54 protein-coding genes (1 of these 54 cut by a window edge) are annotated in these 55,879 nt (G+C 57.9%); 23 read left to right on the top strand and 31 right to left on the bottom strand.

All coding sequences use genetic code 11. The features are described 5' to 3' along the window. Positions 1-1,077 carry the 5' portion of a M20 family metallo-hydrolase gene (locus ACOTXI_RS21120; RefSeq protein WP_023292607.1) on the bottom strand. 234 nt of this gene lie to the left of the window's left edge, so 1,077 of the gene's 1,311 nt are visible here — the first part of the coding sequence; its start codon is at positions 1,075-1,077; its stop codon lies off the left edge, out of view. Between the two features lie 175 nt (positions 1,078-1,252). Here ACOTXI_RS21120 and ACOTXI_RS21115 point away from each other — a divergent pair, with 175 nt between their 5' ends. Beyond that, complete coding sequence (locus ACOTXI_RS21115) at positions 1,253-2,164, top strand: LysR family transcriptional regulator (protein WP_008500536.1); 912 nt, start codon at positions 1,253-1,255, stop codon at positions 2,162-2,164. Positions 2,165-2,520: 356 nt separating this feature from the next. Then, positions 2,521-3,084, top strand: coding sequence for a DNA endonuclease SmrA (smrA, locus tag ACOTXI_RS21110; RefSeq protein WP_025911514.1), 564 nt, complete (start codon positions 2,521-2,523; stop codon positions 3,082-3,084). A 27-nt stretch (positions 3,085-3,111) separates the two neighbouring features. Here the strand turns inward: smrA and tcp are convergent, their stop codons facing one another. Then, on the bottom strand, positions 3,112-4,773 hold the full coding sequence (gene tcp, locus ACOTXI_RS21105; RefSeq protein ID WP_008500534.1) for a methyl-accepting chemotaxis citrate transducer: 1,662 nt from the start codon (positions 4,771-4,773) through the stop codon (positions 3,112-3,114). 143 nt (positions 4,774-4,916) lie between these two features. Between tcp and ACOTXI_RS21100 the strand changes: the two genes are divergently transcribed. From ACOTXI_RS21100 to umuC, 3 genes are all read left to right on the top strand, one after another. After that, a complete protein-coding gene (locus ACOTXI_RS21100; RefSeq protein ID WP_058653682.1) occupies positions 4,917-5,783 on the top strand; it encodes an aldo/keto reductase family oxidoreductase in 867 nt (288 codons plus the stop codon). 159 nt (positions 5,784-5,942) lie between these two features. Continuing rightward, on the top strand, positions 5,943-6,377 hold the full coding sequence (umuD, locus tag ACOTXI_RS21095; RefSeq protein WP_049121959.1) for a translesion error-prone DNA polymerase V autoproteolytic subunit: 435 nt from the start codon (positions 5,943-5,945) through the stop codon (positions 6,375-6,377). After that, positions 6,361-7,623, top strand: a complete 1,263-nt coding sequence (gene umuC / locus ACOTXI_RS21090; RefSeq protein ID WP_008500531.1) for a translesion error-prone DNA polymerase V subunit UmuC — start codon at positions 6,361-6,363, stop codon at positions 7,621-7,623. Before umuD ends, umuC begins: the two co-directional genes overlap by 17 nt. Positions 7,624-7,706: 83 nt before the next feature. Here umuC and ACOTXI_RS21085 read toward each other — a convergent pair whose 3' ends face one another. Further along, complete coding sequence (locus tag ACOTXI_RS21085; protein WP_058653680.1) at positions 7,707-8,687, bottom strand: NAD(P)H-dependent flavin oxidoreductase; 981 nt, start codon at positions 8,685-8,687, stop codon at positions 7,707-7,709. Between the two features lie 134 nt (positions 8,688-8,821). On the opposite strand from ACOTXI_RS21085, the gene ACOTXI_RS21080 reads away from it, so the two are divergent. Next, complete coding sequence (locus ACOTXI_RS21080; protein WP_039025404.1) at positions 8,822-9,706, top strand: LysR family transcriptional regulator; 885 nt, start codon at positions 8,822-8,824, stop codon at positions 9,704-9,706. Here ACOTXI_RS21080 and ACOTXI_RS21075 read toward each other — a convergent pair. Then, positions 9,678-11,123 (bottom strand): PLP-dependent aminotransferase family protein, encoded by a 1,446-nt coding sequence (locus ACOTXI_RS21075; RefSeq protein WP_058653678.1) that lies wholly within the window; start codon positions 11,121-11,123, stop codon positions 9,678-9,680. The genes ACOTXI_RS21080 and ACOTXI_RS21075 overlap by 29 nt on opposite strands. Positions 11,124-11,219: 96 nt before the next feature. Between ACOTXI_RS21075 and ACOTXI_RS21070 the strand changes: the two genes are divergently transcribed. After that, complete coding sequence (locus ACOTXI_RS21070; protein ID WP_058653677.1) at positions 11,220-11,987, top strand: arylamine N-acetyltransferase family protein; 768 nt, start codon at positions 11,220-11,222, stop codon at positions 11,985-11,987. 18 nt (positions 11,988-12,005) lie between these two features. On the opposite strand, the gene ACOTXI_RS21065 is transcribed toward ACOTXI_RS21070, so the two are convergent. From ACOTXI_RS21065 to ACOTXI_RS21050, 4 genes are all read right to left on the bottom strand, one after another. Then, a complete protein-coding gene (locus ACOTXI_RS21065; protein ID WP_103786863.1) occupies positions 12,006-15,083 on the bottom strand; it encodes an efflux RND transporter permease subunit in 3,078 nt (1,025 codons plus the stop codon). After that, positions 15,080-16,228: an efflux RND transporter periplasmic adaptor subunit gene (locus ACOTXI_RS21060; protein WP_058653674.1), complete on the bottom strand. Its 1,149-nt coding sequence runs from the start codon at positions 16,226-16,228 to the stop codon at positions 15,080-15,082. The genes ACOTXI_RS21065 and ACOTXI_RS21060 overlap by 4 nt, the downstream gene beginning before the upstream one ends. Positions 16,229-16,306: 78 nt before the next feature. Then, positions 16,307-17,503, bottom strand: coding sequence for a sensor histidine kinase (locus ACOTXI_RS21055; protein WP_058653672.1), 1,197 nt, complete (start codon positions 17,501-17,503; stop codon positions 16,307-16,309). Next, positions 17,500-18,195 (bottom strand): response regulator, encoded by a 696-nt coding sequence (locus tag ACOTXI_RS21050; protein ID WP_008500520.1) that lies wholly within the window; start codon positions 18,193-18,195, stop codon positions 17,500-17,502. Before ACOTXI_RS21050 ends, ACOTXI_RS21055 begins: the two co-directional genes overlap by 4 nt. Positions 18,196-18,319: 124 nt before the next feature. Here ACOTXI_RS21050 and ACOTXI_RS21045 point away from each other — a divergent pair, with 124 nt between their 5' ends. After that, positions 18,320-19,105, top strand: a complete 786-nt coding sequence (locus ACOTXI_RS21045; RefSeq protein ID WP_058653670.1) for a MipA/OmpV family protein — start codon at positions 18,320-18,322, stop codon at positions 19,103-19,105. Positions 19,106-19,142: 37 nt separating this feature from the next. Here ACOTXI_RS21045 and yajD read toward each other — a convergent pair whose 3' ends face one another. Beyond that, positions 19,143-19,490: an HNH nuclease YajD gene (yajD, locus tag ACOTXI_RS21040; RefSeq protein ID WP_003857471.1), complete on the bottom strand. Its 348-nt coding sequence runs from the start codon at positions 19,488-19,490 to the stop codon at positions 19,143-19,145. A gap of 178 nt (positions 19,491-19,668) precedes the next feature. On the opposite strand from yajD, the gene ACOTXI_RS21035 reads away from it, so the two are divergent. Together ACOTXI_RS21035 and ACOTXI_RS21030 are read left to right on the top strand one after the other, a co-directional pair. After that, positions 19,669-20,694, top strand: a complete 1,026-nt coding sequence (locus ACOTXI_RS21035) for an LLM class flavin-dependent oxidoreductase (protein ID WP_008500518.1) — start codon at positions 19,669-19,671, stop codon at positions 20,692-20,694. A 25-nt stretch (positions 20,695-20,719) separates the two neighbouring features. After that, a complete protein-coding gene (locus tag ACOTXI_RS21030; protein WP_058653669.1) occupies positions 20,720-21,667 on the top strand; it encodes a zinc-dependent alcohol dehydrogenase family protein in 948 nt (315 codons plus the stop codon). Positions 21,668-21,670: 3 nt separating this feature from the next. Here ACOTXI_RS21030 and ACOTXI_RS21025 read toward each other — a convergent pair whose 3' ends face one another. Further along, positions 21,671-22,705 carry an AI-2E family transporter gene (locus ACOTXI_RS21025; RefSeq protein WP_039266223.1) on the bottom strand — a complete coding sequence of 345 codons (1,035 nt, stop codon included), beginning with the start codon at positions 22,703-22,705 and terminating at the stop codon, positions 21,671-21,673. 133 nt (positions 22,706-22,838) lie between these two features. Between ACOTXI_RS21025 and ACOTXI_RS21020 the strand changes: the two genes are divergently transcribed. The 4 genes from ACOTXI_RS21020 to ACOTXI_RS21005 all read left to right on the top strand — a co-directional run bounded on the left by ACOTXI_RS21020 (position 22,839) and on the right by ACOTXI_RS21005 (position 26,052). After that, positions 22,839-23,009: a hypothetical protein gene (locus tag ACOTXI_RS21020; RefSeq protein WP_085930315.1), complete on the top strand. Its 171-nt coding sequence runs from the start codon at positions 22,839-22,841 to the stop codon at positions 23,007-23,009. Between the two features lie 117 nt (positions 23,010-23,126). Continuing rightward, positions 23,127-23,489 (top strand): multidrug/spermidine efflux SMR transporter subunit MdtJ, encoded by a 363-nt coding sequence (mdtJ, locus tag ACOTXI_RS21015; RefSeq protein ID WP_008502463.1) that lies wholly within the window; start codon positions 23,127-23,129, stop codon positions 23,487-23,489. Next, positions 23,476-23,805, top strand: a complete 330-nt coding sequence (mdtI, locus tag ACOTXI_RS21010) for a multidrug/spermidine efflux SMR transporter subunit MdtI (RefSeq protein WP_008502462.1) — start codon at positions 23,476-23,478, stop codon at positions 23,803-23,805. Before mdtJ ends, mdtI begins: the two co-directional genes overlap by 14 nt. A gap of 84 nt (positions 23,806-23,889) precedes the next feature. Beyond that, on the top strand, positions 23,890-26,052 hold the full coding sequence (locus ACOTXI_RS21005) for a bifunctional diguanylate cyclase/phosphodiesterase (protein ID WP_058653667.1): 2,163 nt from the start codon (positions 23,890-23,892) through the stop codon (positions 26,050-26,052). 1 nt (position 26,053) lies between these two features. Here ACOTXI_RS21005 and ACOTXI_RS21000 read toward each other — a convergent pair whose 3' ends face one another. From ACOTXI_RS21000 to puuD, 9 genes are all read right to left on the bottom strand, one after another. Continuing rightward, on the bottom strand, positions 26,054-26,875 hold the full coding sequence (locus tag ACOTXI_RS21000; RefSeq protein WP_058653666.1) for a trypsin-like serine peptidase: 822 nt from the start codon (positions 26,873-26,875) through the stop codon (positions 26,054-26,056). 279 nt (positions 26,876-27,154) lie between these two features. Continuing rightward, a complete protein-coding gene (asr, locus tag ACOTXI_RS20995; protein ID WP_021241183.1) occupies positions 27,155-27,529 on the bottom strand; it encodes an acid resistance repetitive basic protein Asr in 375 nt (124 codons plus the stop codon). A 174-nt stretch (positions 27,530-27,703) separates the two neighbouring features. Then, the gene (locus tag ACOTXI_RS20990) at positions 27,704-28,243 is read right to left on the bottom strand and encodes a thioredoxin fold domain-containing protein (protein WP_008502459.1); all 540 of its coding nucleotides are present in this window, start codon (positions 28,241-28,243) and stop codon (positions 27,704-27,706) included. A 156-nt stretch (positions 28,244-28,399) separates the two neighbouring features. Continuing rightward, positions 28,400-29,887, bottom strand: coding sequence for a carboxypeptidase M32 (locus ACOTXI_RS20985; protein WP_058653664.1), 1,488 nt, complete (start codon positions 29,885-29,887; stop codon positions 28,400-28,402). A gap of 150 nt (positions 29,888-30,037) precedes the next feature. Further along, entirely contained in the window at positions 30,038-31,309 is a 1,272-nt protein-coding gene (gene puuE / locus ACOTXI_RS20980) for a 4-aminobutyrate transaminase (RefSeq protein ID WP_058653662.1), read from the bottom strand. Positions 31,310-31,334: 25 nt separating this feature from the next. Beyond that, on the bottom strand, positions 31,335-32,615 hold the full coding sequence (locus tag ACOTXI_RS20975; RefSeq protein WP_025911468.1) for an NAD(P)/FAD-dependent oxidoreductase: 1,281 nt from the start codon (positions 32,613-32,615) through the stop codon (positions 31,335-31,337). Then, entirely contained in the window at positions 32,612-34,105 is a 1,494-nt protein-coding gene (puuC, locus tag ACOTXI_RS20970) for an aldehyde dehydrogenase PuuC (protein WP_058653661.1), read from the bottom strand. Before puuC ends, ACOTXI_RS20975 begins: the two co-directional genes overlap by 4 nt. Before the next feature lie 157 nt (positions 34,106-34,262). Then, positions 34,263-34,820, bottom strand: a complete 558-nt coding sequence (gene puuR / locus ACOTXI_RS20965) for an HTH-type transcriptional regulator PuuR (RefSeq protein WP_008502454.1) — start codon at positions 34,818-34,820, stop codon at positions 34,263-34,265. A gap of 25 nt (positions 34,821-34,845) precedes the next feature. Further along, positions 34,846-35,610 carry a gamma-glutamyl-gamma-aminobutyrate hydrolase gene (gene puuD, locus ACOTXI_RS20960; RefSeq protein WP_023292584.1) on the bottom strand — a complete coding sequence of 255 codons (765 nt, stop codon included), beginning with the start codon at positions 35,608-35,610 and terminating at the stop codon, positions 34,846-34,848. 214 nt (positions 35,611-35,824) lie between these two features. On the opposite strand from puuD, the gene ACOTXI_RS20955 reads away from it, so the two are divergent. The 3 genes from ACOTXI_RS20955 (at position 35,825) to ACOTXI_RS20945 (ending at position 38,991) form a co-directional block, all read left to right on the top strand. Continuing rightward, positions 35,825-37,243 carry a glutamine synthetase family protein gene (locus tag ACOTXI_RS20955; RefSeq protein WP_008502452.1) on the top strand — a complete coding sequence of 473 codons (1,419 nt, stop codon included), beginning with the start codon at positions 35,825-35,827 and terminating at the stop codon, positions 37,241-37,243. Between the two features lie 172 nt (positions 37,244-37,415). After that, positions 37,416-37,610, top strand: a complete 195-nt coding sequence (locus ACOTXI_RS20950) for a hypothetical protein (RefSeq protein WP_023292583.1) — start codon at positions 37,416-37,418, stop codon at positions 37,608-37,610. After that, positions 37,600-38,991 (top strand): APC family permease, encoded by a 1,392-nt coding sequence (locus ACOTXI_RS20945; RefSeq protein WP_058653659.1) that lies wholly within the window; start codon positions 37,600-37,602, stop codon positions 38,989-38,991. The genes ACOTXI_RS20950 and ACOTXI_RS20945 overlap by 11 nt, the downstream gene beginning before the upstream one ends. Positions 38,992-39,066: 75 nt before the next feature. On the opposite strand, the gene ACOTXI_RS20940 is transcribed toward ACOTXI_RS20945, so the two are convergent. Then, complete coding sequence (locus ACOTXI_RS20940) at positions 39,067-40,320, bottom strand: MFS transporter (protein ID WP_058653657.1); 1,254 nt, start codon at positions 40,318-40,320, stop codon at positions 39,067-39,069. A 121-nt stretch (positions 40,321-40,441) separates the two neighbouring features. Between ACOTXI_RS20940 and ACOTXI_RS20935 the strand changes: the two genes are divergently transcribed. The 3 genes from ACOTXI_RS20935 to bioD all read left to right on the top strand — a co-directional run bounded on the left by ACOTXI_RS20935 (position 40,442) and on the right by bioD (position 43,515). Further along, on the top strand, positions 40,442-41,374 hold the full coding sequence (locus ACOTXI_RS20935; RefSeq protein WP_023292581.1) for a LysR family transcriptional regulator: 933 nt from the start codon (positions 40,442-40,444) through the stop codon (positions 41,372-41,374). A gap of 94 nt (positions 41,375-41,468) precedes the next feature. Continuing rightward, the gene (gene mlc / locus ACOTXI_RS20930) at positions 41,469-42,689 is read left to right on the top strand and encodes a sugar metabolism global transcriptional regulator Mlc (protein WP_008502447.1); all 1,221 of its coding nucleotides are present in this window, start codon (positions 41,469-41,471) and stop codon (positions 42,687-42,689) included. 130 nt (positions 42,690-42,819) lie between these two features. Next, positions 42,820-43,515: a dethiobiotin synthase gene (gene bioD, locus ACOTXI_RS20925; protein ID WP_008502446.1), complete on the top strand. Its 696-nt coding sequence runs from the start codon at positions 42,820-42,822 to the stop codon at positions 43,513-43,515. On the opposite strand, the gene clcB is transcribed toward bioD, so the two are convergent. The 9 genes from clcB to ACOTXI_RS20880 all read right to left on the bottom strand — a co-directional run bounded on the left by clcB (position 43,450) and on the right by ACOTXI_RS20880 (position 52,538). Further along, a complete protein-coding gene (gene clcB, locus ACOTXI_RS20920; protein ID WP_065365817.1) occupies positions 43,450-44,760 on the bottom strand; it encodes a voltage-gated ClC-type chloride channel ClcB in 1,311 nt (436 codons plus the stop codon). The two genes, bioD and clcB, sit on opposite strands and share 66 nt — an antisense overlap. 102 nt (positions 44,761-44,862) lie before the next feature. After that, positions 44,863-46,011: an osmoprotectant ABC transporter ATP-binding protein OsmV gene (gene osmV, locus ACOTXI_RS20915; RefSeq protein ID WP_087855392.1), complete on the bottom strand. Its 1,149-nt coding sequence runs from the start codon at positions 46,009-46,011 to the stop codon at positions 44,863-44,865. Continuing rightward, entirely contained in the window at positions 46,011-46,658 is a 648-nt protein-coding gene (gene osmW, locus ACOTXI_RS20910) for an osmoprotectant ABC transporter permease OsmW (RefSeq protein WP_014169860.1), read from the bottom strand. Before osmW ends, osmV begins: the two co-directional genes overlap by 1 nt. A gap of 8 nt (positions 46,659-46,666) precedes the next feature. Beyond that, a complete protein-coding gene (osmX, locus tag ACOTXI_RS20905) occupies positions 46,667-47,566 on the bottom strand; it encodes an osmoprotectant ABC transporter substrate-binding protein OsmX (protein ID WP_047748307.1) in 900 nt (299 codons plus the stop codon). Positions 47,567-47,584: 18 nt separating this feature from the next. Continuing rightward, a complete protein-coding gene (gene osmY / locus ACOTXI_RS20900) occupies positions 47,585-48,295 on the bottom strand; it encodes an osmoprotectant ABC transporter permease OsmY (protein ID WP_032651665.1) in 711 nt (236 codons plus the stop codon). 276 nt (positions 48,296-48,571) lie between these two features. Next, positions 48,572-49,309 (bottom strand): YoaK family protein, encoded by a 738-nt coding sequence (locus tag ACOTXI_RS20895; RefSeq protein WP_058653651.1) that lies wholly within the window; start codon positions 49,307-49,309, stop codon positions 48,572-48,574. A gap of 159 nt (positions 49,310-49,468) precedes the next feature. Beyond that, positions 49,469-50,092 carry a glutathione S-transferase family protein gene (locus ACOTXI_RS20890; RefSeq protein ID WP_058653650.1) on the bottom strand — a complete coding sequence of 208 codons (624 nt, stop codon included), beginning with the start codon at positions 50,090-50,092 and terminating at the stop codon, positions 49,469-49,471. Positions 50,093-50,176: 84 nt separating this feature from the next. Further along, complete coding sequence (locus tag ACOTXI_RS20885; protein WP_058653648.1) at positions 50,177-51,361, bottom strand: MFS transporter; 1,185 nt, start codon at positions 51,359-51,361, stop codon at positions 50,177-50,179. Positions 51,362-51,410: 49 nt separating this feature from the next. After that, entirely contained in the window at positions 51,411-52,538 is a 1,128-nt protein-coding gene (locus tag ACOTXI_RS20880; protein WP_058653646.1) for an alpha/beta hydrolase, read from the bottom strand. A 114-nt stretch (positions 52,539-52,652) separates the two neighbouring features. Between ACOTXI_RS20880 and ACOTXI_RS20875 the strand changes: the two genes are divergently transcribed. Next, complete coding sequence (locus ACOTXI_RS20875; RefSeq protein ID WP_023292572.1) at positions 52,653-53,537, top strand: LysR family transcriptional regulator; 885 nt, start codon at positions 52,653-52,655, stop codon at positions 53,535-53,537. A 65-nt stretch (positions 53,538-53,602) separates the two neighbouring features. On the opposite strand, the gene ACOTXI_RS20870 is transcribed toward ACOTXI_RS20875, so the two are convergent. Beyond that, complete coding sequence (locus ACOTXI_RS20870) at positions 53,603-53,839, bottom strand: tautomerase family protein (RefSeq protein ID WP_021241201.1); 237 nt, start codon at positions 53,837-53,839, stop codon at positions 53,603-53,605. A 61-nt stretch (positions 53,840-53,900) separates the two neighbouring features. On the opposite strand from ACOTXI_RS20870, the gene ACOTXI_RS20865 reads away from it, so the two are divergent. Further along, entirely contained in the window at positions 53,901-54,404 is a 504-nt protein-coding gene (locus tag ACOTXI_RS20865) for a winged helix-turn-helix transcriptional regulator (RefSeq protein ID WP_023292571.1), read from the top strand. Positions 54,405-54,802: 398 nt separating this feature from the next. Beyond that, positions 54,803-55,258 (top strand): hypothetical protein, encoded by a 456-nt coding sequence (locus tag ACOTXI_RS20860; RefSeq protein WP_032651675.1) that lies wholly within the window; start codon positions 54,803-54,805, stop codon positions 55,256-55,258. 43 nt (positions 55,259-55,301) lie between these two features. On the opposite strand, the gene ACOTXI_RS20855 is transcribed toward ACOTXI_RS20860, so the two are convergent. Continuing rightward, a complete protein-coding gene (locus ACOTXI_RS20855) occupies positions 55,302-55,712 on the bottom strand; it encodes a YybH family protein (protein ID WP_023292569.1) in 411 nt (136 codons plus the stop codon). Between the last annotated feature and the right edge of the window lie 167 nt (positions 55,713-55,879).

Genomic DNA, 55,879 nt, shown 5'->3' with positions numbered 1-55,879 from the left:
GGAAACCTGGCTCGCCTGTTCGCGCAGATAATCCACCCACGCCGGTGTCGGCGCGCTGGAGGTGGCAGCCCCCATCAGGCGCATCTCGGCGCTCACGCCGTAGAGCGCCGCCGCGCCGGTAATGACGGCCTGCGCGCGTTCAAAGACATACTGATTAATCGCTTCGCTTTCGCCGCGGGTTTCAACCTTAATCAGAGCATTCGCGGGGACCACGTTGCGCCCGCTGCCCGCCTGCATCACGCCGACGTTCACCCGGGATGCGCCGTCGCTGTGCGGGGCGATGCTGTGCAGGGCGAGGGCGGCCTGCGCGGCGGCGAGCAGGGCGTTACGCCCGTCCTCCGGCTTACCGCCCGCGTGTGCGGCCACGCCGGTGAAGCTCACGTCGAACTTGGTGGTGGCCATAAAGTTATCGCTGCCGCAGATCACCGTACCGGCAGGGACGCCGGTACCAATATGAATGGCCGTGAAATAGTCCACGTCATCCAGCGCCCCGGCGGCAACCATGGCGCGCGCGCCGCGCGTGCCTTCTTCAGCAGGCTGGAAGATCAGCTTAATGGTGCCGTTGAGCCGGGCTGCATTCTGCTTAAGCACCTGTGCCAGTCCCAGACCAATGGTGGTGTGGCCGTCGTGCGCGCAGGCGTGCATCATGCCCGGATTGCAGGAGGCAAACCCGTCGCGGAACGGGCGATGGCTGTCGTCGAGCGCTTCGCTTAAATCAAGGGCGTCCATGTCCACGCGAAACGCCAGGGTTGGGCCCGGGCGGCCGGTATTCAGGGTGGCGACAATGCCGGTAAAGCCGCCTTCAAACGGCGCCAGCCATTTCTCAGGCGCGCCTTGCGCCCGCGCGCGGGCAAACTCTCGCGCCAGGGTTGCCTCGTCGGGCAGCCCCATCCGGCTTTCGGCATCGACCACGTCGCGCCCCATCGCCAGTTCGTAACCCAGCGAGTCCAGGGTCTCCGCAACTTTCGCGGCGGTACGAAACTCTACCCAGCCGGATTCCGCAAAATGGTGAAAATCGCGACGCCACGCGCTCAGCTGCGGGGTTAACGTCTGGATGTACTGCGCCAGTGTGTCCATATCTGTTCCTGTCATCATGAAAATATGTGAACTGCTTCACGCTGTGATAGTTTTTACTTATCACTAACCGATTTTTCACAGTTTTAACCGTTCAGGAATTACCCTCGCACATCCCTTTCCAGTAAAGTAGATGACAGTTTCTTTACTCTGATAAACAACGGTTATCGGTCGGGCTATGTCATTTCAGGTTAAATTCCATCATCTCCGGGCGTTTGTTGAAGTCGCTCGTCAGGGCAGCATTCGCGGTGCCAGCAGGACGCTGAATCTTTCGCAGCCGGCGCTGACCAAATCCATCAAAGAGCTGGAGGAGGGCATGGCGGCGCAGCTTTTCGTGCGCAGGAGTAAGGGCGTGGCGTTGACCGAATGCGGTGAGGGCTTTTACCAGCGCGCCCGGTTAATTCTGGAAGAGCTGCGCGCGGCGCAGGATGACATTCGTCAGCGGCAGGGGGAACAGGCCGGGCAGATCAACATCGGGATGGGGGCCAGCGTTTCGCGCAGCCTGATGCCCGCCGTTATTACCCGCTTTCATGCCCAACATCCGCAGGTCAAAGTGCGGATAATGGAAGGGCAGCTGGTGTCGATGATCAACGAATTACGGCAGGGAGAGCTGGATTTCACCATCAATACTTATTATCAGGGACCTTACGACCAGGAATTTACGTTTGAAAAACTCTTTGAGAAGCCATTTGCGGTATTTTGTCGCGAAGGGCATCCGGCAACGGGGGCAACGTCGATTAACGAACTCCTGCATTATAACTGGACAATGCCGACGCCGCGGGGAAGTTATTATAAGCAGTTAGAAGAGGTATTTAGCCATCGCTCGCAAATACCGCGAATTGGTGTGGTCTGCGAAACTTTTTCTTCCTGCATAAGCCTGGTTGCGCAAAGTGATTTTCTAAGCATATTGCCGCAGGAGTTGGGCTGTGACCCGCTGCTGGCGCACCGTCTGGTCATGCTGCCGGTTGTCGAATCGCTTCCAAAAGCAGCATATTATTTAATTCAGCGCCGTGATTCACGTCAGACGCCCCTGGCTGAATCATTAATTACGCAGTTCAGACGGGAAGCGAGAAAAATAATCGCGGCGTGAAAGTGAGATAATAAAAAAACAGGATCTGCCCGACATCAGACAGATCCTCCAGTACACACAGCAGTGCGTCCTTTCGCCAATCCTGAATATTATATCCATGAAGCAGGTATATTTAGGTATAACACCTTTTCCGCAAAAAGAAAGGATGTCGAGTGTTTGATTTTACGAAAATTTAACACAAATCACTTATTTCATCTTTGCTGAAATTTTAGTTAAGTCGTATTTAAATCCATTTTATAAATACTATATATATTCATCAGGTTAATATTTGCGGCGCATGAGGGCCTGTAATGGTGATTGAGGCCAGTCTCAGGCGCAGGTATAGTACCGTCCTCAGTTGTAGCCGGAGGATATCCATGAACCCTGACGACAAATCCTTTTTTCTTGACGCCATGGAAGATGTCCAGCCGCTGAAGCGTGGCCCGGATATTCACTGGCAGCCCAGCCGCAATACGCGGGCGCGCCAGGAGGTGGATAGTGAACAGCTGGATAACTTCCTGACGCTGGATTTTCTTGACCTTCTGCCCCTTGAAGAGCCGCTGGCGTTCCGGCGCGAAGGGGTGCAGCAGGGCGTTATCGAGAAGCTGCGATCGGGTAAATATGCCCGCCAGGCCAGCTTAAACCTCCTGCGTCAGCCCGCCGAACGCTGCCGTCAGATGCTCTATTCTTTTATTCGCCAGGCCGGACGTGACGGGTTACGCAATCTGATTATCATTCACGGAAAAGGGCGCGAGCAGAACTCGCATCCTAATGTGGTGCGCAGCTATCTGGCGCGCTGGTTAACCGAGTTCGAGGAAGTGCAGGCCTTCTGCGTGGCGCTGCCGCATCACGGCGGCAGCGGGGCATGCTACGTTTCACTGCGTAAATCCGATGAAGCAAAACAGGAGAACTGGGAGCGGCACGCCAAGCGCAGCCGCTAGCGGGCGATTTCCTCGCCTGCCGGTGATTCAGAAGGTTTCCCAGTTACTGTCGGTGGCGGCGTTTGCGGTTGCCGGGCGCAACAGCTGAGGCGTTTTCACGCTGGCCGGACGTGGAGCTACCGCTTTTTCTTTGCCGTTCAGACGAAACGCGGCCACCGCCTGGCGCAGCTGTTCGGACTGATCTTCCAGCGCCGCTGCCGCCGTGGCGGACTCCTGCACCAGCGCGGCGTTTTGCTGCGTCACGCTGTCCATCTGCGAAACGGCCAGGCTCACCTGTTCAATGCCGCGGCTCTGCTCGTCAGAGGCAGAGGAAATCTCGCCCATGATATCGGTCACGCGGGTCACGGCGGCGACGATTTCCTTCATGGTGGTGCCTGCCTCGCTAACCTGCTCAGAACCGGTATTCACGCGGCTGACGGAGTTCTCGATAAGCCCTTTGATCTCTTTCGCCGCCTGCGCGCTGCGGCTCGCCAGGGTCCGGACCTCCCCTGCGACAACCGCAAAACCACGCCCCTGTTCCCCGGCGCGTGCCGCTTCCACCGCGGCGTTAAGCGCCAGAATGTTCGTCTGGAACGCGATGCTGTCAATCACGCCGGTAATATGCGCAATTTGCTGCGAACTGTCGGCGATCTCGTTCATGGTGCGAACCACGTTATCCACGACGTGACCGCCGCGCGCGGCCGTTTCAGAGGCGTTTTTCGCCAGCAGCGTGGCCTGACGGGCGTTATCGGAGTTCTGTTTAACCGTCGCGGTCAGCTCTTCCATGCTGGCGGCGGTCTCTTCGAGCGAGGCGGCCTGCTGCTCGGTGCGGGCGGAAAGATCGTTGCTTCCTGCGGCAATTTCGCCTGCGCCGGTGTAGATGGAATCGGTACTTCCGCGTACGGCGCTGACGGTGGTCACCAGCGACTGCTGCATCTCATGCAGGCCCGCGGCCAGCTGACCCATCTCATTGCGGCCCGAGATAGCGATCTCCTGCGTCAGGTCGCCCCCTGCAATGGCGCGAATATGGTCCATAATGGAGTGGAGTGGTTTTAACAGCAGGTGCTGTAAACCCTGCCAGATGACCACCAGAACCGCGATAACGGCCAGCAGAATTGCCGCCAGCGTCCACTGCATCTGCGTGAAGCTGCTCTGGTTCTCTTCGGTTGCGGCCTTCAGCAGGGTGTTATTTTCGGCGCGCCAGCGGTTATAGACCGCTTCCATATCGTCCTGCGCCTGCTGCGCATCCAGATCGCCATAGGCCTGATAGTTGTCGGCGCGCAGATACTCAATCGATAAACGCATGACTTCGTGCATCTGGTTCCAGGATTTCTGCATCTCGTCGGTCAATGCCGCCTCCTGGCCCTTAACCTGCGGCAGTTTCTGCCACTCTTTGTTATAGGCCTCGGCTTTTGCCAGCGAGTCGCCTGCGGTGCCCAGCAGTTTATTGATCGCCGCCAGGGAAGCCGGGTCACGCTGGTTTTTCAGGTAGCGGATCGCCACGCGGGTGACGGTGACGCGCGTTTTCACCAGCGTGTTCACGCTGTCGCTCAGGCTTTCCTGCTGGGCATTGAGCACGCCGGAGTTCTGGAAGTTATGGCGATCGTTACTGACGGCAGAGTAGAACAACCCTCCCGTGACAACTTGCAGCAGGCAGAATATGGTGAGGGCAAAGATAATACCGGTAATCACGTGCAGATTTTTCAGCATAGCGGTCGTCCGTTAGAGAAGATGCAGGGTTACTTCATTACTATCGTCGTAGAGAATGTAAACTTTAATTAACTCGCGCTTAACTAAGGGGCCCTTTTGGGAACCTGTTGTAAATCCGGATCATTTTTATGAGGAAGGTCAACATGAGCAGCATTGATAAAAGCGGGACATACGCGCTCGGGACGCGGACGGTGAAACGGCTGGGCTACGGCGCGATGCAGCTCGCCGGGCCGGGCGTCTTTGGGCCGCCGAAGGATAAGCAGGCCGCGCTGGACGTGTTACGCGAGGCCGTGGCGGCGGGGGTGAACCACATTGATACCAGTGATTTTTATGGCCCTCATGTCACCAACCAGCTGATCCGCGAGGCGCTTCATCCTTACCGGGACGATCTGACGATCGTCACCAAGATTGGCGCCTGTCGCAACGACAAAGGCGCCTGGCTGCCGGCCTTTTCCGCGCAGGAGCTGACGCAGGCGGTGCATTACAACCTGCGTAATCTGCAGCTGGACGTGCTGGACGTGGTGAATCTGCGAATTATGTTTAGCGCGCACGGGCCAGCGGAAGGGTCGATTGCTGAACCGCTCTCCACCCTGGCAGAATTACAGCAGCAGGGGCTGGTGCGGCATATTGGTTTGAGCAACGTCACGGCCACCCAGGTCGCGGAAGCGCAGAAGATGGTGCCGGTGGTGTGTGTGCAGAACATGTACAACATTGTGAACCGGGGTGACGATGCGCTGGTGGATCTGCTCGCGCAGCAGGGGATTGCGTATGTGCCGTTCTTCCCACTGGGCGGCTTTACGCCGCTGCAATCTTCCGGGCTGAAGGCTGTCGCGGATTCACTGGGCGTCACGGCAATGCAGGTTGCGCTGGCATGGCTGCTGCAGCGTTCTCCGAATATCCTGCTGATCCCGGGCACCTCTTCCGTGGCGCATCTGCGGCAAAACCTCGCGGCGGGAGAACTGCAGCTGCCGCCTGACGCGCTGGAAACATTGAATACGCTGATGGACTGATCGTCACAGGCGCAAAGCCCGACATGTGCTTCCGGGCTTTGCGCGTTTTAAATCTTCTGACACTTCAACGCGTTTGGGTTCGCTTCCGGAAATGACCTTGATCCCTGACCATAATCCGTAATACTGTATTTATATACAGTATATGGCGAGAAAGGCATCATGGACACTCTCTTTTCTTATCAACCAAAACAAATCATTGAACTACCTTTGTTTTTAGAACGTGTTGCCTGTGGGTTTCCCAGCCCGGCGCAGGATTATGTGGAGGATCGTCTCGATCTTAACCGGCTGGCAGTGAGGCACCCCAGTGCGACCTATTTTATCAAGGTGAGTGGAGACTCCATGATTGGCGCGGGGATTGGCGACGGCGATCTGCTGGTGGTTGACCGCTCGTTAAATGCCGAACATGGGGATATCGTCGTGGCGTCGGTCGCCGGTGAGTTTACGGTGAAAGAGCTACAGACGCGCCCGGTTCTGAGGCTGTTGCCACATAACGCCCGCTATCAGCCGATTACCTTTCATTCCGAAGAGGAACTGCAGATCTTCGGCGTCGTCACCCACACGCTTAAAACGCATAAACATGTTCGCGCTGGTTGATGTGAACAGCTTCTATGCCTCCTGCGAGAAGGTATTCCGCCCCGATCTGGAGGGGAAGCCCATCGTGGTGGTGTCCAACAACGACGGCTGCATCATTTCACTCTCGCGGGAGGCAAAGCAGTTCGGCATAAAAATGGGTGAGCCCTATTTTAAATTCAAAGAGAAGCTTTTTCCGGCGAGGGTTTACGTCTTCAGTTCGAACTATGCGCTGTATGCCGACCTCAGCAGTCGGGTGATGCAGACGCTGACGGATCTGGCTCCGGCCATAGAAATTTACTCGATTGACGAGGCGTTCGTGAACGTTTCAGGGATCGGTAACTGCATGTCGCTGGACGCGTTCGGACACCAGATGCGCACGCAGGTCTTTAAAAACACGGGCTTAACCGTTGGCGTCGGCATTGCCCCGACAAAAACGCTGGCGAAGCTGGCCAACTATGCGGCGAAACGCTGGGCCAGTACCGGCGGCGTGGTCGATCTGTCAGGCCGGGAGCGGCAGCGTAAACTGCTGGCAAAGGTTCCGGTAGAGGAGGTATGGGGCGTAGGGCGGCGCATCACGAAAAAACTGAACGCGATGGGGATTACCACGGCGCTGGAGCTGGCGGAGGCCTCCTCGTGGGTCATTCGCAAACATTTTAACGTGGTGCTGGAGCGTACGGCGCGCGAGCTTCGCGGCGAGCCCTGTCTTGACCTGGAAGAGTACACCCCCACGAAGCAGCAAATCATCTGTAGCCGTTCGTTTGGTCATCGCATTACGCAATATGAAGAGATGCACCAGGCGATTTGCGCCTACGCGGAACGCGCCGCGGAGAAACTGCGCGGCGAGCATCAATACTGTCGTTTTATCAGCGTGTTTGTGCGCACCAGCCCGCATGCGGACAACGAAATTTATTACGGTAATCAGGCTTCGGTCACCCTGATGACGCCCACCAATGACTCGCGGGATATCATCCGTGCCGCCACGGAGGCGCTGGGGCGGATATGGCTCGACGGGTATCGCTACATGAAGGCCGGGGTCATGCTGGCGGACTTTTTCAGCAGCGGCGTCGCTCAGCTTAATCTGTTTGACGACAATCGCCTGCGCGCCAACAGCGCGGCGCTGATGGAGATGATCGACAGCGTCAATCACTCCGGCAAAGGGAAGATATGGTTCGCCGGGCAGGGGATTGAGAAACCGTGGGCGATGAAGCGAGAGATGTTGTCACCGGCCTATACGACGCGGTACGCGGATTTACCGGTGGCGAGGTAGATGGTGGCTATGTGTGAAAAAGAACCGCAGACGGTTTGCGGACGCTGCTCCTGTGCAGCGCCCATAGCATCAGGGTTAAGGGCTTACTCAACCGTTAACGCATCGACAACCTCGGCCACGCTTTTCACGCTTCGGATATTCCCGATCCCCGTGCCGAGCGCGATATAGCCTTCATCGGTGTTACCTTCCAGCATGCCCAGGCGCAGGCCCCGTAATCCGCCCATCGCCTTGCCCAGCGCTTCGTTGCTTGCGCCCGCTTTATCCATCGCCGCCAGTTTTTCCGCCAGCTTGCCGGGAAGAGAACGATAGTAGTGGGGGACGGTGCGGAAAAGCAGCAGGTCCAGGCCGTTGGCGGCAACAATTTTCTCTTTGACCCCCTGCGGCACGCGGCTTTCTTCGGTACTGATAAACACCGAGCCGGCAAACACGCCTTCCGCCCCTAACGCATGCGCCGCTCTGGCGGTGCGATTATCGGTTATACCGCCCGCCGCCATCACCGGGACGTGCTTCACGGCGTCGGCAATCAGCGGCACGATGGAAAAGGTACCCAGCGCCGTCGCGGGTAACGTCCCACCCTCATCAAAACCGGTGGCGACGATGATGTCTGCCCCCATCTCTTCAGCCAGAAGGGTGTTTTCCGGCGTGGGATTGATGTCGCGGTAGATAATGGCGATACCTGCCTCTTTTAACTCATTGAACAGCGCGGGAATAATGCTGCCTTCCCCGTAGCCCGTATACACCACGGCCCTGACGCCTTCCTCTTTTACCACCTTAAGAATTGGCCCGGTCCAGACGTCATTAACGGCGGTGGGGATCAGGTTCACGCCGAAGGGTTTTTCGGTCAGCCGTTTGGTTTTCCGAATTTCCTCCCGCATTTTTTCGGCGGTCTCTTCCGGCGTGGAGACCGCGGTATCGGCGGTTAAACCGGCGTTGGGGCCCAGCACGCCGAGTCCTCCGGCATTGCTGACCGCGGCCACTAAACGGGCATCAGTAAGCCAGGATAACGGTCCCTGAATAACGGGCTTTTCGATACCCAGGATCTGACAGATGCGGTTATTTTTCATAGCAGACTCTCCCATACGTTTGAATGAGGGAGAGTGTAGAGAGGAAGATTGTTAGGAAAAATAGCCAAAAACATTCATCACTGTTATAAAATTAATAACAATCATTTTCTCCCGCTCGCGGCAAGACATCCCTTATGCAAATAAACCTCTTTGAATCTATTCGGATTTTTATTGAAATTGTCGACTCGGGGAGCCTTACCCAGGCGGCGGAAAATCTGCAGGTCCATCGCCCGGCAGTGACCAAAGCGCTGCAGCTTCTGGAACAACACAGCGGCACGCGGCTCCTGCAGCGCACCACGCGTCGGATTAGCCTGACGCCGGATGGGGAAGCCTTTTATCGCCGCAGTAAACCCCTGCTGGCGCAGGCGGACGAATTACTGGAGTCGTTTGGCGCCGATCGACCGATACACGGCCAGCTGCGTGTGGATATGCCCATCTCTTTTGCGGCACTGCGGGTGATACCCAACCTGCCTGATTTTTATCGTCAGCATCCTGAGATCGACATCATCCTGAGCAGCTCTGACCGCCGTCGGGATATGCTGCGGGACGGTCTGGACTGCGTGCTGCGGGTGGGCGAGCTGGACGACGGCGACTATATCGCGCGTAAAATCGGAAACATTAAAATCACGACCTGCGCCAGCCCGGCCTGGCTGGCTGAACACGGTACGCCAGAAACGCTGGAGGATTTACGCAAGCATCAGGCGATTAACTGGATTAACAACAGCAGCAGGCACGTTCAGCCGTGGACGTTTACCACGCCAGAGGGCGTTGCGGAGATCGCGCTACCCGGTAAGCTCGTGGTGGATAACTCCGAGGCCTACATCGCGGCAGGCCTGGCCGGGCTGGGGATAATGCAGGGAATGAATCTCTTTCTCCAGCCTTACATTGACCGCGGCCTGCTGGTTGAGGTCCTGCCTGAATATCGCTCGCCGGACCGCAAACTGTCACTGCTCTACCCACACCGTCATCTCTCCCGCAAAGTGCGGGTATTTACCGAGTGGCTGGAGAGTCTGGTGTGAAAGCGGCCAGCTCATGGCATAGCGCACCAATCTGCTCCACGGCATTGAGCAGGCGGGGCGTCGGTTCGTTTGCACAGTTTAGCCGCAGAAAGTGCGTGAGTTCTGCGCCAGGGGAAAACAGGGGGCCGGGGCTGACGCCAATACCCCGCGCCAGCGCGCGGCGATGCACCTCCAGCGCGTTGACCTGCGGAGGAAGTTCGACCCACAGCAGAAAGCCAGCTGCGGGGACGTTTACGCGGGTACCGGGGGGAAAACTGGCCTTGACCCGCGCCACGACGGCGGCGATTCCCTCTGCGATCCGCCGCTTTAGCCGCCGCAGGTGACGGTCGTAGTCGCCGTTTGCCAGCATCTCGCTCGTCGCGGCTTCCAGCAGCGGCGCGCCGGCCCAGTCTCCGGCCATGCGGGCCTGCAAGACCTGCGGGTAATAGCGTCCGGCGGCAATCCAGCCGATTCGCCACCCCGGCGCAAGCGTTTTAGACAGGGAGCTGCAGTAAATCACATTCCCGTTCTGGTCGAAGGCTTTGCAGGCTGGAGGACGTTGCCCGTCACCGACCAGGTCACCGTAAACGTCGTCCTCAATCAGAGGAATACCGGCTTCTTCAAGCAGAGCAACCAGTTCCTGCTTGCGCGCGACGGGCATGCTGGCACCCAATGGGTTTTGCACGGTGGGCGAGGCCAGGACGGCCGCGGGACGGTGGCAGCGGATGGCGTCAGCCAGCGGTTCCAGTAACAGACCTTCAGCAGGATCGGTGGGGATTTCTAACGCCTTCAGGCCTAAATCCTCCAGCAGCAGGAGCGTGCCAAAGTAGGCGGGCTGCTCCACCGCCACCACATCACCTGGCTGACACACGGCCCGCAGGGCCAGGCGCAGCGCCTGCGTCGCGCCTGCGGTAATAATCAGATCGTCCGCGCCGAAGCGGGCTCCCCACTGCGCAGCACGCGCCGCAATCTTGCTTCGTAAATCACGCCTTCCCGGCGGCAGGCTGTAGCTCTGCCCATGCGCGTCCAGACGACGGCCCACGGAGTGTAACGCCCGCTGTAGCGCCTCCCCGGGCAGCCACGCGGGATCGGGCAGGGCGGCGCCCAGCGGGATCAGCCGGGCTTCTGCACTGCTGAACAGCGACCGGGCCACGGCGGACATAGTCACGGGCACCGGGCCCGGCGTGGAACGCGCGGGCTCCGCGCGCGGAGGGAGGCCGATCTGGCGGATGTAATAACCTGAACGCGGTCGCGCAACGATCAGCCCTTCAGCCTCAAGGCAGCGAAGGGCCTCCAGCGCCGTCGGAAGGCTCACGTGCTCGCGTTCGGCCAGTTTACGCGCGGAGATCATCCGGTCACCGACTCGCAATGCGCCTGAAGAAAGCGTGAGGCGCAGACGCTCAGCAATCCGGCGATAGTGTGGGGAGGGGGCAGACATGGGTATCTGTTCAGGCTAATTTTCGATAAAACTGACTATACAGCCAATGATGTGCGCCATCTATAGTGTCCGGCATGTTCAGGACAAGGAGGCATTATGCACAGCGATAATTTCGACATTTCCTCGTATTTCAAACGCATAAACTACACCGGACCGGCGGCGGCCGATACGTCCACCCTGCATGCGCTGATGCGTCATCAGATCTTTTCCGTTCCCTTTGAAAATCTGGACGTGCAGGCGGGGAAAATTGTCTCGCTGGCACCAGACGACATTGCCGAGAAGGTGCTAAAGAAAGGGCGCGGCGGGTACTGCTATGAGGTGAACGGGCTTTTTGCCATGGCGCTGGAAGCGTTAGGGATACCTTACCGTTTCGTGGCGGCGCGCCCGATGTTCTACCCCGCGCGGCGGCCAAAAACCCATATGGCGCTCATCGCCGCGGTGGAGAGCCGTCAGTGGCTTTGCGATCTCGGCTTCGGCAGCTACGGCATCCGCGCGCCAATGGCGCTGGACACGCTTGACGTGGAAATCACCCAGGATTTCGACACGTTTCGCCTGAGCCGCAGCGCGGAGGGCGAGTATTTGCTTGAGGCGAAGGTTGAAGGCGAATGGGCCCGACAATACGGCTTCGATCTCACGCCCCAGGAGTGGATTGATTTCGTTCCGGCCAACTACCTGAACTCCACGCATCCTGATGCTATTTTTGTGCAGAAGCGGGTGGTGGTGCAGCACAGCCCGGAAGGACGCCAGATTTTGCTGGGCGATATGCTGAAAACCATCACGGCGAACGGCACTGAAACGCGGCAGCTGGCGGAGGAGGACATCCGCCATGTCCTGAAAGACCGTTTTGCGCTGACCGCCGCGTAATCGGAGAACGATGGGGACTCAGCCCGGCCCGTCGGCTGCGGCTTTGCGCTGAGCCCCCCACTGTAACAGCAGGCTAAACGACGCGGGTAACACGGTCAGCGTCACCAGCGTCGCAGCCAGCAGCCCGCCGATGATGGCATAGGCCATTGGGCCCCAGAAGACCTGGTGAGAGATGGGGATCATCCCCAGAATGGCGGCACAGGCGGTCAGACAGATGGGTCTGGCCCGGTGCTCCGCGGCCGCCATAATCGCGGCATCATTTGCCATCCCCTGAGCTAGATTGCTGTCAACCTCGCTAATCAATATTACCGCGTTACGTACGATCATCCCCGCCAGGGCGATGACGCCCAGCAGCGCAACAAACCCCATCGGCGTTCCGCCGGGCAGCATAGCCAGCACGATCCCTGGTAAACCAAACGGGGCCATCAGGAGCGCCAGCAGCATCCGGGAATATCGCCGCAGCTGAAGCATCAGCAGCAACAGCATGATGACCAGCGTCACCGGAAGAACGGTAAAGACGGAGCTGTTCCCCTTATCCGATTCGGCAACCGCGCCGCCCTCTTCAATGCTGTAACCTGTGGGCAGGCTCGCGCGCAGTTTATCGACCGCCGGACGCAGCGCGGCGGATACCGCTTCAGCCCTCAGCCCCGGGGCGAGGTCGGTTTGCACCGTGATAAAGGGCACGCGCTGGCGGCGCCAGATGACCGGATCGTCCACGCCCCAGACCGGCGTTGCGACGGCGCTGAGCGGAATTTTTTTACCGTCATTCCCCTGAATCGTGAGTGAGGAGAAAGTGGCGGTGCTCTGGCGCGCGCTGTCCTCGGCCCTGAGCACCACGTCGACAAGGCGGTCATTATCTCTGATGGACGTGACAACGCTGCCGGACCAGACGGTATTCAGCGTGCGGGCAAGGCTTTCTGACGATATTCCCGCCGCTCTGGCCGCCGTCTGATTCACCTTAAGGGTGATGACCCTCTCCGGCTCTCCGGCCGTCTGGTTAACGTCGCGTGAGAACGGGGAGCGGCCAATCGCGTCCGTGAGACGGTTCGCAAGCGCCCGGACCTGCAGATAATCCGGCCCGCTCACCCGGTATTTGATGGGCCAGCCGACGGGAGGCCCCAGCTCAAGGGGCGACACGCGGGTGATGATGTCGCTAAATTGCGTCGCCAGGATCGTGTTGAGCTGTGCGTGCAGACGATCCCGCGCCGCAAGATCCTTCGCGACCACAACCATCTGGACGATAATTTCATTTTCCAGCAGCACGTCCATCGGCAGGTAAAAACGGACGGCGCCTGAGCCAACGTACGTCGAAAAGCGATCGATATTGCTGTTGTCGGCCAGCGCTTTTTCCAGCTTTTCCACCTCTCTGAGCGTTTCCGGCTGCGACGCGTTGGCCGGAAGCGTCAGGCTGACCAGCAACTCGGGCCGGTCCGAGGCGGGGAAAAACTCGCCCTGCATAAACGTCGTGCCGTACGCTGACAGCCCCAGCGCGGCAAGCGCAATCAGTACGGTAGCGAGCCGGTGGCGGAGCGCCAGGCGTAAAAGCCGTCCATACCCGCGCGCGATCCGTCCCGGTCCTGCCGCGTGATGTCTGACTTTTTCCGGCAGCAGCCACGTGCCCGTTAGCGGCGAAAACAGGATCGCGACGGCCCAGGAGCAGAGCAGGGCGATGAGCACCACCGCAAACAGGGAGAAGCAGTATTCACCGGCGCTGGAGGCCGCAAAACCAACGGGAATAAAACCGGCAATCATGACCAGAGTACCGGTGAGCATCGGGAAGGCCGTCGTTTTGAATGCATAGGTGGCCGCGAGTCGGCGGGAATCCCCCGCTTCCAGTCGGGAGACCATCGTTTCGACGGCGATCATGGCGTCATCCACCAGCAGGCCCAGGGCAATGATCAGCGCCCCGAGCGAGATACGCTGAAGGCCGATGCCGGCGAGCATCATGCCGACAAACGTCATGGCAAGCACCAGCGGAATGGCCGTCGCCACCACCAGTCCGGCCCGCAAACCCAGCGAGACAAATGAAACCGCCAGCACGATAACAACGGCTTCGATAAGTACCCGGATAAACCCGCTTACCGCTTCACTGACCACCGCTGACTGATCGGCGACTTTCACCATCTCGATACCGTGCGGCAGCCCGGCGCTGAGAGCCGCCATTTTTGCGTTCAGCGCAGCACCGAAACGCAGCATGTTGCCTGTCGGCGCCATCGACACCGCCAGCCCGATAGCCGGTTTGCCGTTCACCCGGTAGGCCGGGGCCGGTGGCTCGGCGATTTCCCGGGTGACGGTGGCAATGTCGGTCAGCGGAATATAGCGATTGTTAACGTGCAGCGTGACGGCGCGTAAACTCTCTTCGGTGGTGAGCGCTCCGCTGACCTTTATCGCCATGTTCTCCTGCCCGGTACGCATCGTTCCTGCCGGGACAACGGCGTTTTGCGCCCGGAGGGCGTCGGTAACCTCCTGAATATCCAGCCCCATACCGGCCAGGCGCGCCGGAGAAAAGGCGAGAACCCACTGCTCCTGCTGTTCGCCCAGAAGGGTGGTTTTACCCATATCCGGCAGAGACATGAGCTCGCGCCGTATTGTCTCTGCGCGATTCCGCACCTCCCGCAGCGTAAAACCTTCGGGAATAAAGGCGTAAATTGTGCCGAACGTGTCGTCAAACTCGTCATCCACGGCAGGACCCTGCACCCCTTCGGGCAGGGACGGCGCGATGTCCTGCATTTTTTTGCGAACCTGATACCAGATATCGGGCACGCTTTGCGGGGGCGTATCATCACGGAGGTTGACGTGAATAACGGTGCGTCCGGCACGGGTTTCACTTTCGAGATAGTCCAGCCAGGGCGTTTCCTGCAGCTTTTTTTCAAGCGTATCGGTCAGCAGGCGGGTGGTATCCGTCACGGAGGCTCCCGGCCACTGTGCGGAGACGACGGCCGTTTTAATGGTGAATGCCGGATCTTCGTTACGCGGCAGCTTTTCATAGCAGAACACGCCCATCGCAATCACCAGCAGCATGAAAAAGCTGACCATCTGCTGGTTCTTCAGCGCCCAGGCGGAGAGGTTAAATTGGGCTTCCGATCCTGTATTCATGGCTGAACCTCTCCGGCCATCACCGGCTCGCCGGATCGTAATGTGCTCACGCCCGCCGTAATCACCCTGTCGCCGGGCTCAAGGCCGGAGGCAATCATGACGGAGGTGGCCGTATAGCCGACGGGCACCACCACGCGCAGCTGCGCCCGCGACTGCGGGGTAATCACAAAAACCGCAGGTTTGTCGCCGGCTCGGGTCAGCGCCGACGCGGGAAGCGCGTACCCGTGCGGGGCGGCGGAGGGCAACGTCACGGTGACGCTGGCGCCCAGCGCCATGGCCTCCGGCGGGTTTTGCAGGGTGGCTCTGACGCGCCACGTGCGGGTCTGAGGATCGGCCTGCGGGGTGATATCCCGCAGTGCGGCAGACGCCTGCACCGACGGGTCGCCGAGCAGGGAAACCTGCAAAACCGCCTTATCCAGAGGCGGGATCGCATCGGGCGCGGCAATATCAAACGCCACGTCGCGGGCTTCCCCGGTCGCCAGCGTCAGCACGGACTGGCCGTCGCTGACAACCTGTCCCGCAGAGGCGCTCACGGCCGTGATGACGCCCGCTTGTGGAGCGATAAGTCGCGTCCAGCCCAGGCTTTCCCGCGCGTTACGCCATGCGGCCTCGCTGCTTTTTAAGCGCGCGCGGGCGACAAGCCAGTCAGCCCGGGCGTTGTCGAGCTGCGTGCGGGCTATCGCGCCCGTTGGCATAAGCTTTTGCATGCGACTGACGTTAAGCGCGGCGACCTGGGCAGAGGCTTTGGCGCCTTCATAGTCGGCCGCGGCGCTGTCCAACTGGTTTTGCCCGGTCGTATTATCAAGCGTGGCCAGCAGCTGTCCGGCAGTGACCCGGTCGCCAATATCAACGCTACGCGTTAGTATCCGGCCTCCGGTGCGAAAGCTCAGGGTCGTTTCATCGTGGGCATGGATCTCACCGGTTCTTTCCAGCGCGGGAAGGGATTGGGCGGAGCCAACGACGACGTAGCGTACCTTACGCACTGGGTCAGGTTTGTTTTCGTGTTTATCACCGCAGCCGGCCAGCGGAAAAATCGCCAGCGCAAGCAGGGCCAGGGGAAGAAAATGCAGCCAGGAAAGGGTGCGCGCCACGCCGTACAAATGATGCAGGCAGTGGCGGAGGGAGAGAAAAAATTCGTCTGACATAACGCCGCTCCATAAAGGGAATGGCGTTATTAAATGCGCGCTACGTCGAGAAAGATTCGATGTTCTGTCAAGGCTTTATCAAGAGGGGAGATTTTCATTATCGGACGGATGCCAGGGCAACAAAATGCGCACCGCAAGGCCGCCGGTTTCCGGTAATGACGCGCTAATCTCACCCCCATGCGCCTCGCAAATCGCCCGGGCGATGGACAAACCGAGGCCGCTGCCGCCGGAATGCCGCGCGCGGGACTGCTCCTCGCGGCTAAAGCGTTTAAACATTTCCGGCAAGAACTGGGGCGACACGCCCGGCCCGTCATCGGTGAATTCGAGGATGTAATGCCCGCTGACGTAATGCAGCGCCACCTCAAGGTGGCCGCCTTCGCGTCCGTAACGTAGCGCATTTTCCATGAGGATGGTAACGACCTGCCCCATACGGAACGCATCGCCCCGGAAGGGGCTGGTGTGCGGGTTACGCAGCGTTATCCTGAAATGATGCGCATCCGCCTGGGGCATGATCCAGGCAGCCCGCTCGTGAATCAGCTCATCCAGACAGAACGGCTGGTCCTCCAGCACAAGGTTACCCGCGTCGGCCAAAGAGAGAAGGTGGAGCTCATCGGTGAGGCGGTTGAGGTGCTGGAGCTGTTTCATCACCATGCCCAGCTGCGCCGGGCTGGCATCAAACACGCCGTCTAGCATACCCTGCAGACGCCCGATGGCGGCCGTCAGGGGCGAGCGCAGCTCGTGCGCCATCGCGACGTGCGAGGCGCGGAGCTCTTTCTCATAGCGGGCCAGTTGCCCCGTCATGGAGTTAAAGTCGGTCGCAAAGCTGACCATTTCTGCCGGTGCATCCTTGATCAGCTCTGCCTGACGGCCAAACTGCCCTTCGGCGACATCCTTTGCCGCATCGCGAAGGCGGCTGAACTGCAGCGCCAGCGGGCGGGCGTGTTTGAGCCCCATCACCACAATAAACGGGATCATCACCAGCACCAGCAGGGCCACCGTGACCCAGTCCGCTGAGGCGATGGACGGCGTGGAATAGCTCAGGCCCCACCAGGTATCCACAATCGTGTGGAAGCGGGCCGGATTGGCCTGCGGGTTCTGGCTAAGCGTCAGAAACTCCTGCCGGACTGCCGGCGGCATCCTGCCCATGATCCAGTAGTTCTGTACCGCATAGCGCAGCCACATGCAGGTGGCAATGACGATCACGCTGCCGATAGCCAGCGCCAGGATGCGAGCGCAAATCCAGCGCCACAGAGAGGCGTGCCGGTTTTTTATCATGGCTGTCTGAACCTGTAACCCACGCCGCGCACGTTGATCAGCACGCCGGAAATACCCACGGCCTCAAGTTTTTTACGCAGGTTATAAATATGGGTGTCGACAACGCGCTCCAGCGCCTCGCTTTCCGGCAAACAGTGTTCCAGTAAATACTGGCGGGAGAACGGGTGCGCAGGCGAGCGCAGCAGCGTTGCCAGAAGCGAGAATTCCGTTGGCGTAAGATCGAGCATCACAGGCGCGTCGTCGCCGTTGTCCACGCACGCCACAATGGCGGCGACATCCACCGCCAGCGTTTGCCAGCGAAGGATCTTTTCCTCTGTCTCTTTTTTACTGCTGCGCCGCAGCACCGCCTGCACCCGTGCCACCACTTCGCCCGGATGATAAGGCTTCACCACGTAATCATCGGCACCGTAGCGCAGGGCGCCAATGCGATCGGGAGTATCGCCCATGGCCGTGACCATGATCACCGGCACATCGCTTTTACGACGCAGGCCCGCCAGCACCTCGGTGCCGTTAAGTCCCGGCAGCATCACGTCCAGCAGGATGAGGTCGGGCTTCCACCGCTGCGCCATATCCAGCCCGGAAAGACCGTCTCCGGTAATGGTCACGTCGTAATTTTCACGCCGTAAATAGGCTTCGAGCACGCCAGCCGCGTCGGCGTCATCTTCAATAATCAGCACTCTTCTGGATAACATCCGTTCACCTTGACCATTTCTTAACACTATCCCGACGATTCATTGATTCAGCCAAATCATACTGCGCCAACATTGTGTGGCTGTTCCTGTCTCAGGAGACGCCAGCGTCTGTAAGGAGAGCAGTATGATAGCGATAAAAAAAGTCCTGTATATGTCCGTCCCGCTTCTGATGGTCGTGGCATCCGCCGCGCAGGCGGATGATGACACCGCGTCTGATTCCTTAACCGTCGGGCTGGGAGGGCAATATGCCCCGCGTTACTCAGGCTCAGACAAGCAGGTGTGGCAGGTGGTTCCTGTGCTGCAGGGACGCAAAGGCGCTTTCTTTGTTGATGCACAAAAAGGGGTGGGATATGACCTGCAAAACGACAGCGGCTGGTATTTCGAACACACGCTGGGCTACGATCCCGGAAGGGCTGATAAAAATTCTGGCTGGCGCGAGGGGGCAAACAACCTGAAAGGGATGGGGGATATTGATGCCACCCTGAATACCGACCTTGCCGTGGGCTGGCAGGCTGCGCCATGGCTGAGCATGGAAGGCAAAGCGACGCTGCCGTTAACCGACAGTCAGGGGGCAAGCTATCAGGCCTCCGTTACGCTGATCCCGGTACAAAATAACCAGGACACGATAGCCTTTCAGTCTGCGGCCCTGTTTGGCGACAGCCGTTACCTGAATACCTGGTATGGGGTCAGCGAGCAGCAGAGCCGCCGCACCGGCTATCGCCGCTATGCTGCGCCGGGTGGATTTTATGGCGTCGACACCAGCCTGACCTGGAGCCATCAGTTCGATGCTCACTGGGGAACTGTCCTCAGCGCGGACTATACCTGGCTTGGCGACCATGCCAATCAAAGCCCGATCGTGATGCGGCGTAATGAGGGGTCTGCAACCGCCGCTATCACCTGGACATTCTAAATTCGCGGATCATGATGTGAGCGAGGGGGCGAGAGGATTACTTCTTCTTATCCATCATCGCCTTTAAATCGGCAAACGGGTTAAACGTGGCGACGCCCACGTCTTTTTGCGCGTCTTCCCCGGCCACCACGGTGGTGCCGTACTGATCCGCTTCGGTGTATTTCGAATGCTCGTGATCGTGGCAAAACAGGCACAACAGCTCCCAGTTGCTGCCATCTTCCGGGTTGTTGGTATGGTCGTGATCGATATGGTGAACCGTGAGTTCACGCAGATTGGAATAGACAAACTCGCGCGAGCAGCGTCCACACACCCATGGATAAATTTTTAATGCTTTTTCGCGATAGCCGCTTTCCAGCCGCGCGTAGTTTTTGGGGATCAAAGCCATTGCCGGTTTTACCTGCCATGAAAAGAGTGGGGAAGAGTATATCCCATAACGTTGCGTCGTGACGAACTCGTCAGTTATGTCAATTTATTTGAACCATTCCGTTAAATAAACGGCATTTATTCTTACCGGGTAATGCGTAAAGTGGACAGAACGCAACGCATTATCAGGACACAGGGTTATGAAAAAGATCGGATTTTTATCCTTTGGTCACTGGACGCCTTCACCGCAGTCCGGCACGCGCTCGGCGGCCGATACGCTGCTGCAGTCCATCGATTTAGCCGTGGCGGCTGAAGAGCTGGGGGCAGACGGCGCCTATTTCCGCGTGCACCACTTCGCCCGACAGCTTAGCTCGCCGTTCCCTCTGCTGGCCGCTATAGGGGCAAAAACAAAAACCATCGAAATTGGCACCGGCGTAATCGACATGCGCTATGAAAATCCGATGTACATGGCCGAAGATGCGGGCGCGGCGGATCTGATTTCCGGCGGTCGCCTGCAGCTGGGCATCAGCCGGGGCTCACCGGAGCAGGTTATTGATGGCTGGCGGCATTTCGGCTATGTCCCGCAGGAAGGGGAAAACGAGTCGGATATGGCGCGTCGTCATACCGAGGTGCTGCTTGAGGTGCTGCGTGGGGAAGGGTTTGCCAAACCGAACCCACAGCCAATGTTCCCCAATCCACCGGGGCTGCTGCGTCTGGAGCCTTATTCAGAAGGGCTGCGCGAGCGTATCTGGTGGGGCGCGGGTTCTAATGCGACGGCGGTATGGGCGGCAAAACTGGGCATGAACCTGCAAAGCTCAACGCTGAAGGACGATGAAACCGGCGAGCCGTTCCATATTCAGCAGGCAAAACAGATCCGCGCGTACCGTCAGGCCTGGAAAGACGCAGGGCATACGCGCGAGCCGCGCGTGTCGGTTAGCCGGAGTATTTTTGCGCTGATGGACGACCGTGACCGGATGTATTTCGGTGCCAGCCGCAACGACAGCGATAGCGTGGGTTATCTTGATGAGAAAACGCGCGCCATCTTCGGGCGCAGCTATGCCGCGGAGCCGGACAAGCTGGTTGAACAGCTGAAAAAAGACGAGGCGATTGCCGAGGCGGATACGCTCTTACTGACCGTACCGAACCAGCTGGGGGTGGATTATAATGCGCACGTGATTGAGTCTATTCTCAAACATGTCGCACCGGCAATGGGCTGGCGCGAGTAGTTCCGCTATCAGCCTTGAGATCGTAATGGAAAACCTGGCCCTCTGGTATCGCCGGTTTGGCGAGCCAGACTCTGTTCTGCAACCTGAAAACGCGCCGCTGGGCGCGCTTGCGCCCGGACAGCTCCGCGTGCGGATGCTGTTTTCTCCGGTCAATGCGTCCGATCTTATCCCCATCACCGGTGCCTATCGCCACCGAACCCCGTTACCCGCCGTCGCGGGGTATGAAGGTGTCGGGGTTGTCACCGGGGCGCCCGCCTCGTTTAAGCATCTGGTGGGTAAGCGCGTCCTGCCGCTGCGCGGTCAGGGCACCTGGCAGCGCTATGTGGACTGTCCGGCAGAGTATGCGATACCCGTTCCGGACGCTGTCGACTCGCGCCTGGCCGCGCGGGCCTACATCAACCCGCTGGCGGCGCAGATGATGCTGACCCGCTACCCGCCTCGCGGAAAACGGGTCTTGCTCACGGCTGCGGGATCCGATTGCGCCATCCTGCTGGGGCAGTGGGCGCGTCAGGCGGGGGCGGAAGCGGTGTTCGGCATTCACCGTTCCGCCGTGCATGCTGAACGGCTGGAGGCGATGGGGATCACGCCTGTCGCGCAGCATGACGCGCACAGAGTCGGCGCCGTCGCCGCACGCAGCGATATCGTCTACGATGCCACCGGCGGGCCGCTTGCGGAAGCGATCCTCAGCGTCATGCCCGAGCCGGGCATGTTTGTTTGCTACGGGCTGCTGTCCGGGCAAGCCTTCACACAGCGGCGGCCTGCGCCGCGCGTGGCGTGGTTCCATATCCGAAACGGTCTGGATGCGCTCAGCGTTGAGGCGTGGCGCGCGGAGTTCGATCGCATCTGGCTGAGGTTGCCCGACAGTGAGTACAGCGACGTTAAGGTGTACCCGCTGGCGGAGTGGCGAAGGGCGCTCAGCGCTTATCGTGAAGGAGGAAGGACCCGCAAGCCCCTCCTGTCGATGGTGGAATGACGGCTATTTATGACCCATATCGCTCAGCAGCACGGCGATACTTTGCCCGCCCGCCGTCTGCTCCAGACCAATCTTGACGATGATGGTGAGCGGAACGGAGAGCAGCATCCCAACGGGCCCGAGCAGCCAGCCCCAGAATATCAGGGACAAAAAGACCACCAGCGTGGACAGCCCCAGGCCCCGGCCCATCATGCGCGGTTCCAGTATGTTACCGAACACCAGATTGATGACCAGGTATCCGGCCAGCAGGATCAGCGCGTCATAAAGCCCGCTGAAAACCAGCACCTGAAGGATAGGGGGGATCGCCGCCAGCACGGAGCCGATGTTGGGAATGTAGTTAAGCGCAAACGCCAGTAACCCCCAGACGAACGCGAAGCGGACGTCCAGCGCCAGAAGCATCACCCAGACGACAACGCCCGTCACCAGGCTAATGGCGGTTTTCAGCACCAGATAGCGAGAAACGCTGTCCAGCGCGCGTTGAATCGCCCCCATTCCTTCAACCGGACGGACCATGATCTGCTGCAGCTTTGCCGGCAGCTGGGGCACCTCCAGCAGCATGAACACCACCGTTAAGAACAGCAGGAAAATGGAGGTCATGGCGTTGGAAAGCTGCGTCAGCAGGCTGGTGACGATCGTCATCGCCGCATTGGGGTCGATATATTTCAGGAGTTCCTCAACCGAGACTTCGATCCCCGCGCGCTGCAGCCAGGGCTCCAGCTGCAGCAGGGGGATCGCCAGCGAAGAGCGATATTTCGGCAGCGTTCGCGCCAGTTCATTGAGCGAGGTGCCCAGATAAGCGACCAGCAGCACCATCGCCACAATAATGATGCTGATAAGCAGCGTGATGGCCAGCACGCGCGGGATGCGCAGCCGCGTCATGCGCTGCACCAGCGGGTTGAGGATCACCGCAATAAACAGGGCCAGAATAAAGGGCACAATAATGTCGGCGGCAAAGCGCACGCCTGTCAATATGATCACCAGCATGCCCAGCATGATGACAATTTTTAACCCGTTCAGGGTAATGATGGGTTTAGCCATGGTGACTCCGCAATTTTCGTTATTTTTATAATAAAGGCGAAAGGCGTTGCAATAAACTAACCAAAATCAAACGGGGTGGGTAAAGAATTGCAAAGACTTTGAGTAAAATCCTGGCTTATGGTACAAATTCGGTGTGTTTAACTACCGAGGACAATTTTCATCCGCAAAGACGAGAAGCAACAACGCGGATAATTGTAATTTTATGGACAATATGTTCAGGACGTACTCTTCAAACAATACTGCTGTATACTCCACCTCTTTCTGCCTGCTTTCTGGTGAGCAACACTGGCGCACCGCACTCTAGTCATTTCTTCTGCCTGAGCTGGCGCTAAGCGCTTAGCTGACTGATTTCAATTCGTATTTTTGGGTTTGCTGCACGCAGCGGGCCACGATGGATTATATTCTCAAGCAGGAGAAAAACATGTTTTACTGGATTTTATTAGCACTGGCTATTATTGCTGAAATTACCGGTACGCTGTCGATGAAGTGGGCAAGCGTCAGCGATGGCAATACTGGTTTTATTTTGATGCTGGTGATGATTTCGCTTTCTTATATTTTCCTCTCATTTGCGGTGAAAAAAATTGCGCTGGGCGTCGCGTATGCCCTGTGGGAAGGGATCGGTATTTTGTTGATTACGCTGTTCAGCGTTCTGATATTTGACGAAACATTAACAACAATGAAGGTCGCCGGATTAACGACGCTGGTCGCGGGTATTGTGCTGATTAAATCAGGTACCCGTAAGCCGTCTAAAGTGCAGAAGGAGCAGAACCATGCAACAGTTTGAGTGGGTTCATGCGGCCTGGCTGGGGTTCGCCATCGTGCTGGAAATTCTGGCGAACGTCCTGCTGAAATTCTCCGATGGTTTTCGCCGTAAGCTCTACGGCCTGATGTCGATTGCCGCGGTTCTGGGCGCGTTCAGCGCGCTGTCCCAGGCGGTAAAAGGGATTGACCTGTCGGTGGCCTATGCGCTGTGGGGCGGTTTTGGTATCGCCGCCACGCTGGCCGCAGGCTGGGTGCTCTTCGGCCAGCGTTTAAATAACAAGGGCTGGATGGGACTCATCTTGCTGCTTGCCGGTATGATTATGATAAAACTCGCCTGACGCTCATAAAGCCATCCTTTACAGGCAGCGAAATTCGCTGCCTGTATTACGCTTAGAAAAGCAAAACCCTGAAGAGGATGGCGGATGTATCGCACATTAAGCTGGCGCAATATTCCCACCGCGAGAACGTTGTTTGCCATGGTCTTTATGGCGGGCATCGGCTTAATCATCTCCGTCGTCGCACTCCTCTATCTTTCCCTGCATCTTATCAGCACCAAAACCAATGAAATTGATGAACACCGCGCGGCGCTTTCCGTGCAGGGGGCCATTCAGACATCGGTCAACCGCGTCTCCTCGCTGGTGCTGGATAACGCCGTCTGGGACGATGCGGTGCGGGAGGCCTACCGTCCCACGCTCGATACCAACTGGTTGTATAACACCTGGGGCGCCGGCTTTAAAATCAACAACCTCTATGATGGCACCTTCGTGCTTGATGAGCATTTCAACGTCATCTGGGGATCGTTTCAAAGTCAGCCATTTCAGGAGACGAATCTCGATTTTTTCGGTAAGGGGCTGAAAGCCCTGATTGCTCAGCACGCGCGCGCCTTATCAGGCGATAAAAATATCTATGCCGGGATCAGCAAAACGCGAAGCGGCGTCGCCTTTGTGGGCATTGGGCTGATTCGCCCGATGGTCGGAAGATTACAGGTTACCGACGGAACGCGCCGCTATCTGGTAATCACCCGTCATCTGAACGCCAGAATTTTATCCGACCTGGGGTCGACCTTTCAGATCGATAACCTGCACTTTACGCCGGATAAAATTAACGAGCTGAGTATGCCGCTGCGCAGTTCGGCAGGGGAGCTGCTGGGCTATCTTAACTGGCAGGCACGGCTTCCGGGAGCGCAGGCCGCCCGGGCGGCATCCTCTGATATCACCCAGATTGTCGTGCTGGCATCGGCCCTGATCCTGCTCTTTATTCTGGTGAGCAGCGTGGGGCTGTACAAGCTTGCGCGAGGAGAAAGCCAGGCACGTCTGGTGGCCAGAACGGACTGGCTAAGCCATCTGCCGAACCGGCGAGCGCTCATCGAGGCGCTGGATCGGGTGAGCTTACGCGGAGATATCGACGTCAAAAGCGTGGTGTTTATCGATCTGGATGGCTTTAAAGACGTGAATGACATCTACGGCCACAGCGTGGGTGACGATCTCATTGTGGCGATTGCGAAAACGCTGAGTGAACGCGTGCCGCCGGGGGGAATGCTGGCGCGTATGGGCGGGGATGAGTTTGCCATGACAATCGGCGGTGATAAGGCAGAGACACAGGCCACCGCTTTTGCCGTGTCGGTGCTGGATTCTCTCTCCACCCCGATTCAGCTGGGGGAACGCACCATCCATATCGGGGCCAGTATCGGGATCGCCAGCGGAACCCTGATTGAATGCACCAGCTCCGAGCTGTTTCGTCGCGCCGATATTGCCATGTACCATGCCAAAATGAGCGGGAAAGGGCGTATCACCCACTACGACGCCGAGCTGAACAGCGCCCGTGAGCGCAAGCTGGCGATTGAAAATCAGATCCGTAACGGTCTGGAGCGCGCTGAGTTTGAGGTCTGGTATCAGCCGATTATTGACGCCCGCAGCCAGAAAATGAGCAGCGTCGAAGCGTTAGTCCGCTGGCCGCGTCGCCCGGAAGGGCCGCTGGGCCCGGATACCTTCATCGCCATCGCGGAGACCAGCGGCCTGATTTACAAACTGGGCCAGTTTGTGTTGCAGCGCGCCTGTCAGGACCTCCAGCCATACGGTGACTTAACGCTTTCCGTTAATATTTCTCCCGCACAATTCCGCGATCCTGCCTTCGAAGACAAAGTGGCCAGCGTGCTGGAAACCACCCATTTTCCTGCCAACCGACTGCAGCTGGAGGTCACGGAGTCTTATGTGCTGGAAAACCCGGAGCGTGCCCGCATGGCGATAGCCAATCTTAAAGCGCTGGGCACCGCGGTGGCGCTGGACGACTTTGGCACCGGCTATTCCAGCATTGGCTATTTGCGGCGTTTTAACTTCGACACCATCAAGATTGATAAATCGCTGGCCGGGCTGGTGGACCACGATGAACAGGCGGCCGCGCTGGTGAGCGGCACGGTGCGGATCGCCAACGCGCTGGGGATGGCGGTGGTCGCCGAAGGGGTCGAAACCGAAAGACAAATGAAACTGCTGCGGCTGGCTGGCTGCGATCAACTGCAGGGTTTCTGGTTCAGCCAGCCGATGCCGATTGAGTCAATCAGGGCATTACATCAGGTCAGACGATGCTGATTTACTGCTGCGCCAGCGCTTCCAGCTTGTCGCGAAAACCGGTCACGGACAAGGCCCGGTTATCGGCCCGCCAGCGATCTTTCGCCGCCGGTGCAGAGCTCTGCACGCCAATCAACTGCCAGCCGTTATCTGTTTTCAGCATCAGCGGTGAACCACTGTCGCCCGGCAACGTATCACACTGGTGCGAGAGTACGCTGGTTTGCGCCCAGCCCGTCACAATACAGTCGGTGTGGGTGTAAAGGGTATCCAGATGGTCGACAGGATAGCCGGACTGCGTCACCTTCCGGTCGGCGGCTTTCAGCGCGGCGGTGAGTGCGTCTTTATCGCCGTCAAATAACGGCAGCGGCGAAATGCCGGAAGGGGGGTAGCGTAAAACGATCAGGCCAAAGTCCCATGAGGCGGCCGCCGGTGGCACGATCCAGCCGTCACCATCCGGTTTCAGCCGTTTGCCGAGAGACGGATCGACCCGGCCTTCAATGCCGTGTATTTCATAGCGCCAGGTCCCTTTTTGCGACACAAACCGCAAGGCCACCGCTTTATCCGGCTTGCCGTTTGGCGGCGTTAACAGACAGTGGCCTGCCGTCAGGGCAAGCTGAGGGGTGATCAAGGTCGCAGTACATAAGTTACCGCTGGCGGTTTCCAGTTGACCTATAGCATCCCAGGGCGCCTGGGTGGGATCGGCGACGCGCGTACGGTCGTCATGATTGAAAAAAAGCGTCTTTAGCTCTTTCGCGCTAATGGTGTCATCACCGCCATCATCCGCATGTGAGAATCCAGAAAAAAGACCAAACGTTCCCAGTAACAACACAACAAATTTACGCATATCTCACTCTGGTGGGGGTAATTATGATTATTAAAAGTGAACCCTATGAAAATACTATAGACGGGACAGCGCTAAAGTGGGAGTAAAATCAGCGTGCTACATTCAGGAAAGATAAAAATGGCTGGCGATGAGCGCGCATAAAATAAGCAGGATCAGAATCAGCTCAAACCGATAGCGCCGCAGCATACGCCCTCCGGATAAAAAAAACGGCGCGGAACCTGTTCCGGTTCAGCGCCGGTTTACCAACGTGCCCCGAAGGGCACGGTTTAGCTTGTACTCTTACGCAGCTGGCTGTGCAGCTGGTTTAGCAGCTTCGTGTTTTACTGCTTTTTTGTGATGCTTTTTAGCAGCCTGGGCTTTCTGCTCTACAGCCGGTTTGGTCGCTTTTTTGTGGTGCTTTTTAGCAGCCTGGGCTTTCTGCTCTGCAGCTGGTTTGGTCGCTTTTTTGTGGTGCTTTTTAGCGGCCTGGGCTTTTTGCTCTGCAGCCGGTTTAGCGGCTTTATGATGTTTCTTGTGATGGACAGTTTTTGCTGGCGCCGCGGTGGTCGTTGCAGCAGGTGCCGCAGCAGCCGGTGCAGCAGTGGTTTCAGCAGCGAACGCAGCAGAAGACAGACCCATAGCAGCGGCAACAACCAGAGCTAATACTTTTTTCATGTTCATACCCTCGAATTTGGTTTTTCATTTAACCCCACTGCGGGGCCGTTGAAATAACTATATCCCTGTAAATTCGGGGTTTCCGTGAGTGATTGGTATCGGCGTGTAACGGAATGTACAGAGGGGAGAAAAGTGTACGAACAGACCAAACGCCGCTGCTCGTACAGGTCTCTGTTATCTTTTCAGTGTGGCCAGAATAGCCGCCGGAGACTGACTGCCTATAATCGACCGTGATTCAGGCTCAATAACCACCATTACCGGGGTGACGCTAATGCCCAAACGTTCTGCCAGTGCAGATTGCCGCGCGATCAGATCGGAGCACGCTGTCGTGGTGTCGTTATTCGGTAAAAATCCCGCCATCGCTTGTTGCAGGCTTTTGACCTTATCGGCTGAACACCAGACGCGCCCCATATCTTCAATTACCGAGTCGCGAATGGCGCTGGGCGCAACGGTCAGAAACGACATCGTCAAACCGGCATCCGTATATTGCTTAACGTTTTTCACTACATTGCTGCAGTAAATGCACTGATTATCAATAAACACCAGCAGCTTATATTTTTCAGCGGGAGCCTGAAACGTGATGGGCTGGAGGTCTGCAAGAGAGCGGGTAATATCGTTGAACGCGTCTTGCGGGGTATTATCCGTGGCTGCGAAAGTACTTAAACTGGTCGCACACAGAATCGCTAACACCGTTTTCATTATGCCTTTCATCATTGATCCCTTTATTTTTTTAATCCTGGCCTGATAGCAGTCTAATTGTGTCGGAAGGACACGCATTCATACACCCGGCGCAATCATGGCAATATGTGCTAAATCATATTCTTATTGAAAAGGGTGAGAAGAGTGCCGGAGCAGGCTCCGGCAGAGGGATTAAAGATAACGGGAGGTCAGATGCTCGCGGAAGTAACGGATATTCAGATCTTCACCCGTCGCCTGGGTGATTAACTGCGACGTGCTGAAGCGACTGCCGTGCTGCCAGATGTTCTGACGCAGCCACTCAAAGAGTGCGGAAAAATCGCCCTCAGCGATGGAGGCCTGCAGACCCGGAAGCGCCGTTTTCGCGGCGTGGAACAACTGTGCGGCATACATGGCCCCCAGCGTATAGGATGGGAAGTAGCCAAAACCGCCGTCGGTCCAGTGGATATCCTGCATGCAGCCGTTGCGGTAGTTGTCTTTGGTGGATAACCCGAGCCAGGCCTGCATTTTCTCGTCCCACAGGGCAGGGATATCGTCCACTTCGATCTCGCCGTTGATCAGCGCGCGCTCAATCTCATAGCGCAGCACCACGTGTGCCGGGTAGCTCACTTCGTCCGCATCGACGCGGATATAGCCCGGCTTCACGCGCTGGTTCCAGGCAATAAAATTCTCTTCGCTGAACGCCGCCTGGCTGCCAAAGCGGGCGTGCACCGCAGGGAGAAGATGTTTGAGGAAGGCTTCACTGCGTCCCAGCTGCATCTCAAAGAACAGGCTCTGGGATTCGTGGATCGCGGTTGAGCGGGCCAGCGCAATCGGCTGTCCTGCCCACGCGCGCGGCAGGTTTTGTTCGTAGCGCGCGTGTCCGGTTTCGTGGATCACGCCAAACAGCGCGCTGAGCAGTTCATCCTCGTCGTAGCGCGTGGTGATGCGCACGTCTTCCGGCACGCCGCCGCAGAACGGGTGCGCACTCACGTCGAGGCGACCGCCGTTAAAATCGAAGCCGAGCATTTTCATGGCTTCCAGGCCCAGTTCGCGCTGTGTTGCGGTCGGGAACGGGCCCTGAGGAGGAACAAACGAACGTTGCGCCTGCTTTTCCACGACGTTTGCCAGCAGGTCCGGCAGCCAGGATTTCATATCGCCGAACAGAACGTCCAGACGGGCGCTGGTCATGTCGGGCTCAAAAATATCCAGCAGCGCGTCGTACGGTGTGCAGCCTTTGGCTTCCGCCCGCAGGCGCGCCTCTTCACGGCTGAGTTTGACCACCTCTTTCAGGTTGGCGGAAAAGCCCTGCCAGTCGTTGGCGGGACGCTGCGTGCGCCAGGCGTGCTCGCACCTGCTGCCCGCCAGGGATTTGGCTTCCACCAGCGATTCCGGCAGCAGGGTTGCCTGCTGGTAGTGGCGCGTCATTTCGCGCAGGTTGGCCTGTTCGACGTCATTCAGATCTTCTCCTGCTGCCGCCACTAACAGGTCGCCGACTTTTTTATTGGTCAGGATCTGGTGCTGCAGGACGCTCATCTCCGCCAGCGCCTCGCCGCGCGCGGCGCTGCCGCCGGGCGGCATCATGGTGAACATGTCCCAGCTGGCGATGGAGGTAAGGTGCGAGAAGCGGGAGAGACGCTGGAAGGTTTTCACAAGTGACTGATAGGCTGATGTTTTTTGCAATTCTTATTTCCTCATGCCGGGGATGTGTTTCAGGGAGCATACAATGAAACAGACCCAATTCCCCAACATTTCCCACGCGGAGGAAATCTGTGCCGATCTCCTCCGTTGAAACCGTCCCCGGCATTCCGGGAGACGGTTTTCGGTGGGTACTCAGGACTTATCGCGCATAACCTGTTGCAGGATCGCCAGCGCCTGGTTGAACTGGGCATCCGGAATGGTCAGCGGATAAAGGAAGCGGATCACGTTGCCGTACTGGCCGCAGATCAATAACAGCAGGCCTTGGGCGAGCGCCTTTTGCTGGATCGCCTGCGCGATGACGGCCGACGGTTCACGGCTCTCGGGGTCAAAAAACTCCGCCGCAATCATCGAGCCTCTTCCCCTTATCGCCACGAGCGCAGGGAAGGTGCCCTGAATCTCCTCCAGCGTGGCTTTCAGCCGATCGCCCAGCTGACGGGCGCGCGCGCACAGCGACTCGTTGTCGATAATCTTCAGCACCGCGTGCGCGGCGGCCACCGCAAGCGGGTTGCCTGCATAGGTGCCCCCCAGGCCGCCGGGAGCCGGCGCGTCCATGATTTCGGCGCGGCCCACCACGCCGGACAGCGGCATTCCGCCTGCCAGGCTTTTAGCCATCGTCATCAGGTCGGGTTTGTCCGCGTAGTGTTCCATCGCAAACAGTTTCCCCGTACGGGCGAAGCCGCTCTGCACTTCGTCGGCAATCATCACGATCCCGTGCTCATCACAGATACGGCGGATGGCGGCCACCAGTTCTGGCGGGGCGACGTTGAATCCGCCTTCACCCTGAATGGGTTCAAAAATAATCGCCGCCACCTGTTTCGCCTCAATATCTGCTTTGAACAGGCGTTCTATCGCCGTGATGGCATCCTGCGTCGTGATGCCGTGCAGCTCGGAGGGATACGGCACGTGGTAAACCGAGCCCGGGAAGGGGCCAAATCCCAGCTTGTAAGGCGCGACCTTGCCGGTTAAGGCCATGGTCATATAGGTTCGGCCGTGAAAGCCTCCCCCGAAGGCAATCACGCCCGGTCTGCCGGTGTGGGCCCGGGCGATTTTAATGGCATTTTCCACCGCTTCCGCGCCCGTTGTGAAGAACGCCGTTTTGGCCGGGCTCTGCACCGGGGCCAGCTCGTTAAGTTTTTCGGCCAATGAAACGTAGCTTTCATACGGCACAATCTGGTAGGCCGTGTGGGTGAACTGGTGAAGCTGTTTTTCCACTGCGGCCACCAGTTCAGGATGACGATGGCCGGTATTCAGTACCGCGATCCCGGCGGCGAAATCAATATAGTCGTTGCCTTCCACGTCGGTGAGCGTGGCATTCTCCGCCGAGCGGGCAAAGAAATTACACATTACGCCAACGCCGCGCGGGGTGGCAGAAAGTCTGCGCTGATGAAATTCCTGGTTACTCATGTCAGATACCCTTTTGTCGAAACGATCATACGCCAAGACGATCGCGCAGGCTGTAGTACGCCGCGCCCATCGCCGTAAATGGAATCCGCAGGCTGCGGCCGCCCGGGAAGGGGTAGTGCGGGAGGTTGGCAAACGCATCAAAGCGCTCAGCGTCACCGCGCAACAGTTCCGAGATCAGCCGTCCGGCCAGATGGGTGCAGGTCACGCCGTGGCCGCTGTAGCCCTGCATGTAATAGATGTTTTTATCCAGACGACCAAACTGCGGCATACGGGACAGGGTCAGCAGGAAGTTGCCCGTCCAGCGGTAGTCGATTTTGACGCCTGCCAGCTGAGGGAAGGTTTTGAGCAGCTTTGGCATCACCAGGCGCTCGACATCGTCCGGATCGCGCGCGCCATACACGACGCCACCGCCGTACAGCAGGCGGTTGTCGGCGGTGAGACGGTAGTAATCCAGCAGGTAGTTACAATCTTCCACGCAGTAGTTATTGGGGATCAGCGTGCGGGCGAGCTCTTCCGGCAGCGGAGCGGTGGTCACCACCTGGGTGCCGCAGGGCATGCTGCGTTTTGCCAGCTCCGGTTCGATCTTATCGCCCAGATAGGCATTCCCGGCGACGATCACGTAGCGGGCCGTCACCTGACCATGCTGCGTGCTCACCACGGCCGGGCTGGTGTGCTGAATGGCGGTCACCGGGGACTGTTCATACACCCGCCCACCGTTCAGGCGAATGGCGTCCGCTTCGCCGATCGCCAGGTTCAGCGGATGAATGTGCCCCCCGCTGCGGTCCAGCAGCGCGCCGGTATAGCGTTCGCTGTCGACTTCCCGGCGGATGGCGCTGGCGTCCAGCAGCTCCAGCTGCGTGTTGCCGTAGCGTTCCCAGTTGGCTTTTTGCTCCTCCAGCGTCTCCAGCTGCTTATGGTTTAGCGCCACAAACAGCCCGCCTGGACGATAATCGCACTGGATCTGATAGCGCTGGATTCGCTCCCGGATGATTTCCCCGCCTTCAAACATCATGCTCCCGAGGGCTCTGGCGGCATCGGGCCCGTAGTTTTTCTCGATCACGTCGATATCGCGGCTGTAGGAGTTAACCAGCTGGCCGCCGTTGCGTCCGCTGGCGCCGAAGCCGATGCGCGCCCCTTCAAGGAGCACCACGTCATAGCCCATTTCGGCGAGATGCAGCGCGGAGGAGAGGCCGGTATAGCCGCCGCCCACCACGCACACGTCACAGCTGATCGATTCGTTAAGCGTCGGGAAAGGTTCGTAAGCGTTCGCGCTGGCCGCGTAGTAGCTGGTGGTATGTTCGGTCATGATTGAGGCTCCAGGGCAATCCAGATGGTTTTCAGTTCGGTAAATTTTTCCAGCGCGTGCAGGGACTTATCGCGACCGTTGCCGCTCTGCTTATAGCCGCCAAAGGGGACGGTCATATCACCGTCGTTATAGTTATTGACGAAGACCGAGCCAGCTTTCAGGCGGCGGCTCATGCGGTGCGCGCGGGAGAGATCGCGGGTCCATACCGCCGCGCCAAGCCCATATTCACTGTCGTTGGCCAGCGTTAAGGCGTCCTCTTCGGTTTTAAAACGGGTGACGACCAGCACCGGCCCGAAAATCTCTTCCCGGCACAGCGGGGAGGCAGGGTCGATGTCGACGAAAATGGTTGGACCGACTGCGGAAGGCCACGATTGTTCCCGCCCGTCCAGCAGCAGCGTACCTTTCCGGGTTCCCTCGCGAATAAACGTGTGGACGGTATCGGCGTGCGCGGCGTCGATGAGCATCCCCATCGTGCTGTCGGGGTCGAGCGGATCGCCCGGCTGCCAGTGGCGGGCCTGCGCCTTCAGCCTTGCCAGGAAGTCATCAGCGATGCTCTCTTCGAGCAGCAGGCGGGTACCGGCGATACAGACTTGCCCCTGGTTATAAAAAATCCCGGCGGCGGTCGCGCTCACGGCCTTGTCCAGGTCCGGACAGTCGGCAAAGATAATGTTGGCGCTTTTGCCGCCTGCCTCCAGCCAGACGCGCTTCATGTTGCTTTCTCCCGCGTCCTTCAACAGCTGCTTGCCGGTACGGGTAGAGCCGGTAAACGTCAGCACCTCGACCTCCGGATGCAGTGCCAGCGCCTGGCCCGCTTCGTGGCCGTAACCGCTTATCACGTTCAGCACGCCGTCAGGCAGGCCCGCCTCTTTCGCCAGCCCGGCCAGCCGCAGGGCGGTGAGCGGTGATTTCTCCGATGGTTTCAATACCACGCTGTTGCCCGCGATCAGCGCCGGTCCCAGCTTCCAGCAGGCCAGCAGCAGCGGGAAGTTCCAGGGGACGATGGCCGCGACAACCCCGATGGGCTCGCGCACGATCATCGCCAGCTCGCCCGGACCCGTAGGCGCCACTTCGCCGTAGACTTTATCCGCCGCTTCGGCGTACCAGCGAATGGCGCGCGCCGCGCCGGGAATATCGTCGCGCAGGCTGTGGCGGATGGGTTTACCGGTGTCCAGCGTTTCCAGTAAGGCCAGCTCTTCGCTATGGCGTTCCATTAAATCGGCGAGCGTATTGAGCACGGCCTTGCGCTGCGCCGGAGACGCCTGCGACCAGTCACCGCGCTCAAATACCGCACGCGCGGCCTGAACCGCGCGGTCCACGTCCGCCTGTTTGCCCCGTGCGACGTTCGCCAGCGTCTGCTGGGTCGCGGGATTGACGGTTTCAAACGTGGCATTATCGGCGGCGTCACAATAGGCGCCGTTAATAAATAACCGGGTCTCAATGGCGCTGTTTTTTGCTTTATCCTGCCAGTAAGTCAGGTGCTGAAAATGCATATTCACTCCTTTCTTTCGCAATCAGATAAATAAAGGCATGGCCGTTTCAGGCAATACGAAGCCGTGGGGCATCCCGGGAATTAACCCGTTAAATGCCGACAGCGATCGTTTTTATATTTCCCGGCGTAAGCGCGCTTACGCCGGGACTGAGTGGTAATTAGAACGTGGTGGGAGTGTGGGCACTGATAATGCGGCAGATGCCTGCCGAGGTGTTGCTGAAGCTGTGCGGTATGCCGGTATTGATGGCATAGCTCTGCCCCGCAACCAGGTGATATTGCTGGCCATTAATGGTCAACAATATTTCACCTTCCAGTATCGTACCGATCTCCTCACCCTGGTGTTTGATCCTCTCTCCGGTCGTGGTTCCAGGCTGGTAAGTTTCAAAAATCATCGCCAGCGTACGGTTCGGATTTCCGTTATGAACCAGCTTCATCGAAACCCCCTGACTGCCTATTTCGATAAGGTCTTCCTGATTAATAACCACCTGCGGTTCATCAGGTTTTTCCGGTTCCGAAAAGAATTCCGAGAGCGACAGCCCATAAACTTTCAGCAGCTTTTGCAGCGTACTGATAGCAGGACTGACTTTGTCCTGCTCAATGGTGCTGATGGCACTGTGTGTTAACCCAGACAGTTCGGCGGCACGCCGCTGCGAGAGACCCAGCTGCTGGCGGATCTCAGACAGACGTTTCCCTGGCGCCAGTCCGTCATCGCTCATAGTTGCATTTCCTTTACGGTAGTGGTCAAAGCCGTTGCTTCTCGGCAATGTGGCTTTGACAGGCGGTGATAAAACCTTCAAACAACATACGGGACAGGGCGTACTCGCTGCTGTTCCATTCGGGGTGCCATTGCACGCCGAGGGCAAAAGGGTGGTCATGAACGCTGACCGCCTCGACCAGCCCATCCGTCGAGCGGGCCTCCACGCGAAGCCGTGGTCCTAACGTTCGTGCACCTTGCCCGTGTAACGAGTTTACCCAAAATGTGTTACAGCCTGGTATTAATTGAGACAGCAGTCCTCCCTCCTGAACCTGAACTTCATGAGACGGGGCGTATTGTAGCTCAACCGGCAGTTCAGGATCTTCCCGGTGCTCGAGCAGGTCGTTCTGCTCGAACAGGCGGCGATACAGCGTCCCCCCCGTCGCAACAACGAGTTCCTGCAGCCCCCGGCAGATGGCGAAAATGGGGATGCGCCTTTCGAGCGCGGCGGCAATCAGCGCCATACTCAGAAGATCTCGCCCGGGATCGGCGTCAGGCTCATCGCCGTTTTCACCATAAAGGTGCGGCTGCACGTTACTTGGGCTGCCCGGCAGGTAAATCCCGTCCAGGGTGGGCAGCAGAGCGGTGAGCAGCTCTGGCTCTGCCAGCGCATGCGGTAAGGCAATCGGTAAACCCCCCGCGTTAATAATGGCATTCAGGTACTTTTCTTGCAGGGTCTGGGTCTCATGACCCTTAAGCCTGTTTCTACACATCACCACGCCAATAACTGGCTTGTTCATTATATTTTCCATGATCGCCCTCACAAAGTGGACTAAATTTAGGCCATTTTCGCCTGATAAACGGCCTTTTCGTTCAATATTTTCTCAATCTAGCAACGGGATCTGCCTTTTGCAAACTAAATTTAACATTTGACAAACAATTTATTTGCATACAGATTCGATAGGGTGGACATTATATTTGACAGTCCAGAGCAGCGAACGCAAATCCCAAAAACGGTGGTAAATCATGGAAACCAATATCGTAGAAGTTGAGAACTTTGTGCAGCACACGGATGAGAGGCGGGGCAGCGCCTTTACGCAGGAAGTGAAGCGCTATTTAGAAAAGTATCCTGACACCCAGTTTATTGATGTCCTCCTGACCGACCTGAACGGCTGTTTTCGCGGCAAGCGCATCCCGGTTGCCGGACTGAGCAAGCTTGAAAAAGGCTGCTATTTCCCGGCATCGGTTTTCGCCATGGACATTTTAGGTAACGTCGTGGAAGAGGCGGGTCTGGGGCAGGAGCTCGGCGAGCCGGACTGTATCTGCGTGCCGGTGCCGGGCACCCTGACGCCGTCCGCCGCCGACCCGGAATACATTGGTCAGGTGCAGCTCACCATGGTCGATGAAGATGGCGCTCCCTTTGACGTTGAGCCGCGGAACGTACTCAACCGACTCTGGCAGCAGCTGCGCCAGCGCGGCCTGTTCCCCGTGGTAGCGGTAGAGCTGGAGTTCTATTTACTTGACCGTAAACGCGATGCTGACGGCTATCTGCAGCCACCCTGCGCGCCGGGGACCGACGTGCGTAACACGCAGAGTCAGGTCTACTCGGTTGATAATCTTAACCATTTTGCTGACGTGCTGAACGATATTGACGAACTGGCGCAGCTGCAGCTGATCCCCGCCGACGGGGCAGTGGCTGAGGCCTCCCCGGGCCAGTTTGAGATAAACCTGCACCATACGGAAAACGTGCTCGATGCCTGCGATGATGCGCTGGCGCTTAAACGTCTCGTCAGGCAGATGGCGGAAAAACATAAGATGCACGCCACGTTTATGGCAAAGCCGTATGAAGAACATGCGGGCAGCGGGATGCATATCCACATCAGCATGCAAAACAACCGAGGCGAAAACGTGCTCGCAGACGCCAACGGCGAGGATTCCGCGCTGCTGAAACGCGCGCTGGCCGGGATGATCGACCTGATGCCTGCGTCCATGGCGCTGCTGGCACCGAACGTCAACTCCTACCGCCGTTTCCAGCCGGGGATGTACGTGCCGACGCAGGCGTCATGGGGACACAACAATCGCACCGTTGCCCTGCGTATCCCCTGCGGCGATCGCCATAACCATCGGGTCGAGTACCGGGTGGCGGGCGCTGACGCGAATCCGTATCTGGTGATGGCGGCAATTTTTGCCGGCATTTTACATGGGCTGGATAACGATTTACCCCTGCAGGAAGAAGTGGAAGGCAACGGTCTGGAGCAGGACGGACTGCCGTTCCCGATTCGTCAGAGCGATGCGCTGTGGGAATTTATGCAAAACGATAGCCTTCGCGAGCGGCTGGGCGAACGTTTTTGCCACGTCTATCACGCCTGCAAAAACGATGAATTGCTGCAGTTTGAACGCCTGATTACCGAAACGGAAATTGAGTGGATGCTGAAAAACGCCTGATGACGTGCCCCGGTAAGGGGCCGCTTTGTTTCATCTGACACGTATCACCAAACGGCCTGCGCGGAGCCTGGCCTAACTGTTCGCTGGCACGCCAGCTTTCTCCCGGGAGTCGCGTTATGGAGCGCAGGCGGCACAGGGATTTTCTTAACGACACTGTGTGACGAGGTAGGAAATGATGCAGATGTTCAACTATCCGCAGGGCGAAGGGGGCCAGTCAGGCGCCTGCTGTGAGTGCGAGCCAGAGACGGTGCGCTGGTACGATCGCGTGTGTTCTTTACAACTTCCCCCTTTGCTAAGCAGGTTTGCGTTAAGGACAGCGCGATTGCAAACCACGGTAAGCATGGGGGGGACGGTTTATGGCGACTAACACCTCTCTTGACTCGCCGCGCATGGCCGGCAGAACCCGGCTGCGCAGTTCCCTCAAGCTCTGGCAGGTGGTCATGATGGGGCTGGCTTATCTCACCCCCATGACCGTGTTTGATACCTTCGGTATTGTGTCCGGTATCAGCAACGGCCACGTGCCCGCCTCGTATCTCCTGGCGCTGGCGGGCGTTATGTTTACCGCCATCAGCTACGGCAAACTGGTACGACAGTTCCCGGAAGCGGGCTCCGCGTACACCTACACGCAGAAATCGATCGGCCCCCATTTAGGTTTTATGGTCGGCTGGTCATCGCTGCTGGATTATCTCTTCCTGCCGATGATCAACGTGCTGCTGGCGAAGATCTACCTTTCCGCGCTGTTCCCTGAAGTCCCGCCGTGGGTCTGGGTGGTGGGGTTTGTAACGATCCTGACGCTGGCGAACCTGAAGAGTGTGAATCTGGTCGCCAACTTTAACACCCTGTTTGTGCTGGTGCAGATCGCCATCATGGTGGTGTTTGTCACACTGGTGGTGCACGGTCTGCATAAGGGAGAGGGCGTCGGCACCGTCTGGTCGCTCCAGCCGTTTATCAGCGAGAACGCACACCTGATCCCGATTATTACCGGCGCGACTATCGTCTGCTTCTCTTTCCTCGGCTTTGACGCGGTCACCACGCTGTCGGAAGAGACGCCAAACGCGGCGCGGGTGATCCCCAAAGCCATCTTCCTCACCGCTTTGTATGGCGGGCTGATATTTATTGTTGCCTCGTTTTTCATGCAGCTCTTTTTCCCGACGATCGCGCGCTTCAAAAACCCGGACGCCGCGCTGCCGGAAATCGCGCTGTACGTGGGCGGCAAGCTCTTCCAGTCGGTGTTTCTGTGTACCACGTTTGTGAATACGCTCGCTTCAGGCCTGGCCTCGCACGCCAGCGTCTCTCGCTTACTGTATGTGATGGGGCGTGACAACGTGTTTCCGGAGCGGGTGTTTGGCTACGTGCATCCGAAATGGCGTACGCCAGCCCTGAACGTCATTATGGTTGGGATAGTGGCGCTGTCGGCCCTGTACTTTGATCTCGTGACCGCGACGGCGCTGATCAACTTTGGCGCGCTGGTGGCGTTTACGTTTGTTAATCTCTCGGTGTACAACCATTTCTGGCGGCGCAAGGGGATGAACAAAACGTGGAAAGATCGGTTCCACTATCTCCTGCTGCCGCTCATTGGTGCCGTCACGGTCGGCGTGCTGTGGATAAACCTCGAAGCGACGTCCCTGACGCTTGGCCTCATCTGGGCGGCACTGGGGATCCTTTACCTGACATGGCTCACGCGCCGTTTCCGAAAACCGCCTCCGCAGTTTGAAGCCGGTAAGATAGAACAGGCCTGGGATTCCTGAACGTGAAACGGCACCAGTACGCTGGTGCCGTTTTTCTGAATGACGCGTCTTACCGGATATCAACCCGCAGGCGTATTATTTCAGACGTTTATGCAGGCTTCCCCCCACCAGCAACGCCGCGCACAGCATCAGCGCAATAAACCCGCCCACGCCGTTCCAGCCGTAGCTATGCCAGAACACGCCGCCGAGCGTCCCGGCGATGCTGGACCCCAGGTAATAGCTAAACAGATACAGCGAGGATGCCTGGCCCTTGGCGCGACGCGCGCGCGGGCCAATCCAGCTGCTGGCGACCGAGTGGGCGGCGAAGAACCCCGCAGAAAAGAGCAGCATGCCGGCAAAAATCAGCCACAGGGAGGAGAAAAGCGTCAGCAGCAGGCCGACCAGCATCACCGCCGTGAAGAACAGCATGACCGGGCCGCGGCCATAGCGGGCGGTCATTGCCCCGGCCTTCGGTGAACTCCACGTTCCGGTCAAATACGCAACCGAGAGTAAACCGACAAGAGCCTGGCTCAGATGCCACGGCGAGAGCATCAGGCGATAGCCAATATAGTTAAACAGCGTGACGAACGAGCCCATCAGCAGGAAGCCGGTCAGGAACAGGCGCGGCAGCCCCTTGTCGCGCCAGTGCAGGCGGAAGTTGATAAACAGCGTTTTCGGGCGCAGCGATGTCGGGCGGAAATGACGCGATTCCGGCAGAATTTTCCAGAACATCAGGGCAGAAGCCAGTGCGAAACAGCCGATGACCGCCAGCGCAATACGCCAGCTAAAGAAGTCCGTGAATACCCCGCTCAGCAGACGTCCGCTCATCCCGCCAATCGAGTTCCCGCTGATGTATAGCCCCATAGAGAAGGCAACAAAGCTCGGGTGGATCTCCTCGCTGAGGTAGGTCATCCCGACCGCCGCCACGCCGCTGAGCGAGAGCCCGATCAGCGCACGCATCACCAGGATGCCGTGCCAGCTGGTCATCATGGTCGAGAGTAGCGTACAAACCGAGGCCAGCATCAGCGCGGTTACCATCACCTGTTTACGGCCGATGGCGTCGGACAGCGGCCCGGTAAAGAGCAGGCCAACCGCCAGCATACCGGTTGAAATAGAGAGGGATACGCTGCTGCTGGCGGGTGAAACGCCAAACTCATGGGAGAGCACGGGCAGGATCGGCTGAACGCAATAGAGCAGGGCGAAGGTCGCCAGACCGGCGGAGAAGAGCGCCAGCGTGACGCGCATAAATTGGGGGGTACCACGTTTAATGAACTGAACCGGCTGCGATGTTGCAGGTAAATCATCGATATCGCTCGCCGGATCGATATCAATGGCAGTTGTACGACTCACACAGTTTCCTTGCTTAAACATCCCCGTGATTTCTGGTGACGGGTATGACCACCTGATAAGGGTAGGAAAATGTAAATATTCTGTCTAATATATTAATAATCTCAAATGATACTTTAGAAATATGAATATCGAGCTGCGTCATCTCCGCTACTTTGTCGCCGTCGCTGAAGAGCTGCATTTTGGCCGCGCGGCTGCACGGCTGAACATTTCTCAGCCGCCCTTAAGCCAGCAGATTCAGATCCTGGAGCAGCAGGTCGGGGCGCGCCTTCTGGCCCGCACCAACCGCAGCGTGAGCCTGACGGCGGCGGGTAAGCAGTTTCTCATCGATAGCCGACAAATTCTGAGCATGGTCGAGGACGCCGCCGCCCGGGCAGAACGGCTCTATCTCGGGGAGGCCGGAGAGTTGCGCATCGGGTTTACCTCGTCGGCACCGTTTATCAGCGCCGTCTCGGAAACCCTGTCGTCATTCCGTCGCCATTTCCCGGATGTTCATATTCAAACGCGCGAGATCAACACCCGCGAGCAGATCGCGCCGCTCAATGAAGGTTCGCTGGATCTGGGGCTGATGCGTAATACCCAGCTGCCGGACTCGCTGGCGTGGGAGGTGATCCTGCGCGAGCCGCTGATGGCCATGATCCCGCACGATCACCCGCTGGCGTCGCGTCCGGCGGTTTCGCTGGCAGAGCTGGCAAACGAGCCGTTTGTCTTTTTTGACCCGCAGGTCGGAACGGGTCTGTATGACGATATCCTGGGGCTGATGCGCCGCTACGATCTTGCCCCGGTCATCACCCAGGAAGTCGGGGAAGCGATGACCATTATCGGCCTGGTCGCCGCCGGGCTGGGGGTGTCTATTCTTCCGGCCTCCTTTAAACGGGTACAACTGCGCGAAATGCGCTGGGTGACCATCGCCGAAGAGGATGCCGTTTCAGAGATGTGGCTGGTCTGGGCAAAACATCGCGAACAGAGCCATGCCGCACAGCGCTTCAAACAGCAGTTGATGAACGCCTCCGCCGGGCGGCATTTTCAGGGAAAAGTGGGCAAAAATGTGCAGTAAATCACATGGCTAAGTAAATATTTGACGGCAGCCCTGCAAGTGCTTCACCATAGCCAACAGTTTATTTCGAAGCTCGAAAATAAGGGAGTACGAGGTGGTCGCTGATAGTCAGCCAGGGCATATTGATCAGATTAAGCAGACCAACGCTGGCGCGGTGTATCGCCTGATTGATCAGCTTGGTCCGGTTTCGCGTATCGATCTTTCGCGCCTGGCACAGCTGGCACCCGCCAGTATTACCAAGATTGTCCGCGAGATGCTGGAAGCGCACCTGGTTCAGGAGACGGAAATTCAGGAGCCGGGCAGCCGTGGCCGTCCGGCAGTCGGGCTGGTGGTGGAAACGGAAGCCTGGCACTACCTGTCGCTGCGGATCAGCCGGGGGGAGATCTTCCTTGCGCTGCGCGATCTCAGCAGCAAGCTGGTGGTGGAAGACCGTCTTGATCTGCCGCTCAACGCTGAGGAACCGCTCCTCGACGCGATTGTTTCGCATATCGATCGCTTCTTTATTCGTCACCAGCAGAAGCTTGAACGCTTAACGGCGATTGCCATCACCATGCCGGGTATTATTGATACCGAAAATGGCATTGTTCACCGCATGCCGTTTTACGACGATGTTAAAGAGATGCCGCTGGGCGAAGTGCTGAAAAACCATACCGGCGTGCCGGTCTATATTCAGCATGACATCAGCGCCTGGACCATGGCGGAGGCGCTGTTCGGCGCGTCACGCGGGGCGAGGGATGTGATTCAGGTGGTTATCGATCATAACGTCGGGGCAGGCGTCATTACCGACGGACGTCTTCTCCACGCCGGAAGCAGCAGTCTGGTGGAAATTGGCCATACCCAGGTCGACCCATACGGTAAGCGCTGCTACTGCGGTAACCACGGCTGTCTGGAGACCATTGCCAGCGTGGAAAGCGTGCTGGAGCTGGCGCAGGTCAGGCTCAGCCAGTCCATGAGCTCCTCGCTGCACGGACAACCCCTCACGGTCGATTCTCTCTGCGCCGCCGCGCGTCAGGGCGATCTGCTGGCGAAGGACATCATTACCGGGGTGGGGAATAACGTTGGCCGCATTCTGGCGATTATGGTGAACCTCTTCAACCCGCAAAAAATCCTTATTGGCTCACCGCTGAGCCAGGCGGCGGAGATCCTCTTCCCGGCGATTACGGCCTGTATTCAGCAGCAGTCGCTTCCCGCCTACAGCCGGAACATTGCGGTAGAAAGTACCCAGTTTTCCAATCAGGGCACGATGGCCGGCGCGGCGCTGGTCAAAGATGCCATGTATAACGGCTCGCTGTTGATCCGCCTGTTACAGGGTTAACTCTTTTTTGCAGATGTAAGAAAAATTGCGCTATCTCAAGCCGGGTAGCGCACGCATCCCGTAGACTTCCTCCACTGAATTATTTACCTGGTTTATATTTTCGAAGCATACCCAAGAGGTGGAGTGAGTCATGCTTAAGCGTTTCTTTGTTACTGGTACAGATACCTCTGTCGGCAAGACCGTTGTATCCCGCGCATTGCTGCAGGCGCTGGCAGCAAGCGGTAAACGCGTGGCAGGGTACAAACCGGTCGCAAAAGGGAGTAAAGAGACGCCAGAGGGATTGCGTAATAAAGACGCCCTGGTACTGCAAAGCGTCTCGTCACTGGAACTGCCTTATCACGCGATCAATCCTATTGCGTTAAGCGAAGAGGAGAGCAGCGTGGCGCACAGCGGCCTGATTAATTACCCTCTGCTGTCCAACGGTCTGGCGAGCCTGTGCGAGAAGGTCGATCACGTGGTGGTGGAAGGCACGGGCGGCTGGCGCAGCCTGATGAACGATCTGCGCCCGCTGTCGGAATGGGTGGTGCAGGAACAGCTTCCGGTGGTGATGGTGGTGGGGATCCAGGAAGGGTGCATCAACCATGCGCTGCTGACGGCGCAGGCGATTGCCAATGACGGCCTGCCGCTGGTTGGCTGGGTGGCCAACCGCATCAACCCTGGTCTGGCGCACTATGCGGAAATCATCGACGTGCTGAGCACCAAACTACCCGGACCACTGGTGGGTGAACTGCCTTATCTGCCTCGCGCCGAGCAGCGCGAGCTAGCGCAGTACATCGATCTCTCTGCCCTCAGTGGCGTGTTGACCGTAGATCGAGTCGTGGCGTAACGTCCGCGACAGCACGGACGCCAGCACGCAGGCGACCAGCAAACCGGGCAGTAAAAAATATTGCCCGGTCATTTCACAGACCATCAGCGCCGACATAATGGGCGCATGCGTGGTCGCGGCGAGTAGCGTCGCCATCCCCGCCAGCCCAAGCAGAATCGCCGTCTCAGCGCCCGGCAGCCACAGCGCGAAAAGCTGTGCAAACAGCATCCCTGTCGCCATGCCGACAAACAGCGTGGGCGTGAACACCCCGCCCGGCGCGCCCGATCCGCTGCTCGCCAGCACCGCCAGCAGTTTACAGATAAAGACGCCTGCAACGATCGACAGCAGCGGTGGGGCGAGCAGAAAAGCCTGCACCACGCTATAGCCGTTCCCCCACACCTTCGGCGTCAGAAGAGACAGCAGCCCGACGATCGCACCGCCGAGCGCCAGCTGCCACGGCGGCGAAAGCTTAAGGCGCAGGAACAGCCTATGGCTAAACGCCATCAGCCACATCAGCAGCGGCCCGCAAAGACCCGCCAGCAGCCCCATGGCGACCAGCAGGGCATAATCAGTTGCGGAGAGTGTGCCGCTCAAATGGACCGCGTAGAGCGTGCCGGTTCCCGGCGCCAGGAGCTGCGTGGTGAGAAGCGCCACTACCGCCGCGATAACCACGGGCCCGAGCGAGGCCAGCATCAGGGTGCCAAACAGAATCTCCGCAATGAACAGGCTTCCGGCTAACGGAGCATGGTAGGCGCTGGCCATCCCGGCCGCGGCGCCGCAGGCGATCCATAACTTCCATTCAGATTTGGGCGTAAAGCGCCGGGCAAAAAAGGAGGCGTCGAGGGCGGCAAGCAGGATCATCGCCCCTTCACGCCCGATGGCGCTTCCGCTTGCCACGACAAGCAGCGAGGCAAGGGATTTCACCAGGCTGGCGCCGTAATCAAACTGACCGTCGCCGGTCTCGAGCGCTTCCATATAATCGGTGGGGGCATGAGGCCGCTGGGCGGTCAGCCGTTGCCATCCCCATAGTAACAGTCCCGCAGCCAGCCCGCCCAGCGCGGGCGTCAGCGCGCGCCGCCAGGGTGAGAGCGACGCGGCGGCATTCACCAGGCTGCCGCTGTCGTTGCTGAGAAGCAACCACTCCAGCAGATACATGCTGTGGCGGAACACCGCAACGGCCAGCGCGGCAAGCACGCCGGTGACGGTAGCAATCAGCAGTCGACGAAACATCGCGCGGATGTCGGGGTACGTATGAAGACGTTGCATGGGTCGCGAGTAAACGGGAAAGATACAATATTGTGGCGGGAAATCGCGGGGTTAGCAAAAGGTATGCGTGCGGAAAAGCCGGGCAATGCCCGGCCGGAAAGATTAGCTCTCGCTATGTATATTCAACGCCCGACGCGTACGACCTGAACTGAGATACTCGGCAATATAGTCCTGAGAAATCTCGCCGTTGTAGCGCCCGTCATCATCCACGATCGGCATCCAGCTGGTGTTGCTCTCATACAGGCGTGACAGCACCACGCGCAGGTTGTCTTCGGCTTTGCCGGTCATGCGGAACGGATGCAGGATGTCGGCGCAGATCCCGCTGGCGTTACGCGCTTCGCGACGCTTCACAAAGCCCAGCGGCTTGCCTTGCTCGTCCACCACGGTGATGGCGCGGATATCGTTATCATCCATGGTGGCAAAGGCTTCTGGCAGCGGCGTCGAACCCCGCACCGTAATGGTCGGCTGCTGGTCGGTGACGTCTCCGGCGGAGACCAGCAGCAGGCGCTTCAGCGTGCGGTCCTGACCGACAAACGAGCCGACAAACTCATTCGCCGGTTTCGCCAGCAGTTCGTCCGGGCTGGCGCACTGCACGATTTTCCCCTGACGGAACACCGCAATACGGTCGCCCAGCTTCAGGGCTTCATCGATATCGTGGCTGACCAGCATGACGGTTTTTTTCAGCTTGCGCTGCATCTCGAGGAACTGGTTCTGGATCACCTCGCGGTTGATCGGGTCCACCGCGCCGAAGGGCTCATCCATCAGCAGCACCGGAGGATCTGCCGCCAGGGCGCGGATCACGCCGATGCGCTGCTGCTGGCCGCCGGACATCTCGCGCGGGTAGCGGTTGAGGAATTTATGCGGATCCAGCGCCACCATATCCATCAGCTCTTCGGCGCGGGTTTTACAGCGCGCTTTATCCCAGCCCAGCATGCGCGGTACGACGGTGATGTTCTCTTCGATGGTCATGTTCGGGAACAGGCCAATCTGCTGGATCACGTAGCCGATGTTGCGGCGCAGGGTGACGGTGTCCATCCCGCTGGTGTCTTCGCCGTTGATCAGGATCGTCCCGCTGCTCGGCGTAATGAGGCGGTTAATCATCTTCAGGGTGGTGGTCTTCCCGCAGCCGGACGGGCCGAGCAGGACGCACATTTCCCCTTCGGGCACGTTCAGGTTGACGTTGTCGACGGCCTTAAAGGTCTGGCCGTGCTTCTGTGAAAAGTGTTTGGTGAGGTTTTCCAGTTTTATCATTATCGAATCCCCTTTGGAGTCAGAACCACCTGCAGACGGTGCAGCAGCCAGTCGAGCACAATCGCTAAAAGACAAATCATCAGCGCGCCCGCAATCAGCATGCGAATATCGCTTCCGCCGATGCCGTTGAGCAGCAGCAGGCCCAGACCGCCCGCGCCGATCACCGCAGCAATCGCCATCACGCCGATGTTCATCACCACGGCGGTGCGGATCCCGCCGAAAATCACCGGCAGCGCCATCGGAATTTCGACCCAGCGCAGGCGCTGCCAGAAGGTCATGCCGATGCCGCGTCCGGCTTCACGCAGGCCCGGAGGCAGGCTGTCGAGCGCCGTATGGGTGTTACGCACAATCGGCAGCAGCGAGTAGAGAAACACCGCCGTGATCGCGGGCAGGGCGCCAATCCCCTGACCGATCAGCGAAAAGAGCGGGATCATCAGGCCAAACAGCGCAATGGACGGAATGGTCAGCACGATGGTGGCAATCCCCAGCACCGGCGTCGCCAGCCACTTGTGGCGAACAATCAGAATGCCCAGCGGGACGCCGATGAGAATGGCTAAGCCCACGGCCAGCGCTACCAGCCACAGATGCTGCAGCGTCAGGGTTAAGAGGTAGTCCCAGTTGTCCAGAATGTAGTGAATCGTCTCCATAGCGCCTCCTACAGCAGCTGTTTGCTACGCAGGAAATCACGGGCGACCTGCTGCGGTGACTGATGGTCGATATCCACCTTCTTGTTCAGTTCGGTGATAACGTCGTTGTTGAGCTGGGCCGAGAGGGTGTTGAGCGCCTCTTCCAGGCCCGGATTGGCCTCCAGCGTGTCCTTACGCACCACCGGGGTGACGGCATAGCTCGGGAAGAAGCCTTTATCATCTTCCAGCACCTTGAGGTCGAAGCCCTTCACGCGCCCGTCGGTGGTATAAATCAGCCCGGCGTCGACGAAGCCGTCGCGCACCGCGTTATAGACCAGACCGGGGTCCATCTGACGGATCTGCGGGCGGTCCAGGTCCATCTTATAGGCGGCCTGAAGCGGCTTCATGCCGTCGCTGCGCCCGGCAAATTCCAGGTCTAGGCCCAGCAGCCAGTTTTTGTCCGGGTTGGTTTTACGGATCTGCTCAATCTTCGCCACCATGTCCGACATGGTGTTGATATGTTCCGCCTCGGCGCGCTTGCGCTGCATCGCGAACGCATAGGTGTTGTTCATGTCGGCGGGCTTGAGCCAGACCAGACCGTGCTTCGCGTCCAGACGTTTCACCGTCTCGTAAGACTCCTGGGGCGACATGCGCTTGTTGATGTGGTTGAAGATGATTAATGACGTGCCGGTGTACTCCCAGGTCATGTCAATCTGCTTGTTGATCATCGCGTTACGGGAGATCACCGTGGCGATATTGGTTTGCGGCTGAACCTGGAATCCTTTCTTCTGCAGGTACTGCACGGTCATCGCCGAGAGAATGTGCTGCTCGGTAAAGCTCTTGGTCGCCAGAATCAGCGGGGCCGCCATCGCCTGGCCGGTGAACAGCGCCGCGGCACACAGCGCCGTCAGGCCGGAAAACAGTCTCATAAAAGCTCCTTGTTATTGTTATCGAGCGAGATGGGGACTCATCACGCGGCCCAGCGCCGCCAGCAGGGTATCGAGGATCAGGGCGAACAGGGCGGTGGCCGCCGCGCCGAGGATCAGGGTCGGAAAATCGTTCAGGTAAATGCCGGGGAAAATCAGCTCGCCGTAGCTGCTGGCACCGATCAGGAACGCCAGCGGTGCGGTACCGACGTTAATGGCGGTGGCGATGCGGATCCCCGAGAGCATGACCGGCCAGGCGGCAGGCAGCTCAACCTGGCGCAGACGCTGCCATTTGGTCATCCCGATGCCGTTTGCCGCTTCCAGCAGCGACGGCGGGACCGAGCACAGCCCGGCATAGGTGTTGCGCACGATCGGCAGCAGCGAGGCGAGGAACAGGGCGATGATGGCGGGCGTATCGCCAATGCCAATCACCACCATCGCTAGGGCCAGCACGGCCAGCGGCGGCAGCGTGTTGCCGACGTTGAAGATTTGCATCACATATTCGGCGATACCCCGCGCGGCCGGGCGGCTCAGCAGAATACCGGCCGGAATACCCACCAGCAGGGCAAAGAACATTGATGAGAAAACCAGAATCATATGCTGTTGCCCGAGATAGATCAGGTCAACCTGACGCGCTCTGAGGGTCTCCAGCCCGATCCCCCAGACGAGGAGGGCGAGAACCATGATAATGGCGCCGACAAACAGCAGCGAACGTTTGAATAATGGGTGCATTGCGGTGTGTCTCCCTGTGCGCATGCGTTATAGCAACCACCGGTTGCCTGTTGTTATGCCATGTTTCGGCAGGGGTAATTGACCTATAGCAAGCGTTTGGGAAGGGTTCCAGCGAAGGGGCAAAATCAGTAACCCTATGAAACTAGTGGCAACCTGAGGTCAGGCCTTATGGCATAAGGCCTGATTGTGGGGCGGGCAGAATAGTCCTAAAGCGAATATTTAAATGTGACAGTGTCACATTTAAAGGGCGCTTACGCCGATTACAGGTCATTACCTTCATAGAGGGGCACGAACCCGTCGAACCCGCGACGAGACGGTGATAATTGAAACGGTGGCGACAAACGCGAGCATCACCCCCAGCGCCAGCATGGCGTTAAAGCCAATCCATCGGAACAGCAGCAGCCCCGCGATGCCGCCCGTGATGAACGAAAACAGGGTGGTTAAGTGGGTTTTTAGCTGGCTTTTTTGCGCCGCCGTATCTTTGGAGTAATCCCTGCGCAGCATCGCCACCATGACGGAGGCCAGGGAAATCCCCGCGTCCGTTAGCGTGCCGGTAATGTGCGTCGATCTTACCCGTCCGCCGGAAAGCTGCGTGGAGGTGGAATTATGAATGCCCATCAGAAAGCAGAGAAATAGAATAATTTCGCGATTGCTGGTGAGCGCATGGAAATACATTTCGTAGAAGGAAACGCCGGTCAGTAATATCCCCTCGACAAAAAGGATCTGGCAAAAAACCAGCCTGACGTTATGGATAATTCCCCATATGACGATCGTGCGCGCAATAATGGCGCCAGCCACAAAAGAGAGAATTATCGAGCCGAAGAAAATAATATCGCTCAGATCGGTAGAAGAAACTTCGCTGGATAACTGTGAGGTGTTGCCGGTCATGTGTGAGGGGAAAAAGCCAAATGCCCCGAGGGCGATGGCGTTCAGCAAACCTGCTGAGGTCGCCAGCCAGAGAGCAAGCCGGCGATCCTCCGTATGCGTTCGTTCTTTCTTGAGTTTAATCAGCAAGAATACCTCCGGGTTGAGCTTTGCCTGACTATTCAGGCTAGCAAAGCGGTGCAACGGGCTGTCCAGGATATGGCTTAATTATTATTCCCTCTGACGACAATCAGGGTTTCGTAATTAAATAAAACAGCCTCGTTGCGGTATTCATTCAGGCATTAAGTTTTATATCATGCCGTTATTGCCGTGACGCAAAAATGCCGGACGCTGGTTAAGGCGCTCGAACCAGGCCTCAATGGCGGGCACGTCTGGCTTATCAAACGGCGTCATTTTCCAGCGATTCACCGACAGCCCAAGCACCACGTCCGCGAGGGTAAACGTCTCGCCCGCCGCAAAGGACCCGGTGCGCTGCAGCTGGTTTTCCAGAATGGTGATGCAGTGGTTCCACTCTTTGATTCCCGCCGCAATTCGCTCAGGGTCGTTAAAGTCCGGGTTTTTACGCCCCAGCGCCGGGAAGACATAGCGCCAGGCGTTATTAAATTCAGTGGCCTGCCAGTCCATCCAGCGCTCAACGTTGGCGCAAGCCTGCGGTGCGGCAGGCAGCAGATCGTGACGTTCGGCCTTGCGCGCCAGATAACGGCAGATGGAATTGGACTCCCACAGCACGAAATCACCGTCAATCAGCACCGGCACCATGGCGTTGGGGTTCAGGGCGCGAAAGGCATCCGTTTCCGTCGAGGCGAAACCGCTGCCGTAATCTTCCTGCTGATAGGCTATGCCCGCTTCTTCGCAGGTCCAGAGCACTTTACGAACGTTGATGGAGGTGGTTTTGCCGAGGATGGTGATCATTGCGCAGGTGTCCTTTAGAGGATGTTATTGTTTAAAAACAATACACGATCGGTGAAGAAAAGCGTCAAAAAATCATCCGGCGCGTTATTTGTGAAGACGCGAAAGCAGAAACGTTAGCGCTGCCGCAAAGAGGAGCACTATGCCACTCAATGCAAACGTGCTCTGCCAGCTATAACGATCGAAGGCTATACCGCCCGCCGTTGAGCCGAGCGCAATGGCGAGCTGGATCACCGCGACCATCAGTCCACCGCCGGCTTCAGCATCCTTCGGCAGCGTTCGCGCAATCCACGTCCACCACCCCGTCGGCGCTGATGTTGCCAGCATTCCCCATAGGCCTGACAGCAGAGCCACAATCCACACGTTATGCCCGGCGAGAATCAACGCGACTGCGATGGCCGCCATCAGTAGAGGGATCGCGATCAGCGTTATGTAAAACGCGGCATTAAGCACCAGGGCAACGAAAAGGGTGCCCACAAAACCCGCAACGCCTATGGTGAGCAAAATTAGCGACAGCCCGGCTCCGCTCACCCGGGTGACGGTTTCAAGGAACGGGCGCAGATAGGTAAACAGCGCAAACTGCCCCATAAAGAACAGGCCGCAGGCCAGCAGACCAACGGAAACGGCAGGCTGGCGGAATAACCGAAAAACACTTCCTCGTGATGTACCGTTTTTACGCGCGTTCATGTCAGGCAGGCTTAAACACTGCCAGATGAACGCGACTATCGCCACGGGCACCAGACAAAGAAATGCGCCGCGCCAGCCAATAGTGGCCCCAAGATAGCTGCCAAGCGGGGCGGCCACCACCGTTGCCAGCGCGTTACCGCCGTTGAAAATGGCCAGCGCGCGCGCAACCTTATGCGGCGGAACAAGGCGAATGGCCGTTGCGGCAGACATGGACCAGAACCCGCCTATAGCGATACCGATCAGCGCGCGGCCTGTCATGTAAACCAGATAGTTTGGGGCGAAAGCGATAATCATCCCCGAGAGCGCCATCAGGAGCGTCATGCCCAGAAGAAGGTGTTTGCGGTTTATATTCCCGGCAAGCCGGGAAAGGAAGAGGCTGGTCAGCACCGCCAGCGCGCCGGAAATCGCGATCCCCTGGCCAGCGAGACCCTCCGTAACGCCCAAATCTCTGGCAAGGGGAGTAAGCAGGCTGACGGGCATAAATTCCGAGGCAATCAAGACAAATACGCACAGGGTCATGGCAAAAAAGCCACTCCAGTGTGCATGCTCTGTGTTCTGTGATGTGGTGCGGCTCAGTGTAAACATAGTCAGATTTCACAAAGAGCCACCCGTATAGGGCGGGTGGCGTAGAGGTTTATTTCAGGTTGGTTTTGAAGAACTGCTCAAACTGGCCGAAGGGGATCTTCCCGGCAGCATTATCGTAGAGATCGACATGGTTTGCGCCCGGGACAATCACCAGTTCCTTCTGCTTGCTGCCGACCGCTTTAAACGCATCTTCAGCAAAGTAGCGGGAGTGTGCCTTTTCACCGGTTACGATAAGCGTTGGGATAGTAATTTCCCTGCCGTAGCTCAGCAGCGGCATATTCATAAATGATAATGGCGTGGTCGCGGTCCACGCGCCGGTGGAGTTGACGGAGCGCGCATGGAAGCCGCGCGGCATACGGTAGTAGTCAAAGAATTCTTTGAGTACCGGATTCGGGTTGTCAGGTAACGCCTCCGGCAGAATACGTTCAGCTGCCGTCACCTTGCCGTTCTTATCGACATAAATGTCATGGCCGCCGTGCGCGAAGGTACCGTTCTCAGCATCTTTCCAGCGCTGTGCGTTCAGATACTGCAGAACGGCACGGCGGTCAGACGTTGAATAGCGATCTTTCCCGTCGCCCACGCCGTGGCCCATCGCCCGGCTCATGTCATACATCACGCTGGTGGCGACCGCCTTCACGCGGGTGTCCATGGATGCTGCGTTGAGCGCCATACCGCCCCAGCCGCAGATGCCGAGAATACCAATGCGGTTACGATCAACCTCTTTCTGCAAACCGAGGAAGTCCACCGCCGCGCTAAAGTCTTCGGTGTTGATATCCGGAGACGCTACGTTGCGCGGCTGGCCACCGCTTTCGCCCGTATAGGACGGATCGAACGCCAGGGTTACAAACCCATTTTCTGCCAGGGTTTGCGCATACAGGCCGCTGGACTGCTCTTTGACCGCGCCAAATGGCCCGCTGACCGCAATCGCCGCCAGCTTGCGGTCGCCGCGGTTTTTGGGAAGATACAGATCGCCTACCAAAGTGATCCCGTATCGGTTCTGGAAGGACACCTTACGGTGATCGACTTTGTCACTTTCGGCAAAGGTTTTATCCCATGTGCTCACCATCGAAACAGGCGCGTTTGGGTTGGTGGTTTCTGCATAACTCATTGTTGTCACTCCACTTAATGATGCACATAGCAGCATCGCAACGGACAGTTTTTGGGTAAATGTTTTCATAGAAATGAACCCTGGGTTGTTGTGTTGCGGTCATTATAGTTAGCAGAAATAGTGCTGATTAGAGGGCGAAAGCTGCTATGATTCATATCATATTGTTATAAATGGGTGGGGATGATGGCGAAACGGGAAAACTATAATGAGCTGTACCTGTTCATGCAGGTGGTACGGGAGGGGAGCTTCACGGCGGCCGCGCTTCGGCTTGGGCTGGCGCAATCCGGGATCAGCCGCTCGGTTCGCGAACTGGAAGAGCGATTGGGCGTTCAACTTCTGGTCCGCACCACGCGCAAGCTCTCGCTCACCCATGCCGGGGAACAGCTTTATCAGACCGCCGAGTCTGCATTCGATACGCTCGATACGGGTCTGGCGACCCTGGCACACTATCGTCAGACGCCGTCCGGCACGGTGCGTATTAATGCCAGCCAGCACGCTATCGATAAATGTCTGCTGCCAAAGCTCGCCATTTTTAAACAGCGTTACCCGGACATCAGGCTGGAACTGATCAATGAAAGCCGCTTCGTCGACATTATCGCCGAGCGGTTCGATGCGGGTGTCAGACTGGGGCCGGAAGTGGGGCAGGGAATGATTGCCGTGCGTATCACGCCTGATATGGAAATGGCCGCGGTGGCTGCCCCGGAACACTTCAGACGCTACGGTTTTCCGCAGACGCCAGCCGATTTAGTGGCCCATCCCTGCATTGCCTATCAGTTTGCCGACGGTAGTGACTATCAGTGGGAACTGGTGCAGGACGGGAAAAAAATCACCCATCGGCCAGAGGGGCAATGGGCGCTGTCTGACAGCTACATGGAAGCCGAGGCCGCCCGGCTGGGGCTTGGGCTGGCCTATGTCCCGGTGGAGCTGGTGGCTGACGATCTGGAGCGCGGAACGCTTATCCGGGTGTTGCAGCGCTATAGCCTGCGCATGGACGGGTTGTATCTCTATTATCCGCACCGCAACGTGTCGCCTGCCCTGAGGGCTGTGATCGATACGCTGAAAATTTAGGGCGGCATAACATCACGAGAGCGGACATTCAAACTGCCCGCCGGTGAGCTATGACTAAAAATAAATCAGGACCGCTGTGGTGAGGCAAATTTTGCAGCAATCATTTCAGATGTGGGCTGTATTCCCCCAAGACTCCACTGTTCCGGTTCATGCTCGTCAATACGGATCCATACTGAACGCCGGAATTCAGGATCGCCGTTTCCCTCAATTTCAACAATAAGGTCAGTCATACGACGTAGCAGTTCTTTTTTTTGCTCCGAATTCATCATTCCTTTAATGGTTTGCACATTTACGAAGGGCATTGTATTCTCCTTAAATAACTGAGTCTTTAAATCATACTCAGGTTACGAGGCAAACGAAGAGATGTCAAAAAATAAATCATTACCGTACTTATTACCTGAGCTTTGTGGGTTAGCGGCGGCCGCTGAGCTTCTTGGCGATCAATGGGTTTTGTTGATTCTGAGAGAGGCGTTTTATGGGGTAACACGCTTTGAAACGATACGGGATCATACAAAAATCACCCGGCAGACGCTGGCGAACCGGTTAAAAAAAATGACTGAACTCGGCCTGCTTTGCAAAATCCCTTATCAGGAAGAAGGGGCGCGTGAACGGTATGAGTATGTTCTTACCGCCAAAAGCCGCAGCCTTGCGCCGATTCTTTTCTCTTTGATGGAGTGGGGTCATAAAAACATACTGCACGACGCACCGCATATTGCCTTAACAGACAAAGAAAGTGGAGAAGTGGTGAATAGCGCCTATGTTACCGTCGACGGTAAGTTCGTTGATCCTAAAAACGTTCGGTTAACGTTTCACGACAGCCAATACTCCGCCGCCATGCCCCAGGCGCCTGACCATACTGACGCTTAAAGCTGCGGTTGAAGGAATGCCGGGAGTCAAAGCCCAGCGAGAGCGGTGATTGATACCCTTAAAATTTAGGGCAGCGTTGTCATTCTGGAAGGCGCCTCGCAAACCGAAAAGTAACCTTATGAAATTCAGCGTTATGTCTTTTCCTCTACGAGGCGCGGTCGTAAAGTGCCTGCGTTGCGGCACATCCGCAATCGGGCGTAGGAACCCGTCAACCATATAGTGACATTACGTATGTCGCAGCAGTGCCGATCTCGTTACAATAACGGTGGCGCTGACGGAGCAGCCGTAAGGCTGGCCGTTTTCTATATGGGCGGTATTCCTACCTCTGTCAGCGCTACCCCCCGAGCGTAGGAACTCAAAGGGTGGTTAAATAAACTCCATATAGAAGGAAGCCTTGTATGGCGACTATCCCAACATTGACTTATCTCCCGTCTGACGAAAACGTCATTCTGCAACGTATCTCCCGACCGCTTCCGGCCGATGCCGATCTCTTTGACGTCGCCGACAACTGCGCCGCGCTGGTGAGCGTGCTGGTCGAAACCGATGATGTCGCGAGCCGTACTGCGCTGTGCGAGCGTCTCCTTGAGGCTCTGCGCAGGCTGCGCGCACTCTGCGATGCCGATCTTCCGCCATACCTGATTGAACAGTTGATCATGGGTGAGAAAACCAACTCCTGCGTGCCCGACTGCTGGCAAGACACCTTAACGCAGGTGGACTATGTTCTGGCGCTGACGCAAGCCGTTATGGGGGGAACGCTGCCCGCTCACGTAGTGAAGGAGCTGACAGGCCTGCTGCACGATATGGTGTGGCTGCTGGCTGAGTTTGTGAAGGAGCCGCGCATTACTGCGCATTAAGGGGCTGGCATGGAGGGGCGGCAGCGCCCCTTTGAAAGTGTGATTAACGCGATCGGTTCCCGGTATCCAGAAGCGACGTGCCGTAGGAGTTGTCGATAGTACAAAGCCAGCGACCGTCGCTTTCCTGCCGAAAAACATAGGTCGCGCGGCGCGACATTTCCGTTATTCCACCCTGACCATCAGGAAAACGCAGAACGGTTTCCATAATAACGAGGGCATTGTCACCGCCTTCGATCACCTGCATCTCTCCTTGTTCCACAATCAATTGGTCCTGGAAATAATCCGAGATGGCAACAAACGCGCTGCGTATGTTGTCTTTGCCTTTAACAACCATTCCGGGCTTGACCACCAGAGCTGCATCTTCGGCGTAGTGTTTCATCAGCGCGTCATAGTTTTTGGTGGTGATGGCGCGATCGCAGGATTCGATTATCTGGCGCAGCGGGTGTGGGGTCATGCGTATTTTCTCAGAGAGGGGGAAAGCGTATTAACTTAACAGTCTGGCGTGTTTGTATAGCTGACCTGCCCCCACGATTAGATACAACACTCAGTTAGTAACGTCGGAATCTTCATTCTCAGAATGACCCTTTCTCCAGCCCGCTGCAAATTCAGACGGTGTCTGAT

The organism is Enterobacter cloacae complex sp. BZL2005, from assembly GCF_049238885.1.
GTDB lineage: Bacteria > Pseudomonadota > Gammaproteobacteria > Enterobacterales > Enterobacteriaceae > Enterobacter > Enterobacter roggenkampii.
Note: the sequence above shows the minus strand (reverse complement) of the source record. Positions and strands in the feature narration are given on the sequence as shown.

What these genes read in the sequence shown, in the direction of transcription:
- ACOTXI_RS21115 (WP_008500536.1), top strand. Translation starts at nt 1,253, where the DNA reads ATGTCATTTCAGGTTAAATTCCATCATCTCCGGGCGTTTGTTGAAGTC.
- smrA (WP_025911514.1), top strand. Translation starts at nt 2,521, where the DNA reads ATGAACCCTGACGACAAATCCTTTTTTCTTGACGCCATGGAAGATGTC.
- tcp (WP_008500534.1), bottom strand. Translation starts at nt 4,773, where the DNA reads ATGCTGAAAAATCTGCACGTGATTACCGGTATTATCTTTGCCCTCACC.
- ACOTXI_RS21100 (WP_058653682.1), top strand. Translation starts at nt 4,917, where the DNA reads ATGAGCAGCATTGATAAAAGCGGGACATACGCGCTCGGGACGCGGACG.
- umuD (WP_049121959.1), top strand. Translation starts at nt 5,943, where the DNA reads ATGGACACTCTCTTTTCTTATCAACCAAAACAAATCATTGAACTACCT.
- umuC (WP_008500531.1), top strand. Translation starts at nt 6,361, where the DNA reads ATGTTCGCGCTGGTTGATGTGAACAGCTTCTATGCCTCCTGCGAGAAG.
- ACOTXI_RS21085 (WP_058653680.1), bottom strand. Translation starts at nt 8,687, where the DNA reads ATGAAAAATAACCGCATCTGTCAGATCCTGGGTATCGAAAAGCCCGTT.
- ACOTXI_RS21080 (WP_039025404.1), top strand. Translation starts at nt 8,822, where the DNA reads ATGCAAATAAACCTCTTTGAATCTATTCGGATTTTTATTGAAATTGTC.
- ACOTXI_RS21075 (WP_058653678.1), bottom strand. Translation starts at nt 11,123, where the DNA reads ATGTCTGCCCCCTCCCCACACTATCGCCGGATTGCTGAGCGTCTGCGC.
- ACOTXI_RS21070 (WP_058653677.1), top strand. Translation starts at nt 11,220, where the DNA reads ATGCACAGCGATAATTTCGACATTTCCTCGTATTTCAAACGCATAAAC.
- ACOTXI_RS21065 (WP_103786863.1), bottom strand. Translation starts at nt 15,083, where the DNA reads ATGAATACAGGATCGGAAGCCCAATTTAACCTCTCCGCCTGGGCGCTG.
- ACOTXI_RS21060 (WP_058653674.1), bottom strand. Translation starts at nt 16,228, where the DNA reads ATGTCAGACGAATTTTTTCTCTCCCTCCGCCACTGCCTGCATCATTTG.
- ACOTXI_RS21055 (WP_058653672.1), bottom strand. Translation starts at nt 17,503, where the DNA reads ATGATAAAAAACCGGCACGCCTCTCTGTGGCGCTGGATTTGCGCTCGC.
- ACOTXI_RS21050 (WP_008500520.1), bottom strand. Translation starts at nt 18,195, where the DNA reads ATGTTATCCAGAAGAGTGCTGATTATTGAAGATGACGCCGACGCGGCT.
- ACOTXI_RS21045 (WP_058653670.1), top strand. Translation starts at nt 18,320, where the DNA reads ATGATAGCGATAAAAAAAGTCCTGTATATGTCCGTCCCGCTTCTGATG.
- yajD (WP_003857471.1), bottom strand. Translation starts at nt 19,490, where the DNA reads ATGGCTTTGATCCCCAAAAACTACGCGCGGCTGGAAAGCGGCTATCGC.
- ACOTXI_RS21035 (WP_008500518.1), top strand. Translation starts at nt 19,669, where the DNA reads ATGAAAAAGATCGGATTTTTATCCTTTGGTCACTGGACGCCTTCACCG.
- ACOTXI_RS21030 (WP_058653669.1), top strand. Translation starts at nt 20,720, where the DNA reads ATGGAAAACCTGGCCCTCTGGTATCGCCGGTTTGGCGAGCCAGACTCT.
- ACOTXI_RS21025 (WP_039266223.1), bottom strand. Translation starts at nt 22,705, where the DNA reads ATGGCTAAACCCATCATTACCCTGAACGGGTTAAAAATTGTCATCATG.
- mdtJ (WP_008502463.1), top strand. Translation starts at nt 23,127, where the DNA reads ATGTTTTACTGGATTTTATTAGCACTGGCTATTATTGCTGAAATTACC.
- mdtI (WP_008502462.1), top strand. Translation starts at nt 23,476, where the DNA reads ATGCAACAGTTTGAGTGGGTTCATGCGGCCTGGCTGGGGTTCGCCATC.
- ACOTXI_RS21005 (WP_058653667.1), top strand. Translation starts at nt 23,890, where the DNA reads ATGTATCGCACATTAAGCTGGCGCAATATTCCCACCGCGAGAACGTTG.
- ACOTXI_RS21000 (WP_058653666.1), bottom strand. Translation starts at nt 26,875, where the DNA reads ATGCGTAAATTTGTTGTGTTGTTACTGGGAACGTTTGGTCTTTTTTCT.
- asr (WP_021241183.1), bottom strand. Translation starts at nt 27,529, where the DNA reads ATGAAAAAAGTATTAGCTCTGGTTGTTGCCGCTGCTATGGGTCTGTCT.
- ACOTXI_RS20990 (WP_008502459.1), bottom strand. Translation starts at nt 28,243, where the DNA reads ATGATGAAAGGCATAATGAAAACGGTGTTAGCGATTCTGTGTGCGACC.
- puuE (WP_058653662.1), bottom strand. Translation starts at nt 31,309, where the DNA reads ATGAGTAACCAGGAATTTCATCAGCGCAGACTTTCTGCCACCCCGCGC.
- ACOTXI_RS20975 (WP_025911468.1), bottom strand. Translation starts at nt 32,615, where the DNA reads ATGACCGAACATACCACCAGCTACTACGCGGCCAGCGCGAACGCTTAC.
- puuC (WP_058653661.1), bottom strand. Translation starts at nt 34,105, where the DNA reads ATGCATTTTCAGCACCTGACTTACTGGCAGGATAAAGCAAAAAACAGC.
- puuR (WP_008502454.1), bottom strand. Translation starts at nt 34,820, where the DNA reads ATGAGCGATGACGGACTGGCGCCAGGGAAACGTCTGTCTGAGATCCGC.
- puuD (WP_023292584.1), bottom strand. Translation starts at nt 35,610, where the DNA reads ATGGAAAATATAATGAACAAGCCAGTTATTGGCGTGGTGATGTGTAGA.
- ACOTXI_RS20955 (WP_008502452.1), top strand. Translation starts at nt 35,825, where the DNA reads ATGGAAACCAATATCGTAGAAGTTGAGAACTTTGTGCAGCACACGGAT.
- ACOTXI_RS20950 (WP_023292583.1), top strand. Translation starts at nt 37,416, where the DNA reads ATGATGCAGATGTTCAACTATCCGCAGGGCGAAGGGGGCCAGTCAGGC.
- ACOTXI_RS20945 (WP_058653659.1), top strand. Translation starts at nt 37,600, where the DNA reads ATGGCGACTAACACCTCTCTTGACTCGCCGCGCATGGCCGGCAGAACC.
- ACOTXI_RS20935 (WP_023292581.1), top strand. Translation starts at nt 40,442, where the DNA reads ATGAATATCGAGCTGCGTCATCTCCGCTACTTTGTCGCCGTCGCTGAA.
- bioD (WP_008502446.1), top strand. Translation starts at nt 42,820, where the DNA reads ATGCTTAAGCGTTTCTTTGTTACTGGTACAGATACCTCTGTCGGCAAG.
- clcB (WP_065365817.1), bottom strand. Translation starts at nt 44,760, where the DNA reads ATGCAACGTCTTCATACGTACCCCGACATCCGCGCGATGTTTCGTCGA.
- osmV (WP_087855392.1), bottom strand. Translation starts at nt 46,011, where the DNA reads ATGATAAAACTGGAAAACCTCACCAAACACTTTTCACAGAAGCACGGC.
- osmW (WP_014169860.1), bottom strand. Translation starts at nt 46,658, where the DNA reads ATGGAGACGATTCACTACATTCTGGACAACTGGGACTACCTCTTAACC.
- osmX (WP_047748307.1), bottom strand. Translation starts at nt 47,566, where the DNA reads ATGAGACTGTTTTCCGGCCTGACGGCGCTGTGTGCCGCGGCGCTGTTC.
- osmY (WP_032651665.1), bottom strand. Translation starts at nt 48,295, where the DNA reads ATGCACCCATTATTCAAACGTTCGCTGCTGTTTGTCGGCGCCATTATC.
- ACOTXI_RS20890 (WP_058653650.1), bottom strand. Translation starts at nt 50,092, where the DNA reads ATGATCACCATCCTCGGCAAAACCACCTCCATCAACGTTCGTAAAGTG.
- ACOTXI_RS20885 (WP_058653648.1), bottom strand. Translation starts at nt 51,361, where the DNA reads ATGTTTACACTGAGCCGCACCACATCACAGAACACAGAGCATGCACAC.
- ACOTXI_RS20880 (WP_058653646.1), bottom strand. Translation starts at nt 52,538, where the DNA reads ATGAAAACATTTACCCAAAAACTGTCCGTTGCGATGCTGCTATGTGCA.
- ACOTXI_RS20875 (WP_023292572.1), top strand. Translation starts at nt 52,653, where the DNA reads ATGGCGAAACGGGAAAACTATAATGAGCTGTACCTGTTCATGCAGGTG.
- ACOTXI_RS20870 (WP_021241201.1), bottom strand. Translation starts at nt 53,839, where the DNA reads ATGCCCTTCGTAAATGTGCAAACCATTAAAGGAATGATGAATTCGGAG.
- ACOTXI_RS20865 (WP_023292571.1), top strand. Translation starts at nt 53,901, where the DNA reads ATGTCAAAAAATAAATCATTACCGTACTTATTACCTGAGCTTTGTGGG.
- ACOTXI_RS20860 (WP_032651675.1), top strand. Translation starts at nt 54,803, where the DNA reads ATGGCGACTATCCCAACATTGACTTATCTCCCGTCTGACGAAAACGTC.
- ACOTXI_RS20855 (WP_023292569.1), bottom strand. Translation starts at nt 55,712, where the DNA reads ATGACCCCACACCCGCTGCGCCAGATAATCGAATCCTGCGATCGCGCC.